Annotated in this window: 53 protein-coding genes and 2 pseudogenes (1 of these 55 running past the window's edge); 28 read left to right on the top strand and 27 right to left on the bottom strand. The window is 73.5% G+C overall.

The genetic code is table 11. The features are described from left to right. Both AB0D94_RS11100 and cutA read right to left on the bottom strand, forming a co-directional pair. On the bottom strand, positions 1-619 hold the 5' portion of the coding sequence (locus AB0D94_RS11100; RefSeq protein ID WP_362049052.1) for an NAD(P)/FAD-dependent oxidoreductase. 926 nt of this gene lie to the left of the window's left edge; only the first 619 of its 1,545 coding nucleotides appear in the window; its start codon is at positions 617-619; the stop codon falls past the left edge of the window. A 155-nt stretch (positions 620-774) separates the two neighbouring features. Continuing rightward, complete coding sequence (gene cutA / locus AB0D94_RS11095; RefSeq protein ID WP_362049049.1) at positions 775-1,101, bottom strand: divalent-cation tolerance protein CutA; 327 nt, start codon at positions 1,099-1,101, stop codon at positions 775-777. Between the two features lie 52 nt (positions 1,102-1,153). On the opposite strand from cutA, the gene AB0D94_RS11090 reads away from it, so the two are divergent. Further along, positions 1,154-1,741, top strand: coding sequence for a GNAT family N-acetyltransferase (locus AB0D94_RS11090; protein ID WP_362049046.1), 588 nt, complete (start codon positions 1,154-1,156; stop codon positions 1,739-1,741). Positions 1,742-1,839: 98 nt separating this feature from the next. Here AB0D94_RS11090 and AB0D94_RS11085 read toward each other — a convergent pair whose 3' ends face one another. From AB0D94_RS11085 to AB0D94_RS11075, 3 genes are all read right to left on the bottom strand, one after another. Beyond that, the gene (locus tag AB0D94_RS11085) at positions 1,840-2,244 is read right to left on the bottom strand and encodes a hypothetical protein (RefSeq protein ID WP_362049043.1); all 405 of its coding nucleotides are present in this window, start codon (positions 2,242-2,244) and stop codon (positions 1,840-1,842) included. A 256-nt stretch (positions 2,245-2,500) separates the two neighbouring features. Continuing rightward, positions 2,501-2,641, bottom strand: coding sequence for a hypothetical protein (locus tag AB0D94_RS11080; protein WP_362049040.1), 141 nt, complete (start codon positions 2,639-2,641; stop codon positions 2,501-2,503). Positions 2,642-2,905: 264 nt separating this feature from the next. Then, entirely contained in the window at positions 2,906-3,574 is a 669-nt protein-coding gene (locus AB0D94_RS11075) for a hypothetical protein (protein ID WP_362049037.1), read from the bottom strand. 168 nt (positions 3,575-3,742) lie between these two features. Between AB0D94_RS11075 and AB0D94_RS11070 the strand changes: the two genes are divergently transcribed. From AB0D94_RS11070 to AB0D94_RS11060, 3 genes and pseudogenes are all read left to right on the top strand, one after another. Beyond that, on the top strand, positions 3,743-4,213 hold the full coding sequence (locus tag AB0D94_RS11070) for a hypothetical protein (RefSeq protein WP_362049034.1): 471 nt from the start codon (positions 3,743-3,745) through the stop codon (positions 4,211-4,213). A gap of 172 nt (positions 4,214-4,385) precedes the next feature. Next, positions 4,386-4,669, top strand: a pseudogene (locus AB0D94_RS11065) (MFS transporter); the annotation flags it as partial. A 96-nt stretch (positions 4,670-4,765) separates the two neighbouring features. Beyond that, a complete protein-coding gene (locus AB0D94_RS11060; protein WP_362049031.1) occupies positions 4,766-5,509 on the top strand; it encodes an SDR family oxidoreductase in 744 nt (247 codons plus the stop codon). Between the two features lie 47 nt (positions 5,510-5,556). Here AB0D94_RS11060 and AB0D94_RS11055 read toward each other — a convergent pair whose 3' ends face one another. Then, on the bottom strand, positions 5,557-6,246 hold the full coding sequence (locus tag AB0D94_RS11055) for a helix-turn-helix domain-containing protein (RefSeq protein ID WP_362049028.1): 690 nt from the start codon (positions 6,244-6,246) through the stop codon (positions 5,557-5,559). 128 nt (positions 6,247-6,374) lie between these two features. Here AB0D94_RS11055 and AB0D94_RS11050 point away from each other — a divergent pair, with 128 nt between their 5' ends. The 7 genes from AB0D94_RS11050 (at position 6,375) to AB0D94_RS11020 (ending at position 14,270) form a co-directional block, all read left to right on the top strand. Beyond that, positions 6,375-8,177: an amidohydrolase gene (locus AB0D94_RS11050; protein WP_362049025.1), complete on the top strand. Its 1,803-nt coding sequence runs from the start codon at positions 6,375-6,377 to the stop codon at positions 8,175-8,177. Positions 8,178-8,227: 50 nt separating this feature from the next. Continuing rightward, entirely contained in the window at positions 8,228-9,892 is a 1,665-nt protein-coding gene (locus AB0D94_RS11045; RefSeq protein WP_362049022.1) for an ABC transporter substrate-binding protein, read from the top strand. After that, positions 9,889-10,857, top strand: coding sequence for an ABC transporter permease (locus tag AB0D94_RS11040; RefSeq protein WP_362049020.1), 969 nt, complete (start codon positions 9,889-9,891; stop codon positions 10,855-10,857). The genes AB0D94_RS11045 and AB0D94_RS11040 overlap by 4 nt, the downstream gene beginning before the upstream one ends. Next, complete coding sequence (locus AB0D94_RS11035; RefSeq protein ID WP_362049018.1) at positions 10,854-11,771, top strand: ABC transporter permease; 918 nt, start codon at positions 10,854-10,856, stop codon at positions 11,769-11,771. The genes AB0D94_RS11040 and AB0D94_RS11035 overlap by 4 nt, the downstream gene beginning before the upstream one ends. After that, positions 11,768-12,799 (top strand): ABC transporter ATP-binding protein, encoded by a 1,032-nt coding sequence (locus AB0D94_RS11030; RefSeq protein ID WP_362049015.1) that lies wholly within the window; start codon positions 11,768-11,770, stop codon positions 12,797-12,799. The genes AB0D94_RS11035 and AB0D94_RS11030 overlap by 4 nt, the downstream gene beginning before the upstream one ends. Then, the gene (locus AB0D94_RS11025) at positions 12,796-13,674 is read left to right on the top strand and encodes an ATP-binding cassette domain-containing protein (protein WP_362049011.1); all 879 of its coding nucleotides are present in this window, start codon (positions 12,796-12,798) and stop codon (positions 13,672-13,674) included. Before AB0D94_RS11030 ends, AB0D94_RS11025 begins: the two co-directional genes overlap by 4 nt. Positions 13,675-13,865: 191 nt before the next feature. Continuing rightward, positions 13,866-14,270 carry a GNAT family N-acetyltransferase gene (locus tag AB0D94_RS11020; protein WP_362049008.1) on the top strand — a complete coding sequence of 135 codons (405 nt, stop codon included), beginning with the start codon at positions 13,866-13,868 and terminating at the stop codon, positions 14,268-14,270. 25 nt (positions 14,271-14,295) lie between these two features. Here the strand turns inward: AB0D94_RS11020 and AB0D94_RS11015 are convergent, their stop codons facing one another. The 4 genes from AB0D94_RS11015 to AB0D94_RS11000 form a co-directional block, all read right to left on the bottom strand. Beyond that, positions 14,296-14,607, bottom strand: coding sequence for an NIPSNAP family protein (locus tag AB0D94_RS11015; RefSeq protein WP_362049006.1), 312 nt, complete (start codon positions 14,605-14,607; stop codon positions 14,296-14,298). 8 nt (positions 14,608-14,615) lie between these two features. Further along, complete coding sequence (locus tag AB0D94_RS11010) at positions 14,616-15,245, bottom strand: hypothetical protein (protein ID WP_362049003.1); 630 nt, start codon at positions 15,243-15,245, stop codon at positions 14,616-14,618. A 185-nt stretch (positions 15,246-15,430) separates the two neighbouring features. Beyond that, positions 15,431-17,443, bottom strand: coding sequence for an RICIN domain-containing protein (locus tag AB0D94_RS11005; RefSeq protein ID WP_362049000.1), 2,013 nt, complete (start codon positions 17,441-17,443; stop codon positions 15,431-15,433). Between the two features lie 394 nt (positions 17,444-17,837). Beyond that, entirely contained in the window at positions 17,838-18,266 is a 429-nt protein-coding gene (locus tag AB0D94_RS11000) for a nuclear transport factor 2 family protein (RefSeq protein WP_362048997.1), read from the bottom strand. A 312-nt stretch (positions 18,267-18,578) separates the two neighbouring features. Between AB0D94_RS11000 and AB0D94_RS10995 the strand changes: the two genes are divergently transcribed. Further along, positions 18,579-19,460, top strand: coding sequence for a GNAT family N-acetyltransferase (locus AB0D94_RS10995; RefSeq protein WP_362049124.1), 882 nt, complete (start codon positions 18,579-18,581; stop codon positions 19,458-19,460). A gap of 141 nt (positions 19,461-19,601) precedes the next feature. Here AB0D94_RS10995 and AB0D94_RS10990 read toward each other — a convergent pair whose 3' ends face one another. The 3 genes from AB0D94_RS10990 to AB0D94_RS10980 all read right to left on the bottom strand — a co-directional run bounded on the left by AB0D94_RS10990 (position 19,602) and on the right by AB0D94_RS10980 (position 21,849). After that, the gene (locus tag AB0D94_RS10990; RefSeq protein ID WP_362048994.1) at positions 19,602-20,219 is read right to left on the bottom strand and encodes a DUF1707 domain-containing protein; all 618 of its coding nucleotides are present in this window, start codon (positions 20,217-20,219) and stop codon (positions 19,602-19,604) included. Between the two features lie 80 nt (positions 20,220-20,299). Continuing rightward, entirely contained in the window at positions 20,300-20,941 is a 642-nt protein-coding gene (locus AB0D94_RS10985) for a LysE family translocator (protein ID WP_362049121.1), read from the bottom strand. A gap of 68 nt (positions 20,942-21,009) precedes the next feature. Then, positions 21,010-21,849, bottom strand: a complete 840-nt coding sequence (locus tag AB0D94_RS10980; protein WP_362048991.1) for a helix-turn-helix domain-containing protein — start codon at positions 21,847-21,849, stop codon at positions 21,010-21,012. Between the two features lie 343 nt (positions 21,850-22,192). On the opposite strand from AB0D94_RS10980, the gene AB0D94_RS10975 reads away from it, so the two are divergent. From AB0D94_RS10975 to AB0D94_RS10955, 5 genes are all read left to right on the top strand, one after another. Next, a complete protein-coding gene (locus AB0D94_RS10975; RefSeq protein WP_362048988.1) occupies positions 22,193-22,489 on the top strand; it encodes a hypothetical protein in 297 nt (98 codons plus the stop codon). A gap of 210 nt (positions 22,490-22,699) precedes the next feature. Next, positions 22,700-24,175 (top strand): MFS transporter, encoded by a 1,476-nt coding sequence (locus AB0D94_RS10970; RefSeq protein ID WP_362048985.1) that lies wholly within the window; start codon positions 22,700-22,702, stop codon positions 24,173-24,175. Then, a complete protein-coding gene (locus tag AB0D94_RS10965) occupies positions 24,172-25,353 on the top strand; it encodes an anhydro-N-acetylmuramic acid kinase (protein WP_362048982.1) in 1,182 nt (393 codons plus the stop codon). Before AB0D94_RS10970 ends, AB0D94_RS10965 begins: the two co-directional genes overlap by 4 nt. Positions 25,354-25,500: 147 nt before the next feature. After that, positions 25,501-26,985 (top strand): Ig-like domain-containing protein, encoded by a 1,485-nt coding sequence (locus AB0D94_RS10960; protein WP_362049118.1) that lies wholly within the window; start codon positions 25,501-25,503, stop codon positions 26,983-26,985. A gap of 175 nt (positions 26,986-27,160) precedes the next feature. Continuing rightward, a complete protein-coding gene (locus AB0D94_RS10955; RefSeq protein WP_362048979.1) occupies positions 27,161-27,424 on the top strand; it encodes a hypothetical protein in 264 nt (87 codons plus the stop codon). Between the two features lie 34 nt (positions 27,425-27,458). On the opposite strand, the gene AB0D94_RS10950 is transcribed toward AB0D94_RS10955, so the two are convergent. Further along, positions 27,459-27,953 carry a GNAT family N-acetyltransferase gene (locus AB0D94_RS10950; RefSeq protein ID WP_362048976.1) on the bottom strand — a complete coding sequence of 165 codons (495 nt, stop codon included), beginning with the start codon at positions 27,951-27,953 and terminating at the stop codon, positions 27,459-27,461. A gap of 76 nt (positions 27,954-28,029) precedes the next feature. Beyond that, a complete protein-coding gene (locus AB0D94_RS10945; protein WP_362048973.1) occupies positions 28,030-29,442 on the bottom strand; it encodes an MFS transporter in 1,413 nt (470 codons plus the stop codon). A gap of 141 nt (positions 29,443-29,583) precedes the next feature. Here AB0D94_RS10945 and AB0D94_RS10940 point away from each other — a divergent pair, with 141 nt between their 5' ends. From AB0D94_RS10940 to AB0D94_RS10930, 3 genes are all read left to right on the top strand, one after another. Beyond that, entirely contained in the window at positions 29,584-30,405 is an 822-nt protein-coding gene (locus AB0D94_RS10940) for a helix-turn-helix transcriptional regulator (protein ID WP_362049115.1), read from the top strand. Between the two features lie 239 nt (positions 30,406-30,644). Next, a complete protein-coding gene (locus tag AB0D94_RS10935) occupies positions 30,645-31,832 on the top strand; it encodes a serine hydrolase domain-containing protein (protein WP_362048970.1) in 1,188 nt (395 codons plus the stop codon). A gap of 147 nt (positions 31,833-31,979) precedes the next feature. Continuing rightward, positions 31,980-35,168: an amidohydrolase family protein gene (locus AB0D94_RS10930; RefSeq protein ID WP_362048967.1), complete on the top strand. Its 3,189-nt coding sequence runs from the start codon at positions 31,980-31,982 to the stop codon at positions 35,166-35,168. 71 nt (positions 35,169-35,239) lie between these two features. On the opposite strand, the gene AB0D94_RS10925 is transcribed toward AB0D94_RS10930, so the two are convergent. Next, positions 35,240-35,482, bottom strand: coding sequence for a DUF6296 family protein (locus AB0D94_RS10925; RefSeq protein ID WP_362049112.1), 243 nt, complete (start codon positions 35,480-35,482; stop codon positions 35,240-35,242). Between the two features lie 175 nt (positions 35,483-35,657). Between AB0D94_RS10925 and AB0D94_RS10920 the strand changes: the two genes are divergently transcribed. Beyond that, positions 35,658-36,038 carry a DUF4180 domain-containing protein gene (locus AB0D94_RS10920; protein WP_362048964.1) on the top strand — a complete coding sequence of 127 codons (381 nt, stop codon included), beginning with the start codon at positions 35,658-35,660 and terminating at the stop codon, positions 36,036-36,038. Here AB0D94_RS10920 and AB0D94_RS10915 read toward each other — a convergent pair. The 4 genes from AB0D94_RS10915 to AB0D94_RS10900 form a co-directional block, all read right to left on the bottom strand. Beyond that, positions 36,027-36,731, bottom strand: coding sequence for a class I SAM-dependent methyltransferase (locus tag AB0D94_RS10915; RefSeq protein WP_362048961.1), 705 nt, complete (start codon positions 36,729-36,731; stop codon positions 36,027-36,029). The two genes, AB0D94_RS10920 and AB0D94_RS10915, sit on opposite strands and share 12 nt — an antisense overlap. A gap of 211 nt (positions 36,732-36,942) precedes the next feature. After that, complete coding sequence (gene fusA, locus AB0D94_RS10910; protein WP_362048958.1) at positions 36,943-39,027, bottom strand: elongation factor G; 2,085 nt, start codon at positions 39,025-39,027, stop codon at positions 36,943-36,945. 389 nt (positions 39,028-39,416) lie between these two features. Next, positions 39,417-41,018, bottom strand: a complete 1,602-nt coding sequence (locus AB0D94_RS10905; protein ID WP_362048955.1) for an ATP-binding protein — start codon at positions 41,016-41,018, stop codon at positions 39,417-39,419. Then, on the bottom strand, positions 41,011-41,688 hold the full coding sequence (locus AB0D94_RS10900) for a response regulator transcription factor (RefSeq protein WP_362048952.1): 678 nt from the start codon (positions 41,686-41,688) through the stop codon (positions 41,011-41,013). The genes AB0D94_RS10905 and AB0D94_RS10900 overlap by 8 nt, the downstream gene beginning before the upstream one ends. Before the next feature lie 136 nt (positions 41,689-41,824). On the opposite strand from AB0D94_RS10900, the gene AB0D94_RS10895 reads away from it, so the two are divergent. Together AB0D94_RS10895 and AB0D94_RS10890 are read left to right on the top strand one after the other, a co-directional pair. Then, complete coding sequence (locus tag AB0D94_RS10895; protein WP_362048949.1) at positions 41,825-42,457, top strand: hypothetical protein; 633 nt, start codon at positions 41,825-41,827, stop codon at positions 42,455-42,457. Between the two features lie 139 nt (positions 42,458-42,596). Then, positions 42,597-43,181: a hypothetical protein gene (locus AB0D94_RS10890; RefSeq protein WP_362048946.1), complete on the top strand. Its 585-nt coding sequence runs from the start codon at positions 42,597-42,599 to the stop codon at positions 43,179-43,181. 76 nt (positions 43,182-43,257) lie between these two features. Here AB0D94_RS10890 and AB0D94_RS10885 read toward each other — a convergent pair whose 3' ends face one another. Next, positions 43,258-43,872: a dihydrofolate reductase family protein gene (locus AB0D94_RS10885; protein ID WP_362048943.1), complete on the bottom strand. Its 615-nt coding sequence runs from the start codon at positions 43,870-43,872 to the stop codon at positions 43,258-43,260. A 223-nt stretch (positions 43,873-44,095) separates the two neighbouring features. Between AB0D94_RS10885 and AB0D94_RS10880 the strand changes: the two genes are divergently transcribed. From AB0D94_RS10880 to AB0D94_RS10870, 3 genes are all read left to right on the top strand, one after another. Beyond that, entirely contained in the window at positions 44,096-44,470 is a 375-nt protein-coding gene (locus AB0D94_RS10880; protein WP_362048940.1) for a hypothetical protein, read from the top strand. Between the two features lie 7 nt (positions 44,471-44,477). Further along, positions 44,478-45,425, top strand: coding sequence for a hypothetical protein (locus tag AB0D94_RS10875; RefSeq protein WP_362048937.1), 948 nt, complete (start codon positions 44,478-44,480; stop codon positions 45,423-45,425). A gap of 64 nt (positions 45,426-45,489) precedes the next feature. Next, positions 45,490-49,116 (top strand): CHAT domain-containing protein, encoded by a 3,627-nt coding sequence (locus tag AB0D94_RS10870; RefSeq protein ID WP_362048934.1) that lies wholly within the window; start codon positions 45,490-45,492, stop codon positions 49,114-49,116. 60 nt (positions 49,117-49,176) lie between these two features. Here AB0D94_RS10870 and AB0D94_RS10865 read toward each other — a convergent pair whose 3' ends face one another. Beyond that, complete coding sequence (locus AB0D94_RS10865) at positions 49,177-50,358, bottom strand: tetratricopeptide repeat protein (RefSeq protein WP_362048931.1); 1,182 nt, start codon at positions 50,356-50,358, stop codon at positions 49,177-49,179. 226 nt (positions 50,359-50,584) lie between these two features. Between AB0D94_RS10865 and AB0D94_RS10860 the strand changes: the two genes are divergently transcribed. Further along, entirely contained in the window at positions 50,585-51,793 is a 1,209-nt protein-coding gene (locus AB0D94_RS10860; protein WP_362048928.1) for a cytochrome P450, read from the top strand. A 42-nt stretch (positions 51,794-51,835) separates the two neighbouring features. On the opposite strand, the gene AB0D94_RS10855 is transcribed toward AB0D94_RS10860, so the two are convergent. The 4 genes and pseudogenes from AB0D94_RS10855 to AB0D94_RS10840 form a co-directional block, all read right to left on the bottom strand. Next, the gene (locus tag AB0D94_RS10855) at positions 51,836-53,083 is read right to left on the bottom strand and encodes a HAMP domain-containing sensor histidine kinase (protein WP_362048925.1); all 1,248 of its coding nucleotides are present in this window, start codon (positions 53,081-53,083) and stop codon (positions 51,836-51,838) included. 154 nt (positions 53,084-53,237) lie between these two features. Continuing rightward, positions 53,238-54,428: an MFS transporter gene (locus AB0D94_RS10850; RefSeq protein WP_362048922.1), complete on the bottom strand. Its 1,191-nt coding sequence runs from the start codon at positions 54,426-54,428 to the stop codon at positions 53,238-53,240. Positions 54,429-54,458: 30 nt separating this feature from the next. Next, positions 54,459-54,716 carry a hypothetical protein gene (locus AB0D94_RS10845; RefSeq protein WP_362048919.1) on the bottom strand — a complete coding sequence of 86 codons (258 nt, stop codon included), beginning with the start codon at positions 54,714-54,716 and terminating at the stop codon, positions 54,459-54,461. After that, positions 54,703-54,867: pseudogene (locus AB0D94_RS10840) on the bottom strand (DUF6400 family protein); the annotation flags it as partial. The pseudogene AB0D94_RS10840 and the gene AB0D94_RS10845, both read right to left, overlap by 14 nt. Before the next feature lie 226 nt (positions 54,868-55,093). On the opposite strand from AB0D94_RS10840, the gene AB0D94_RS10835 reads away from it, so the two are divergent. After that, complete coding sequence (locus AB0D94_RS10835) at positions 55,094-55,255, top strand: Imm7 family immunity protein (RefSeq protein ID WP_362048916.1); 162 nt, start codon at positions 55,094-55,096, stop codon at positions 55,253-55,255. Here the strand turns inward: AB0D94_RS10835 and AB0D94_RS10830 are convergent. Next, entirely contained in the window at positions 55,233-55,718 is a 486-nt protein-coding gene (locus AB0D94_RS10830; protein ID WP_362048913.1) for a hypothetical protein, read from the bottom strand. The genes AB0D94_RS10835 and AB0D94_RS10830 overlap by 23 nt on opposite strands. Between the last annotated feature and the right edge of the window lie 197 nt (positions 55,719-55,915).

The following is a 55,915-nucleotide window of genomic DNA, read 5'->3' as shown; positions in this document are numbered from 1 at the left end:
TGCTCTGGAAGACGTCGATGTGGGCCGCCACCGGCTGGATCTCGGGCAGGAACTGGACGGTGGACGCCCCGGTGCCCACCACCGCGACGCGGCGTCCGGTGAGGTCGGCGTCGTGGTTCCAGCGGGCGGAGTGAAAGGAGATGCCGGGAAAGGTGTCGAGCCCCGGGATGTCGGGAGTGCGGGGCCGGTGCCAGGGGCCGGTGGCGACGATCACGGCCCGGGCGGTGTACGTACCCGTCGTGGTCTCCAGGTTCCAGCGGTGGGTGTCCGGCACCCAACGGGCGCTCAGCACCTCGGTGTTGTAGCGGATCGCCTCGTCCGCGCGGTGCTGGGCCGCCGTGGCCTCCAGATAGCCGAGGATCTCGGACCGGTCGGCGAAGCACCGGCTCCAGGGGTGGGGGGCGAAGGAGTACTCGTACAGCATCGACGGCACGTCGCATCCGCACCCGGGGTAGGTGCTGTCGCGCCATGTACCGCCGAGGCGGCCGGACTTCTCCAGCACCACGATGCTCTCGATGCCGGACCGGCGCAGTGCGATCACGGCGGCCAGCCCGGAGAGGCCGGCTCCGATGACGACGACCTCCACCCCCTGGTGACTGTCGGTGCTTCCGCGGACCACGGGCGCTCCCCACCTGCCTCGCGAGCACCCCGGCGCTCCGCCGGGACCGCCCGTCCTGGGTAACTCAGAGCAACGGATCGTAGCGTCGCGGTAGTTGGGCGGAGCGGGCGTGGCCAGGCAAACACCTCATACGGGTGATCGCGCTGGATGAGCGGTCAGTCCTGGGCGGTCTCCGACCTCACCCAGTCCAGGTACGCCGTACTCCCCGTCACCACCGGTACGCCGACGACCTCGGGGGTCTCGTACTCGTGGTGGTCGGCGATGAACTCCCCGAGCCGCTCGGAGAGTTCGGCCCGCATCTTGAAGTCGATGCGCCACTCGTCCCCACTGCGTACCTCCCCCTCCCACCAGTACACGGAGCTGACCGCGTACACCTGCGCACAGGCTGCCAGCCGCTCCCGCACCACGGCAGCAGCCAGGTTCCGAGCCTTGTCCTCGGCGTCGTGCGTCGTGGTCACCACGACGCAGTCATGGTTCGTCATAACCGAAAGACTAGGTCGTTTCCGCCGCTGAAGGCTGTGGCAAGATGCCGCGATGATCTCCAACTCAGGCATACCAGCAGTCGTTCCCGCAGGCCGGATGGCCACCATGGAGCAGCCGGTGCTCCGTCTCCCCAGCGGCCTGGAACTGCGTCCCTGGCGTCCCTCCGACGCCGACGTCCTGGTGGCAGCCGGCCAGGATCCCGGCATCCGCCAGTGGAACCGGCTGCTGCTGGAGACACCCGAAGACGCGCGCCGGAGGATAGAACGCATGCACGAGCGCTGGCGGGCCGAGATGAGCGCGATGTGGGCCATCGCCCGACCGGGTGGCGAGGCGGTGGGACTGATCGGTTGGGGCGACATCGACCTCACCGGTGGCAGCGCCGAAATCGTCTACTGGATCCTACCCGGGGCGCGCGGTGGTGGGGTGGTGGTGGAGGCCACGCAACGCGTCAGCGAGTGGGCCCTCAACGACCTCGGCCTGCACCGTCTGCGCCTGTGCCACTCGGTGGCCAACCCGGCATCCTGCCGTGTGGCCGACAAGGCCGGATACTCCCTCGAAGGCACCATGCGCAGCGCACTGCTGCACGCGGACGGATGGCACGACGAGCACCTGCACGCTCTCGTCCAGGGAGACATCTGATCCTGCGGCGGAGGACCAACCTCTGGGTTCTCGGCGGTCACCGGCGGCAACGGCAGCACGCGGTGGGCCGGTCCGGGCGTGCTCGGAAGGCGTCGGTGTCAGGCTGCGGTCGGGCCCGGCCCGTTGCGTCGTCCCGCCCGTGTCAGGGAGGCGATCAGGGCGGACAGGGCGAAGGTCGCCGCGAGGCTTGCCATCATGACCATGCCCACGCCGATCACGAAGAGGCCGCTGGCGTCGTCCGACCAGTCGTAGAAGGCGGCGGCGGTCAGACCGGCCGATATGCCGAGCGAGGCGACCACGACGTGGCCCCGGGACGCGGCCCAGTACAGCGGTGCCAGCAGGGTCAGCACCAACCCGATCACCTGCCAGGCCTCGTAGGGGCCGGTCACCGAGCCGTCGGGGTGGACGTCGCGGTGCTGGTCCCAGCCCAGCCAGGCGGCCCATGCCGCGGCGGCTATGAGAACCAGCAGGTAGGGAGCGAGTTTCAGTGATCTCTGGCGCATGCCACAAGTATCCCGGACCGCCCCGGGCCGGCGGCAGAGCGCACGTACTCACCTCCCTTTGAGTACCCCGGCCGCGATGCGCCGGCGAGGCGTTCCTCAGCGGGGAGACGAGCGACGAGGAGCTGATAGCGGCCTGCACCGCGACCCAGCTACTGCCAACCGCGACCCCGAGCCCTTCCCTGTGCCCTGGTGCGGCGGTCGTCCTGTCCGCCGACCGCCGACCCCAGGGCGGGGTCAGTACGGGGGACAACACGGATCAGGACGGCAGGGTCTCGCCGTCGACCTCGCGCCAGAAGGCGTCGACCCGTGCGTTGAACAGGTCCGGGGACTCCTGGAACGGCTGGTGGGCCTCCTCCGGCATGACCTCGAAGCGGGCGCCCGGGATGGCGTCGGCCACGCCCCCCCCGGTTGTCGAAGGCGATGACCCGGTACCGGTCCGACAACCCGTCGAGCTGCGCCTGCCACGCCTCGGCGGGGTCGCTCAGCCCGGCGATCAGCAGGACGTCGGGGCCTTGGCCGCGGGTCTCGGTCCAGATCGTGGTTCCGTTGGCTTCGACGTACTCACCCATGGAATGCACCTCCGGCCCCATCGTCCCCTCTGCCGGTCGTTGATCGAATACCGCCGCGCCGCGCGGGCTCCCGAACACCCGCCGCCCGCCGCCTACGGAGTCTCGGCCACGAACTCCGCGTCGCCGTACCGGACCTCGGCCGTCTTCCAGTCGACGCCGAGGCCGGCCGTGAACTTCTGCGCGAGCGCCAGGTCGGCGAGCGGGGCCACCAGGATGAGCTTTCCGCCGAGCGTGACCGAGCCGCCGCCGAGGCGCTCGCGGGCCTCGGGGTCCGCGAGCAGTGCGTCGTGCAGGGCGGTCCGGCTGACACCGGGGGCCTGGATCTCCACCGAGTCCGTGTCCGGCGAGGTGCGCGCCAGGCAGCGGAACGTCAGCACCGACTCCTGCTGGTAGTCCTTGCGGATGACGTCGGCGATGTGGCGCAGCCCGGCGGGGCCGACCCTGTTGACGTCGAACTCGCGCGAGCGCTCGTACGTGGCCTTGTTGAGGTCGCCGGACCAGAAGACGCCGTCGAGCAGGGTCGAGGCGCCGGGCTGCGCGCCGTGGGTGCGGATGATGCCGCGCACCTCCCGTTCGAATCGCGTCAGGCGGGTCTTCAGCCGCGCGTCGTCCGGGTCCGTGATGACCGCGGTGTTGTCCGTGGCGAAGATCTCCGCCGTCGCCGCGCAGCCACGGGCCGCGGGCCTCGCCTCCGCCGTCCCCGCGCCCGCAACCACCACGACCATGGCTCCCGCCGCGGCCAGGATGCGCAACTGCCTCATGTCCCAACTCCCTTTCCGTAGGCGGCACCAGCCTAGGGGGTGCCTCGCCGATCACGCCGGAGGCGGCGGGTCTTGGCCGATGAGGCGCCGTTGACCCTGGTGCGACAGCGGTGCGAGCGTCAACGCGCAGTTGTGCCAAGGGACGTCAGCAGTGTGGGAGGGGTAGTCATGACAGTGCGTTCACTCAGGCTCTCGGCGGTGGCGCTGGTCGCCGCAGGGGCGATCGTGGCCGTCGGCGCGGTGGGTCCGGTGCAGGCGGCCGAGGCTCCCGGCGGACGCCCCGCGGCGGTCTCCGCCGAGGCGCTGCCGGCCGATCCGACCCCGGAGGAGCAGGAACGGCTGCGCGAGATCGCGGCGTCCATCTGGACTCCGCAACTGGCGGCGGGCTGGAACATGAACGCCGAGGTCGCGGACGTCCTGTCGGAGGTGACCGGCGGCATCCTCAAGTGCTCCGAGGCCTTCGCCCTCGTGCCGAGGCCCCCGGGCTTCGTGCCCGGGCTGAGCTACCTGCGTCAGTACTGGAAGCAGATCAGGGACTACTTCTTGGTCGTCAAGGAGAACCGCACCTACCGCGCCTGCGTGGTCTCCGCGGCCGCGCACTACCGCTCGATCATCGAAATGGCCTCGGCCGGGATCTAGTAACCGCCGACCCGCGGACCCACTGGTCGAAGCACCGGCTGCGGGGCTCGAACGAGCTCCGCAGCCGGGTGTCACTTCGCTGACCGACACCTACAACGAGCGGCGCTGACACCGGTCACGGGTCGTCGGCGGAAAGGTCCGGCCCTTTCTGGAACGGCCGGCTCTACCTCAAGGCGTGGTCGGCGTCACGATGAACCCTGCGTGATCACCCGGGTCCAGCGCACCGCGAACGCCCGGCCGCTGGTCAATACCGTGCACTCCTCCTTCATCACTCTCGGCATCGTCATCGGCTCCTGGCCGGGCGGTGTCGGCATCAACGCCTACGGGCTCCGCGCGCCGCTCGTACTCGGCGTGATCATGGCCTTCCTCGGCCCCTTCACCCTGCTGCCGGACCTGCGGGCCACGAAGGACACCGCTGCCGCCGCCGCACCCGAGCGGCAGCCCGTCGCAGCCTGAGCCCGGCCCTCCTCCGAACCGGAGTCGGAACCGGAACCGGACCGAAGCCGGGCCCGGAACACTCGGCACCCCTTGAACAGAAAAGGAATCACTGTGATGACCACTCTCCACGGCGTGGCCCTGGTGACCGGCGGGTCCCGCGGCATCGGCGCCGAGATCGCCCGCACCCTCGCCGCCCACGGCGCCGACGTCGCGATCACCTACCGGTCGAACAAGGACCAGGCCGAAGAGGTCGCCGGGCAGGTACGGGACCTCGGACGCCGGGCCGTGGCCGTCGAGGCCGACGCCGCCGACGCGGAGGCCGTCACCGCCGCCGTGCAGCGGGTCGTCCGCGAACTGGGCCCCGTACGGATCCTCGTCAACAACGCCGGATACGCGGACATGACCTGCCCGCCGCTCGCGGAGGTGCCGCTCGCCACCCTCGACCGGACCCTGGACATCAACGCCCGCGGCGCCTTCCTCACCGCGCAGGCCGTCTCCTTGGCCATGCCCGACGGCGGACGCATCGTCAACGTCGGCTCCGGCCTGGCCACGCGGGTTCCCGCCGCGGGCTTCACCCCGTACGCCATGTCGAAGGCCGCCCTCCACGGCCTGACCCTGGGCCTCGCCCGCGATCTCGGGAGCCGTGCCATCACCGTCAACCTGGTGGCGCCCGGCTCGGTCGACACCGATATGAACCCGGCCGACGGTCCCTCCGCCGACTTCCAGCGGGCGCTGAACATCTCCGGGCGCTACGGCCGGGCGGCGGAGGTCGCGAGCGCGGTCCTCTACCTGGCCGGCGACGAGGCCTCCTTCATCACGGGCACCACCCTGACCGTGGACGGCGGAGCCAACGTGTGAGCCGCCGGCCGCCGTTCGGGAAGCCCTGACACGGGCGCCGGCTCACCTCAGCCGAGTTCCTGGGCCCGGCGTTCGATCGCGGTGATCAGTGCCTCGACCCGGGCCAGGAAGATCTGCTCGTCCGTCACCTCGGCCAGCTCGGTGCTCAGCCGGGTGATGTTCGGGAACCCCTGGGCGTCGACCAGGCGGTACTCGCGGCTCCAGGAGGACTCGTCGGCCGCCCTGATGTCCGGGTCGAACAGCAGGTACGCCGCGCGCTGGCCGACGAAGGCCAGGAGGGAGTCCCCGACCATCCGGTAGTGGACGGCCGCCTCCGCCCCGTCCAGCCCGGCCTCCATGACGGCTCCCAGGATGAGCTCGACGACCCGGAACTCGTTGGGCCTCCTGGTCGTCCGGCTGGCCATGGTCGATCCGACCACCGGGTATTTGAGCGCGACCTCCAGGGATCCGGCGGCGAGCGCCCGCAGCCGGTCCTTCCAGTCCAGGCCCTCGGGAATGCTGTCGAGCACTTCGCCGAGGGTGCGGTCCGCGACGGACAGCAGCAGCTCGTCCTTGTCGCGGAAGTGCCGGTAGATCGCGGTGGGGTCGGCACCCAGCTCCTCGCCGAGCCGCCGGACGGTGAAGGCGTCCTCGCTGCCGCGGGCCGCGATGCGCAGGCTCGCCTCGATGATCGCATCGGGCGTGAGCTGGCTGCCCGAGCGCTTGGACCGGGCGGGTGTGTCGGATGACTTCGGCATGGTGCGGCCAGTGTATCGATTTGGAAGGGAGCTGGCGCAACACCGTTGACAACAATGTTGCGCTCCCGTTCACTCCTCCTCAACAACACGCCGTGCGGGTCTGCCCCGCCGAGCCGGAGGATGCGTCGATGGCCAACAACAGTCAGCGGACCGGGCAGCGGGCCGACACCGTCTTCGTCGGAGGAAAGGTCTTCACCGGCACCGCGGACGCCCCCGTCGACGCCGCCGTCGCCATCGGGGGAGGCCGGATCATCGCCGTCGGCGAGGAGAGCGCGGTCCGCTCGCTCGCGGACGGCGGCACCGAGGTCGTGGACCTGGCGGGCGGCCTGCTCCTCCCCGGCTTCCAGGACGCGCACGTCCACCCCGTGGTGGCCGGCGTCCAGATGCTCAGCTGCGACCTGTCCGAGCAGCACACCATCGAGGGCTACCTGGCCGTGGTGGCCCGGTACGCCAAGGACCACCCCGAGGCCGCCTGGATCCGCGGCGGAGGCTGGTCGATGGACGTCTTCCCCGGCGGTACGCCCACCCGCGCCGTACTCGACGAGGTCGTACCCGACAGGCCCGTCATGCTCACCAACCGCGACGGCCACGGCGCCTGGGTCAACACCCGTGCCTTCGAACTCGCGGGCCTCGACCGCACCACCCCGGACCCGGTGGACGGCCGGATCGAGCGGGAGCCGGACGGCACCCCGGCCGGCACCCTCCAGGAGGGCGCCATGGACCTGGTGGCCCGCCACGTCCCCCTCCCCACCGCGGACGAGGCCTACGCCGGCCTGCTCGCCGCGCAGGAGCACCTGCTCTCCCTCGGCGTGACCAGCTGGCAGGACGCCATGGTCGGCGCCTTCCCCGGCCACCCCGACAACTTCGGCGTCTACCTGCGCGCCGCCCGCGAGGACTCCTTGCGCGTACGCGTCGTCGGCGCCCTGTGGTGGGACCGGGAACGCGGCCTGGAGCAGATCCCCGAACTGGAGGAACGCCGCCGTACCGGCCGGGTGGGCCGCTTCCGCGCCACCAGCGTGAAGATCATGCAGGACGGCATCGCCGAGAACTTCACCGCCGGAATGCTGGAGCCCTACCTCGACGGCTGCGGCTGCGCCACGCGGAACTCCGGCCTCAGCTTCATCGAACCGGAACTGCTCGCCCAGGCGGTGCGCCTCCTGGACCGTGCGGGGTTCCAGGTCCACTTCCACGCCCTGGGCGACCGTGCCGTCCGCGAGGTGCTGGACGCCCTCGCCGCGGCCCGTGAGGCCAACGGGGCCAACGACAACCGCCACCACCTCGCCCACCTCCAGGTAGTCCACCCCGACGACATCGCGCGCTTCGCCCAGCTGGGGGCGGCCGCGAACATCCAAGCGCTGTGGGCCGCGCACGAACCGCAGATGGACGAGCTGACCATCCCCTTCCTCGGACCCGAACGCGCCGCCCTCCAGTACCCGTTCGGCGACCTGCGCCGTGCCGGGGCCCGGCTCGTCGCCGGCAGCGACTGGTCGGTGAGCAGCCCCAACCCGCTCTGGGGCATCCACGTGGCCGTCAACCGGGTCGTACCCGAAGAGACGGCTACGGAGACGGATGCCGGGAGGGCCACGGAGACGGATACCGGGAGGGCCACGGAGACGGATACCGGGACGGCTGCCGAGTCGGTTGCCGGGACCCCCGCGAGGCCCCTCGCCGAGCCGGCCCCGACCGCACCCGTCGCAGCGTTCTTCCCCGAGCAGGCCTTGACCCTCGCCGAGGCGCTGACCGCCTACACCGCCGGAAGCGCCTGGGCGAACCACCTCGACGAGGTCACCGGCACCGTCGAGGTGGGCAAGTACGCGGACCTCGTCGTCCTGGACCGGGATCCCTTCGCCCACCCCAGCGAGGAGATCGCCCGGACCCGGGTGAGCCGGACCTACGTCGACGGCGAACTCGTCTTCGCCGCGAGGCACTGAACGACCCCCTCCCCGCACCCCGCCCAGCTCACCCCTCACGGAGGCAGACGATGCCCTCAGCCCGATCGAGCGCGCCCCGCCCCGCACGGCTCCGCCACGCCGTAGCGGCCGCCCTCGCCGCGGCCACGGTGCTCATCACGAGCGCGTGCAGCGGCACCACCCGCCAGGCGGACGAAGCCGCCACCGCCTACCAGCTCACCGACCGGACCCCGGCGGCCGCCGGAGACCTGGATTCCTTCACCTGGTCGATCTTCGCGGAGCCGACCACCATCGACTACGCCCACGCCTTCGACTACCCGCCCAACCAGATCCTCGCCAACGTCTGCGAGAGCCTGCTGCGCTGGAACCCCGACCTCACGACCTCCCCGAACCTCGCGGCCTCGTACGCCAATCCCACCCCCACCACCTGGGTCTACCAGATCCGTCCCGGCGTGCGCTTCCACGACGGGACGGCGCTCACCGCCGACGACGTCGTCGCCTCCCTGCGCCGCAACCTCGACCCGGAGACGGCCAGCGTCTGGGCCTACCCCTTCCGGAACGTGACCTCGGTCGACCGGACCGGCCCGATGGAGGTCACCGTCACCCTGGCCAAGCCCGACTCCCTGTTCAACCAGTACCTGGCCGCCAGCCCCGGCACCGTGGAGTCCGCCGCCACCCTCGCCGCGTCGGGCAAGGACTACGGCAACCCGCAGACCGGCGTGAACTGCACCGGCCCGTTCTCCTTCGCCTCCTGGACCTCCGGCCAGTCCCTCACCCTCAAGCGGTTCGACGACTACTGGAACCCCGAACTCAAGGCGAAGGCCGGACAGGCCAAGTTCGTCTTCCTCGCCGACCCGACGACCCGGGTCAACGCCTTCCAGAGCGGGGAGGTCGACGGCGGCTGGATGGTCCCGCCCAGCGCCTACGGCCAACTGCGCTCGAGCCAGGCCGGAACGCTCTACTTCGGCCGGAACACCACCGTCGCCGACGAGGTGGTCAGCAACCTGAAGGGCCCGCTGGGGGACGTCCGGGTGCGCCGTGCCCTGCTCATGGCCATTGACCGCGAGGGCATCGTCAAGGCCGGCGCCGGCGGGGTCGGGGACGTCGCCGGATCGCTGGTCACCGACAACCTGTGGAGCTCGGCGCCCGCCGCGGCCCGCGAGGGCATCCTCAAGGAGCTGCCGGACTACCCGTACGACCCGGCGAAGGCCAAGGCGCTGGCAGCCGAGGCCGGTGTCTCCGGCCAGAAGATCGTCATCGCGACCAGTCCGCTGGACTCCCAGACGACCATCATCACCCAGGCCGTCGCCCAGGCGGCCACGGCCATCGGGCTCAAGCCGCAGATCGACAGCATCTCCGCCGAGAAGTACACGGCCCTGTTCACCGACCCGGCCGCGCGCGAGGGCGTCGACCTCTTCCTCACCTTCTGGTACACCTCCGTCACCGACCCGCTGGACATGTACGGCTCGCTCCAGACCGGCTCGTTCAGCAACTACGGCGGCTGGTCCGACCCCGCCTTCGACGCCGCGGTCGACCGCGCCGTCGCCGCCCAGGAACCGGGCGAGCACGCGGCCGCCAACGCCGAGGCCCAGCGGATCGCCATGCGGGAACTGCCCTGGCTGCCCCTGTACACGCAGCCCGTGAGCGTCTTCCTGGGCAAGCGGATCACCGGAGTCCAGCCCTCCATCGCCTACCTGTACTACCCCTGGGCCGCCGAGATCGGAGCCAAGGGATGACCGTCGCAGCGGTCCGGGCCGGGCGCGTGCTGCGCCGGCTGGCCGGGATGGCGGCGACCCTGCTGGTCACCTCGTTCCTGGTGTTCTCCTCGCTGTACCTCGCGCCGGGCGACCCGGCCGCCTACCTCGTCCGGGGACGCAGCCCGAGCGCGGAGCAACTCGCCGAGATCCGACGGCAGTACGGCTTCGACGAACCGTTCCTGCTCCGGTACTGGAACTGGCTCGAAGGCGTCCTGCACGGCGACTTCGGCCGCTCCTACCTCTTCCACCAGGACGTCTCCGCCGTCATCTGGTCCCGCCTGCCCACCTCCCTGCTGCTGGTCGGGGTGTCCGCCCTGATGATCGCGGTGGTCGGCATCGGGGCCGGCGCGGTCGGAGCGCTGCGCAGGGGGACCCGTACCGACCGCACCCTGATGCTCCTGGTGACCGTAGGCGCCGCCGCACCCGCCTTCGCCGTCGCCCTCCTGCTCAGGTCGGTCCTGGGCGTCCAGCTCGGCTGGTTCCCCACCATCGGCAACGGCAGCGGCGTGCTCGACAGCCTGCACCACATCGTCCTGCCCGCCGTGGCGCTGTCCGTGACCTTCACGGCCCTGGTGACCCGGGTGACCCGCTCGGCCATGCTCGACGAACTGCGCCGCGAACACGTCGAAGTCGCCCTGAGCCGGGGGACACCCCGGCGGACCGTCATCCGGCGGCACGTGCTGCGCAACGCGCTGGGACCGATCGTGACGGTCTCCGCGCTGCTCGTCTCCGGAATGCTGGTCAGCACCGCGATCGTGGAGACCGCCTTCGGGATGTCGGGAGTCGGGTCCCTGCTCGTCCAGTCGGTGGACCAGCTGGACTTCCAGGTCGTACAGGCCATCGTGCTGCTCGTCGTGGCCGCGTTCGTCGTGGTCAACGCCCTCGTCGACCTCGTACACCCACTGATCGACCCGCGCGTGGCAGCAGGAGGGAGCGCCCGATGAGCCCGCAGGACACCCTCCCTTCCCCTTCCACCTCCCCGGCCACGGCGCCGCCCAAGGGCTCCGGGCGCACCCGGCCCACTCGGCTCGGGCGGCTCCGGGCCCTGGGCGGCAGCCCGCTCCAGCGGATCTGCCTGCTCCTGCTCGTCACCTTCCTGCTGGTCGCGCTGCTGGCACCCTGGCTCGCACCGCAGGACCCGACCTTCGGCCACCTCGGCGACAGCCTCCTGGGGCCGGGCGCCGGGCACTGGCTCGGGACCGACCAGGGCGGCCACGACACCCTCTCGGCGCTGATCGTCGGGACCCGGACCAGCCTCGCGGGACCGCTCGCGGTGGTGCTGTCCTCCACCGTCCTGGGCATCGCCGTGGGGCTGTTCGCCGCCTGGCGGGGCGGCTGGGTCGACACCGCCGTCGGCCGGGTGCTCGACGTCCTGTTCGCCTTTCCCGCCCTGCTCCTCGCCATCCTCGCCGTGGCCCTCTTCGGCAAGGGCATGACGGCCCCGGTGCTCGCCATGGCGCTCGCCTACATGCCGTACACCGCACGGCTCGTCCGGGGCCTCGCCGTGCGCGAGAAGGCCCGGCCCTACGTCGCCGCCTACCAGGTGCAGGGGCACTCCGCGCTGTTCGTCACCGTCCGCAGGATGCTGCCCAACATCGCGCCCACCCTGCTCGCGCAGTCGACCGTCAACTTCGGGTACGCGCTGCTCGACCTCGCCGCCCTGTCGTTCCTGGGGCTGGGCGTCCAGCCGCCGACCCCCGACTGGGGCGCCATGATCAACCAGGGGCAGGCGGCCGTACTCCAGGGGCAGCCGTTGTCCGCGGTGGTACCGGCCGTCGCGGTGGTCCTGGTGGTCGTCGCCTTCAACGTCGTCGGGGAGAACCTCGGCGACCGGCTCGCGGGAAGGGACGCCCGATGACACTGCTCGAGTACGAGGCCCTCAGCGTCACGCTGCCCGCGACGGCCCGGCCCGTCCTGGACGGGGTCAGCCTGACCGTCGCGGAAGGGGAGATCGTCGCCCTGGTCGGCGAGTCCGGCTCCGGCAAGTCGGTCACCGCCCGCGCCGCCCTCGGCCTGTTCCCCTCCGGAGCCGAGACCCGCGGCCGGGTCCGCGTCGACGGGACCGACCTCGTCGGCGCCGATGCCACGAGCCTGCGTGCGGTGCGTACCGCCAAGGCGTCGATGATCTACCAGGACCCCCGGGCCGCCATCAACCCGGTGCGCCGGGTCGGGGACTTCCTCACCGAGTCCCTGCGCCTGGTGCACGGCTGGCCCAAGGACCGGGCGAGGACCCGGGCGGCCGAACTCCTCGCCGCGGTCGGCCTGCCGGACCCCGTCCGGCACCTGGACCAGTACCCGCACGAACTGTCCGGCGGGATGCTCCAGCGCGTCGTGATCGCCGCCGCCCTCACCGCCGAACCCCGGCTGCTGCTGTGCGACGAACCGACCACCGCGCTCGACGTCAGCACCCAGGCCGAGATCCTCGCCGTCCTGGGAGGGCTGCGCCGCGAACGCGGCCTGGGCATGCTCCTCATCACCCACGACATCGAGCTCGCCGCCGCCGTCGGTGACCGGATCTACGTGATGTACGCGGGCCGCATCGTGGAGACGGCGCCCGTGGCGGAACTCTTCGCCTCGCCCCGGCACCCCTACACCGCCGGACTGCTCGGCTCCTCCCCGCCGCTGACGGGTCCGCCCGGCCCGCCGGCCCGGCTCATCCCCGTCCCGGGCTCTCCGATGGGCCTGCTGGAGTCCGTACCCGGCTGCGCGTTCGCACCGCGCTGCCGCTTCGCGCAGCCCGGCCGCTGCGACCAGTCCCCGCCGCCGCTCCAGCGGCAGGGCCCGGCCCTGGTCGCCTGCCACCGCGCCGAGGAACTCGCAGGCACCACCGCCTGGCCGGCCCTGGCGCACACCTCTTCCGTCCCGCCGTACAAGGAGGACAGTTGACCGCCGACCCGACCCCCGCGCCGCTGCTCGAGGTGAGCGGCCTGCGCAAGACCTACCGGACCGGCGGGACCGAGGTCGTCGCCGTCGACGACCTCTCCTTCGCCCTGCGGGCGGGAGGAGCGCTCGGCATCGTCGGGGAGTCCGGATCGGGGAAGACCACCACGGCCCGGATGCTGATCGGCCTGGAACGGCCGGACGCGGGCCGGATCCTCGTACAGGGCGAGCCGCTGGCCGCCGCGGTGCGCGGCAGGGCGGCCCGGCTGGCCCGGGCCAAGGCGGTCCAGATCGTGTTCCAGGACCCCTATCTCTCCCTGGACGCCCGGATCCCCGTAGGGGCGACCGTCGACGGCGTGCTGCGGCTGCACGGTGCCCACGACCGCGCGGCCCGCGCCGGACGGGTCACGGAGCTGCTGGACCAGGTCGGCCTCGGCGCCCGCGAGGCGGCGGCCCTGCCCCGCGGGCTCTCCGGCGGGCAGCGCCAACGCGCCGCGATCGCCCGGGCGCTGGCGGTGGAACCCGCCGTCCTGGTGCTCGACGAGGCGGTGTCCGCCCTGGACGTGTCGGTCCAGGCCCAGGTGCTCAACCTGCTGGCGGACATCCGGCGCGACACGGGCATCGGGCTGGTCTTCGTCAGCCACGACCTCGCGGTCATCCGGTACGTCTGCGACGAGGCGCTGGTCATGTACCGGGGCCGGACGATGGAGCACCGCCCCGTCGGCGAGCTCCTCACCTCCCCGGACCACCCCTACACCCGGCTGCTGCTGGCCTCCGTCCCCCGACCCGGCTGGGACCCCGACTCGATCAGCCGGCAACGCCGGGCCCTGGACCCGGCCGGCGCCGGAACCGCGAAGGGAGGCGGCACGTCCGGGACATGACGGGACGGCGCCCCACATACCGTGCGTGGCCGTTTCGTGCCCGGCAACGGTCTTGCCCGGCAACGGCCTTGCCCGGCAACGGCCTTGCCCGGCAACGGCCTTGCCCGGTACCCGGCCGTGGTCGCGATACTGATCATGCCGGCCTGGGCGGCCGCCGCACCGACACGACCGACGGGGAAGAGGAAGAGAACATGTCCTACGAGATCAGGCCCGGCCTGCCGGACATCGAGACGTACCGCCGGCTGCGGGGCGACACCGGGCTCGGCGCGAAGACCGTGGAGGGAGCGGCGATCGGGCTGCCGAACTCCTGGTACTGCGTGACGGTCGAACACGCCGGGCAGACGGTCGGCATGGGACGGATCATCGGCGACGGCGGATGCTTCCTGCAGATCGTCGACATCTGCGTCCTCCCGGACCACCAGGGCCGCGGCCTGGGCAAGCAGATCATGGCCGAGCTCTCCGCGGAGCTCGGGCGCCGGGCGCCGCAGGGTACGTACGTCTCCCTGATCGCCGACGGCGACGCCCGCCACCTCTACGCGAAGTACGGCTTCGCGGAGACCGCGCCCGCTTCCGTGGGCATGGCCCGCCTGCTGTGAGGCCGCCGCGCCACCGCCTCCGGCCTCAGGGAGTGTCCTCCAGGGGCCGGAGGAAGCGGCGCTCGTAGCGCTTGATGCAGCGGGTCCTGCGCGCCAGTTCGAAGGCCTCCTGGCATTCAGGGTCGGACATGCTGTCCGTGCGGTACTGCTCGTAGGCGGCGAGACCGGGGAAGGAGAAGAGGGCGTAGGCGATGTCGCTGTCGCCCTCACTGGGCAGGAAGTAGCCGTGGTGGGTCCCGCCGAAACGGTTCACCAGCCGGACCCAGCGCCGCCCGTACTCCTCGAAGTCCGCGAGCTTGTCGGCGTCGATCTCGTACTTCAGATGAATGGTGATCATGTCCCCCATCATGACGCGCCCCGCGCCCGGCGTGCCCGCCGCCGACGGAGCAGGAGGCCTACGGCCGCGCCCGCCAGGGCCGTCGCCGCCACGCCTGCGGTCGTCCACCAGACGGAATGGCCCGGGGCGGCGGACTCGGCTTGCGCGTCCGTCTGAGCAGTGGATGCGGACGCGGACGCGGAGGCGGACGAGGGCGTGGGCGCCGACGCGGACGGTGTGACGGGAGCCGGCACCGTCGTGGGGGCCGCGGTCGGCGCCGGGTCCACCACCGGTACACCGACTTCGAGCTCGCCGTGCCCGAGGGCCGGGAACCCGACGTCGACCGAGACCTTCCACGAACCGGGCGGCAGCACCTCGGCCGTGGTCCAGCCGGCGGGCGGGGCGGCGGGATCGCGGACCAGCCGCCAGGGGCCCAAGGAGCGGGTGCCGTCGCCGCTGACGGCGTTCACGGTGGCGGCGACTGCCTCGTCGACGGGGTCCCCGTCGTTCTCCCAGGTGATCTCGGCGGTGACATGGCCCTCCCGCTGCCCGGTCACCACCACCTTCACGGTGTCGCCGTGGGCGTGGGCGGTGGTGGGGATCAGGAGCATCAGGCCGAGGGCGGTCAGGACGGCAGGGAAAGCGAGTCTTGTGCGCATCGTCGCGGTCCTCCGGGGGGGTGAGGGGTGGGAGGCGGACGGCCGCACGGGGCGGCCGTCCGCCGGAGTGGATCACGGCGTCAGGACGACGGGTTCAGCCGGTTGCCCGGTTGCCCGGTTGCCCGGTCGGTCGGTCGGCCGATCGGCCGGTCGTCCGTGTCGCCCGGTCGTCCAGGCCGGACGGGTCAGCCGGCCTTCTGGAGGGTCCAGGCCTGCGCCGGACGCCCGTCCGCGCGCTGGAGGTCGAGCAGCCAGGTCCCGTAGTAGGGGCGGCTGCTCACCGTGAGGGCGAAGCCGCCGCTCGGGTCCGTGACGGTCACCGCGCCGCCGCGGGACGACAGCCGCCAGGCCTGCGCCCCGTCCGAGCCGCACGGCTGCTGGGCCACCCACATGCCCGCGGCGGGGGTACCGCCCGGCTGGAGGCACTTGCCGGAGACCGCGGACCGGATGCGGACCTGCCCGCCGCCCGCGTCGTCGAACGACCACTGCTGCTGCGCGTAGCCGTTGGCACGGGACCCGACGAGCACCGTGCCGTCGGCGGTGCGGCCGCCCCACAGTTCGGCGGCCATGCCGGTGCTGCCGTTGCCGAGCACGTAGCGGGCGCCGGGAGTGGTGGCGCCGCCGCCCGTGCGCGCCGTACGGAAGGACGCGGCCTTGCCGGGGCCGCTGTCCCGGCCGGAGCCGTCACGGACGGAGACGGCGACCGTGTACTCGGTGTCGGGCTGGAGGTTGTAGATCCGCAGCACCTGCGACTGGACCCAGGTCAGGTGCTTTCCGTTCAGCATGACCTGGTACCAGGCGGCGCCCTCGACCTTGGGCCAGCTCACCACGGCGGAGTCCGGCTGGATCTGACCGGTGGTCACGGCCGGTCCGCCGCCGGGCTTCTTGGTCGGCGTGGGGGTGGGCTTCTTCGTCGGGGTCGGCGTCGGGTTCGGACCGGGGTCGGTGCCGCCACCGCCCTTGCTCCGCATCAGGAACTGGTTGTCGGCGATGTTCCAGTGCGTGGCCAGGTAGCTTCCGGCCTTGGGACTGGTGTGGAAGTAGTCGTCGTGGTTGCAGTCCAGGATGTTCTCGGCCGCCTGGTTGGTGCAGACGTTGCGCATCTTGGGGTAGTGCGGGCTGTCGGAGTAGCACATGACGTCGAACTCGTCGGTGCAGTGGGCGCCCAGGCTGGTGTTCGGGGCACTGTTGTTGACCGCGCCGAGGTTGTGCCCGAGCTCGTGGGCGGCGGTGTGGCCGCCCCAGCAGCCGGAGTCCGTACGGCCGTATGACGGGCCGAAGTTGCTCTGGTTCGCCTGCCCGGGCCGCTCGTCACCGGCGAAGGTGCCGATGCCGCAGTACACCTGCGAGTCGGCGAAGATCATGTACTTGCGGTCCCGGCGGTCGAGGCCCTTCGCGGCGAGCGCCCTGTTGGTCGCGCTGAACTCGGCCAGTGCGGAGTCCGGGAGTTCGATGTTGAGCACCGTCGGGGTGCAGTCGGCGGCCGTCACGTAGCGGATGTGGCGTACTCCGCCGGTCTCCTGGGCGCTCGCCGAGTAGATGAGGTCGGCGTCGGCCGCCCACTTGCGGAACGAGGCGACGTACTCGGAATAGCGGTCGCGTCCGGGACCGTGGATGTACACGACCTGGACGCGGTTGCCGGTGCTGCCGTCGCCCTCGCACTGGACGGTCTGCCCGGCGGGGCCGGCCGCGACGGCCTGGCTGCCCCCCGAGGCCTCCGGTGCCGGGGCGGCAGCGGCGGTCTTGGCGGCACTCGCGTCGGCGGCGGGCGCGTCCTGAGGACGCCCGCCCTCCTGCGAGGCGGCCGGGTCCTCGGTCGCGGGGCGGGCCGGATCGGCCGCCGGGGCCGACGCCTTGACGGCCGGCGGGATGTCCTTCTTGATGTCGACGCCCTTGGACGGGGCGTCGGGGCCGTGGGTACAGTGACCGGCTTCGGTGCGGTAGACGCCGGTACAGGGGTCGCCCTTCGGCGCCGCCTTGAGGCCGTCGTAGATCATGCCGCGCGCGTCCTCGTTCGCGGGCGCGTCCGCGATGGGTTCGGGCTCCTGGTCCCGGGCCGGGGCGGCGGCCGGTGCGGAGGCCTCCGCTGCCGCGGCCTGTGCGGGGGTCCCCGCCTGGGCGTCGTCGCCGAGTCCGGAGTAGGCGATGCCCGCGGCCATCACCGCCGCCGTGGCCATGGCGGCGGTGAGGAGTATCAACCGCCGGGGTTTGCGCCGGTGTTCGGGCCGTCTGCGTCGTCCTGTCATGGGCACCTCAAATCGAGATCGGAAGACTGGGTGCGCGGAAGCCTGCCAGACGAATGCGCCGAAGAATTCGGACAAAGTGGAGCGCGCTTCGAGAAATCGTTCCGTTACCTGTGGGTCAGATTTGACGAACCGTCAATCATCAATAAAACAAAGGGAGTTACGCGCGTAGGGTGGCAATGGTCCAGGCCTTTTAAGGACAGTCGTTATCAAATCGAGATAAGGGATGTATGCTTATTGACGGGAATTCAGTCAGGGATTCACCTAATTACTACCTGTCGAATTCCCTCGGTCACGACCCGTGAGGCCCGAGCGCCCCGGCAGGGACCGCGGCACCTCGATCGCCTCGTCAGACCGCCGGATCTCCGGTTCCGCCGGGAGGAACGCCCGGGGCCGTGCGGGGCGGGAGACCGAGCGCCCGCCGTTGCCGCGGAGTGTCCGCGTACACCCGCCACTCGGTGACGGTCGGGCCCGTCACGCGGGCCGTCCACAGCGCCGGGCCCGCCAGCTCCGGCCGGGAGCACACCGAGTACCCGCACACCGCGACGACACCCTCCCGCGCGGCCGACCCGGTGAAGACGTTGCGGTAGTCGGGGAAGGCCGCGAAGAAACCGCGCCACGCCTCGATGCACGCCGGCCGCCCGCGGACCGTGCCGCCCTCGGAGTCGACGAAGGTGTGGTCCTCGGACATCAGCGCCGCCAGGCCGACGAGATCCCGGCTGTTGATCGCGGCGTTGAAGCGGCTGACGACAGCCACCGCATCCCCGTCCACGTCCACGCGCCTCCTCGCTCCTCCTCCTCCTTTGTAGCGCTCCGTCGCCCGCGGCGCGTGCACCGGACGGCGGGCAGGCGGGCGATGGCGTCCACGCCTCGACCGGGGATGGCCCGTGATCGAGGTCTGCGCATGGATTTCATGTTGATCACCGGACGTCGCTGGTGGAAGGTAGGACGGTGCGAAAGAGTGACGTCAGGCGCTGTGACCTGGCTGTTGACCGGCGGGCGGCACACGCCCGGGCTGTCGCGGAGGTCCAGTGACGGCTCACTGGACCCCACCCGCCCGGCACTGCCCGCCACCCCGTACGGAGACGACTTGTCCGTCCACATCACCGCCCTGACCGATCCTCAGGAGACGCCCGTCGGCCGCCGCCTGGTCTGGCTGGCCTCCGACCCTGACGGCCACCCCGTCGGGTCCGCCTTCCTGCGCCTGTTCACCAGGGACGGCCAGCGCCACCTCGCCGAGCTGGACGTCCAGGTCCACCCGGCCGAACGGCGCCGACAGGTGGGTACGCGCCTGGTCGGCGCGGCCGTCCAGGCCGCGCGCCAGGAGGGCCGACGGTCCGTCATGTCCCAGGCGGAGTCAGGTTCCGCCGGCGCCGGCTTGCTCGTCGCCAACGGCTTCCGCGCGGTGCTGACCCTGACCTACGCCCGGCTGCCGCTGGCCGACGCGGACCTCCCCGCCCTCGCTGCCCTCGCGGAGAAGCCGCACGACCGCTACCAGTTGTCGTCTTGGGAGGGAGTGGTGCCCGACGAACTCGCCGACACCTTCGTGGCGTCGCGCCGCGCCATGGACGACATGCCGATGGGCGCCGTCGACTACGGCACGGTTGTCTGGGACCTCGACCGGGTACGGGCGGCCGCCTCGGCCGTCGCCGCGCGCGGGGACATCCTGCACACCGTAGCGGCCGTCGACCGCGAGGACGGCACCATCGCCGGGTTCTCCGAACTCGTCATCCCCGGCAGTGGCACGGGCGACGCCCAGCACTACGGCACGGCGGTCCTGCCCGAGCACCGCGGCCACGGCCTCGCCCGCAGCATGAAGGCCGCCTCGATCCTCCAGGCCCGCGAGCGGCACCCCCACCTCGGCGGCCTGCTGACCGACACCGCCGACAACAACCCGCACATGCGCCACGTCAACGACGACCTCGGCTATCTCCCGACACACACGTCCCACGAGTACCAACTCGCCCTGTAGGCCCACCCTCCGGACGTGCAAAGGCCCGGACCGCGTGATGCGATCCGGGCCTCGACGTGCAGCTCTGGGCCGAGTGACGTCGATCCGCCGGCGGCGGAAGAGCGTGTATGCGGTCTCCTCGGCACGCGCCCTAACGCTGCGTCAACCCTGCGTCGGGTTGCCGTGCAGCTTGCGCCGTTCCCGGCGGTTGGGGTGGCGGATGACCACTCCTCCCGAGCCGCCGGACCCGGTGAGCCGGATCAGCGGAGTTCCCGGGAGCCGGTCGGAGGTGGTCTCGTCCTTCAGGCCGCCGACGCCGGGATCCATGCCGCTGGTGTCGGCGGCCCAGGCGTCGGGGATGACGATCGTGACACCAGATGTCTCCCCGTACGCCTCCACTGCGACCTCCGTGAGGCGGCACTCAACCCGGGTGAAGTCAACCTTCACACCCCCCACGCCGCCGTGCGCGATCACGTGCCCGGGAACCTCCCAGCGCCCGGGGCCCTGAGTCGCGCCGTACATGCCGCCCTTGAGCACCAGCGGCGGCCGGCTCTCAGGGGAGTTCAGCCTCGGCAAGTCGGCGGTCAGGACGGCCAACTCGGCGTGAGTCTTGGACTTCAGCGCCTGCTCCAGGCGTGAATCCAGCTCATCGAGATCGATTCGCCCCTCGGCTGCCGCATCGCGCAGCTGCTCCACCACTGCTTCCCGGTCATCGTGAGAGGCGCGGAGCTCTCCTGAGGGAGCAGGGCGCGGAGAGGGCTCCGGAGGCTGGACAGTCATGGCCACAAGGATAAGCAGCCGGCAGACCGGGCGAACTGGGCACTGCACATCTCGAACACTGCCCAGTCCTTCGAGTCCTTCTAGTCCTTGCGGCCCGTCGCGGCGATGGTCACGCCGAGGCCGATCAGGGTGAGGCCGCCCGCACCGCCGATCACGGAGAGCCGTCGGGGCGAGCGGGCGAACCAGGTTCGGGTGGTGGCCGCGACCAGGCCCCACACGCTGTCCGAAGCCAGGGCGATGGCATTGAAGACCAGGCCGAGCAGCAGCATCTGCAGCGTGACGTGTCCCTGGCCCCGGTCGACGAACTGAGGGAGTACGGCGGCGAAGAACACCATGGTCTTGGGGTTGGCCACGCCCACCGCGAACCCCTCCCACAGCGTACGAAGGCTGCCGTGCCCGGGCCCGGCACCGCCGACCGCTGCGGCGTGCAGCGCCCCGCGCTGCCGCACCGCCTTGATCCCCAGGTACACCAGGTACGCGGCGCCCGCCAGCTTGAGCACCGTGAAGACGAGGACCGAGCGCTCCACTACCGCACCGACGCCGAGGGCCACGGCCACGACGAGCACATACGCGCCGAGGGTGTTCCCCACGACGGTGGTCAGCGCGGCCCGGCGCCCGTGCGCCAGCGCCCGCCCGATCACGAACAGCACGCTGGGGCCCGGAACAATGATCAGCAGGAACGACATGGCCGCGAAGGCCAGAAGCCGGTCGGTGGACACCATGGAACCCATGTAACACGGGCGTCTCCCCGGCCCGCACTCCCTTTTTCTCCGTCCGGCCCGCCCGGCGGTCAGTGCGCGAAGAGGCCGGTGAGGCGGCCGTCGACGACCGTCGCGCGGGTGGCCGCGGCATCGTCGGCGAGATCGCACAGCCGGGTCGGCGTGAGTCCGGCCAGGGCCCGGAAGTCACGGCTGAGGTGGGCCTGGTCGTAGTAGCCGGACTCGGCGGCGAGCGCGGCCAGTGACCGGGCCGGGGCCGGGCTGCCGGGGCCGGGGCCGCCCGGCTCCCCGTACGAGCGGCCGGCCGCCAGGGTCAGCGCGCGCTGGAAGCGCAGCACCCGGCCCACGGTCTGCGGCGGCAGGCCGATCTGCTCGCGGAACAGCGCCTGGAGCCGGCGGCCGCCGCGGCCGGTCTGCTGCGCGAGCTGGCGCAGCGTCAGTCCGCCGTGCCGGGCGAGCAGCCTGTCCCACGCCTCGGTCACCACGGGGGACGGCGTCGGCCCCTCCGCCATCCGCCGGCCCAGCTCCGCGTCGAGCAGCGCCCAGCGGCCGTCCCAGTCCGGCGCCTCGGCCAGCCGCTCGGTGAGCCGCCGCGTCCAGTCGTCGCCGAGCACGTCCTCGGCGTGGACCCGTACGCCCGCCAGTTCGGCCAGCGGGATCCCCAGGCAGGTGTACGCCCCGAGCGGCGTGAGGTCCACCTCGATCGCCTGCCCGGAGCCCCGGTAGCCGCCCAGCACGGGCGAGGTGTGCAGGCCCGCGACCACGGAGCGCGAGGTCCGCAGCGGAGGACCACCCCGCGTCGCGAACGTGCACAAGGGCTCGCCCCAGCCCAGGACCAGGGTGACCGTGGCGGCGGGCAGCGTCAGCCTGGGCGGGTTTCCCGGCGGCGTCCGGTATCCGCAGTACTTCACCACCCGGCCCCGTAACCAGTCCGGTGCGGCACGCTCGGCCCTGTCCGGTGTCACTCGGTCCCCCCCACCCTCTGCCGGCCGTCGGCCCGTCGAACGCGGTGCGCGTTCGTACAAGACGGGTGTCCGGCCCGCCCGGCAGTCTGGTGGCGAAGCGCGCGGCCGGTGAAGGCGAGGACCGGACAGAACGGGGCGGAGCGGGGACCGCGGCTGGTTTCCGGCCGTCCCGCGGGCCCCGCACAGGCCACGCCGCACGCCGCACGCCGCACCTGGTACGCCGTGCACCTCGAAGCCGTACGTGTACCTCGACCTGTACCTCGTACTCCGATCCGACAGGAGACCAGTCATGACGTCCAAGGCCTTACGCCGGGCGGCCGCAGCTGCCGCCGGAACCCTGATGCTGTCCGGACTCGCGGCCGCTCCGGCGGTCGCGGCCCCGGCCGCCCCGCTGGCGTGCGCCCAGCTCACGGGGCAGAGCTATGGCACGGCCTACATCAAGAACACCTGTAGCTACGCCATCAGTGCCTCCGTGCAGATCGACTGGACGGGAGACCCCGGCTGCATCTGGATCAACCCGGGCCGGACCGGCACGATCCACTGGGACGGCGCGGACGGCCGCGCCAACTACGCTTACCAGTGCTGACGGGGGACCGGTGAGCGACGGGTGTACGGCGGGGCCCGCCGGCCCGCCCGTACACCCGGCTCCACCGGCACCACCCCGCGCGCCGGGCGGCCCCGCCCACCCGCACAGGACTCGGCGCAGGGCACGGCACGGCACTGCGGGGTCGGCCCGATCTGCTGAACACGGGCCCCGCGAGGCATCCCGTACCCGCGGACCGGGCACCCAGCACGCGTGACCCCTCTCGCCCTGCGCGCCGATCCGCCCGCCGCCGCCCCCACCCGCCCGCGCCGCGCGCTGCTCGCGGGCTCGGTCGGCAACCTCGTCGAGTGGTACGAGTTCGGCGTCTACGGCTGCTTCGCCACGGTCATCGCCGCCCACTTCTTCACCCCGGGCACGGGAGCCGGGGGCGGCGCCGGGCCGCTGGTCGCCACGTACGCCTCCTTCGCCCTGGCGTTCTTCTTCCGCCCCGTCGGAGCCGTACTCTTCGGCCGCCTCGGCGACCGCGTCGGCCGCCGCCCCACCCTCATCGCGGTGGTCGGCCTGATGACGCTGGCCACCACCCTGATCGGCCTGCTCCCCACCCAGGCCCAGCTGGGTCCGGCCGCCCCGTGGCTGCTCACCCTGCTGCGCGCCCTGCAAGGCCTCTCCGCCGGAGGGGAGTTCGGCGGCGCCGTGGCTCTGATGACCGAGTACGCGCCACCCGGCCGCCGGGGCCGCTACGGGGCCTGGCAGTCCTTCACCCTCGCCCTCGGCCTGCTCTGCGGCGCGGGCACCGCCACCCTGGTGGCCACCGTGCTCTCCCCGCAGGCCCTGCACGACTGGGGGTGGCGGATCCCGTTCCTGCTGGCCCTGCCGCTCGGACTGGCCGCCCTGTGGCTTCGCACCGGCCTGACGGAACCGCCCGGATCCCGGGCGGGCCGCGCCGCCGCCGCACCGTGGGAAGCGGCCGACCGGCCGGGCCCGGACACGCCCGTCACCGCCGAGCCGGCCCGCACGGTCGAGACGGTCCGCGTGGCCGATACGGCTCACCCGCCCGTCACCGCCGAGACGGTCCGCCCGGCCGAGACGGCCCGCACGGTCGACACGGCTCACCCGCCCGAGCCGGCTCCCACCGCCGGCACCGCCCGCGCCGTCGTCCTCGGCATCGGGCGGATCATGGGCTGGTCGGCGGCCGGGTACACCTTCCTCGTCGTCCTGCCCTCCTACCTCCAGTCCACGCTCGGCGCGTCCTTCCGGGAGGCCATGATCGCCACCGCCCTCGCCAACCTCGGCTTCGCCGCCTCGATCCTGCCCGCCGGAATACTCAGTGACCGCGTCGGCCGACGCCCCGTCATGCTCTGCGGGGCCCTCGCCGTGACCCTGCTCGCGCTCCCGCTCCTCGACCTGCTCCAGGACCCCGCCGCCCCACCATCCGCCAAGGCGGCCGCCGTCCTCGCCGCGGGCGCCACGGTCGGCCTGCTCGCCGGCCCGGGGCCCGCCATGCTCGCGGAGATGTTCCCGGCGCGCGTGCGCTGCACCGGTCTCGGAGTGGCGTACGCCCTCGCCAACGCGGTGTTCTCCGGCTGCGCGGGCCTGGTCATCACCGCCCTGGTCGCCGGCACCGGCGACCGGGACATCCCCGCCTACTACGCGGCCGCCGCCTGCGCGCTCAGCGCGCTCGCCCTCGCGGGCCTGCGCGGCGACGACCACCGCAGGCCGCTGCGATGAGGGTCATCGGGCTCATGTCCGGCACCTCGTACGACGCCGTCGACGCCGCGGCCGCGGAGCTGACCTTCGAGGACGACGGCGACGTCCTGCGCCTGGTTCCGCTCGGCATGGTCAGCGCGCCGTACGAGGCGCCGCTGCGCAGCGCGCTGGCCGCGGCCCTGCCGCCTGCGCCCACGACCCTGGCCGACGTGTGCCGGCTCGACACCGGCATCGGACAGGCCTTCGCGGCGCTCGCCGTCCGCGCCGACCGCGAACTGTGCGAGGGCCGGGCCGAGTTGATCGCCTCCCACGGGCAGACGGTCTTCCACTGGGCGGCCGACGGCCAGGTGTACGGGACCCTCCAGCTTGGCCGGCCCGCCTGGATCGCCGAGGCCGCCGGCTGCCCGGTGGTCTCCGACTTCCGCCCGCGCGACGTCGCGGCCGGCGGCCAGGGCGCCCCGCTGGTGAGCCTGGTCGACCTGATGCTGCTGCGCGGCCGTCCCGGAGTACCGGCCGCCCTGAACATCGGCGGCATCGCCAATCTCACCGCCCTGCCCGCCTCGGGCGGCCCGGTGGCCTTCGACACCGGCCCGGGCAACGCGCTGCTCGACGCGGCGGTGCACGAACTGACCTCGGGGCGGCTCGGCTACGACGAGGACGGAGCCCTCGCCGCCGCCGGCCGGGTCCACGAACCCCTGCTCCACCGCCTGCTGGCCGAGCCGTACTACCGGCTGCCCGCCCCCAAGACCACCGGGAAGGAACTCTTCCACCACGGCTATCTGCGAGCGGCCTTGCAGGGTTTCGCGGCCCCCGACCCGCAGGACCTCATCGCCACCCTCACCCGGCTCACCGCCCGGACCGTGGCCGACGCCCTGCGCCCGCTCGGCACCACCGAGGTCATCGCCTCCGGCGGCGGCACCCGCAACCGGGTGCTGATGGCGATGCTCCGCGAGGAACTCGCCGCCGGCCCCCGACTGCTGACCTCCGACGCGCTCGGCCTGCCCGCCGCCGCCAAGGAGGCGTACGCCTTCGCCGTCCTCGGCTTCCTCACGTTGCACGGGCTCCCCGGGAACGTTCCCGACTGCACGGGGGCCCGCGGGCCGCGCGTCCTCGGCTCCCTCACCCCCGGCCGCCGCCCGCTCCGGCTGCCACCCGGCCCGGCCCGGCCGCCGCGCTCCCTGCTCATCGGCCGGGAGTGAGCCCGGAGCGGGCCCGGGATGTGCTCCGTCCGAGTTCTCTTGGTGCGCCCGTTCGGCCGCAGAACCGAGTTCATGATCATCATTTCGGCTCCAGATCGTTTTACTGCTGCCATCCGGCCGTGTGAGATCTGGGAGGGCTGCGTGGCTATGTCACGGACTCGATGGACACAACCGACCAAGAAAAAGAAGTGGCGCGCCCTGGCCGCCGTCACCGGGGCGATGCTCGTCGTCGCGGCGGCGCCGGGCAGCGCGCCCGAGGCCGACCCCGCACAGGGGACGCTCGCCGGCCCCGCGCAGGAGGCCGCGCTCGCGCTGCTGGTCGGCAGAGCCGTGGAGGAGAGCCGTGCGTCACCCATCGGCCAGTGCGGCGCCCCGGGCACCTTCGGGCAGGTGCTGTGCGGCGGCTGGCGGGAACAGCGGGTCCTGGCCACCGCCCGGGGAGTGGGAGCCCTGCTGGGCGAGCCGGCCTCCGGCGGCTCCGCGCGCGCCGTCCGTGCCGACGCCCTTCCCACGGACTCCGGCGGGCCGCTGGAGATCAGCCTCGCCGAACCGGGCCACCTCACCGACGTGACCGTGCGCGACGGGCGCGGACGTCACCTGGCCGGCGAACTGGGCGGGGACGGCGAGCACTGGCTGAACACCGAGCCGCTGCGGGCGGGGGAGACGTACACCGTGCAGGTCGGCGCCCAGGACCCGGCCGGCCGGCCGGTCGGCGTCACCATGGCCTTCACGACCGCGCCACCCGCCGCCGGGAGCAGGCTGACGGCCGAATTCGGGCCGCGCCCGGGGACGTACGGCGCCGGGGAGATCGTCACGGCCGCCCTCAGCCGCCCGGTGCCCGCCGACGACCCCGAGGCCCGCGCCCGCCTGGAACAGGCGCTGGAGGTGACCTCGGAACCCCCTGTCGAAGGTGCCTGGCACTGGGTCGACGCATCGACGCTGCACTTCCGGCCGCGCGCGTACTGGCCCGCGCACACCGTGGTCCGAGTCCGCAGCGGTCTCGACGGGGTGGAACTCGGCGACCAGGGCTACGGCGGCCCCTCCGACTCCCTGGAGTTCACCGTCGGGGACCGGATCGAGGCCGTCACCGACTCCGCGGCCCACGAGATGACCGTACGCCGCAACGGACGGGTCATCAGGACGATCCCGGTCACCACCGGCAAGGCGGGCTTCCGGACCCGCAGCGGCATCAAGGTCGTCCTGGGCAAGGAGCGCAAGGTCCGGATGCGCGGGGACTCCGTCGGGATCCAGCGCGGCACGAAGGAGTTCTACGACCTGCCCGTGCGCTACGCGACGCGCGTGACCTGGAGCGGCGAGTACATCCACGCCGCGCCCTGGTCGGTCGAGGCGCAGGGCGAGGAGAACGTCAGCCACGGCTGCACGGGCATGAGCACCGAGGACGCCGCCTGGTTCTTCGAGACGGTCCGCGAAGGGGACATCGTCGAGGTGATCAACAGCGGCGGCGAGAAGATGGCCCCCTTCGACAACGGCTTCGGCGACTGGAACGTGGACTGGCGGACCTGGCTGGCGGGCAGCGCCCTCGGCGGCGCCGACGCGGACCCGCAGGGCGCGCCGTCCTCCCCGTCCCGGCCGCATCCGTCCTCCCCGTCCCGGCTGCACCCGACCACCTGAACCGGTGGGGGAGGGACGGGAGTCCGGGCGACCCCGCTGACGGCTGGGCGGGAGTCTGCGCGACCCCCGCTGACGGCCATTCGGCGGCCCCGGCGGTACCCGGCGGGCCCCGGCCTCCGGGGCCGGGCGCGCCGGAAGGGGGACCGGGCCCGCCGGTGCGGGGATGATGGGACGTATGAGCGAGCAGCAGCCCTTCCGCCACAACCTCCGCTTCGAGAACCACGGCACCGCCCCCGTTCCGCAGCACGACCCCGCCCCGTCGCGTCCCGGGCGGGGCACCGCCGGCGTGACCACGGTGACCTGCACCTGCGGGCTCGACACGGGCGTCCTGCCCAGTGACGACGCCCGGCTGGTGTACGAGGTGCACCGCAACGAGATCCGGGACGAGGTCCGCGGCGAGACGCGGAACGCCACGGCGGCGGAGACCAGGCGGAACTGACGCCACCGCAGCCTGACGGCGGCGCGCGCCGCCGTCAGGCTGCGGTGCGCGCCAGATCCCGTACGAAGCGAAGGCCCGGGCGGCCGTCCAGCACGATCTCCTCGGTGGGCGCGAATCCCGTGCGGGCCAGTACGGCGCGGGAGCCGGCGTTGTCGAGGGTGGTCTCGGCCCGCAGGGCGGTCAGGCCGTACGCGGTGGCGGCCAGGGCGCAGGCCTGGCGGACGGCGGCCGTGGCCAGGCCCCGCCCTGCGGCCTCCTCGGCGATCCGGTATCCGAGTTCGGCCGAACCATCGGCCACGTCCACCAGATTGACCCGCCCGAGGACCTCGCCGGCGCCGCCCACCAGCAGGTGGAAGAAGCACCCGCCCGCAGCCTGTTCTGCCAGCAGGGCGTGGTGCCGTTCGTCGAAGTGGGCGAAGTAGTGGTCGCCGCGGTCGGGAACCGAGGCGGCGAAGTAGGCCCGGTTCTTCCGCTCGAACTCGAGGAGTGCCGGGGCGTGGTCGAGGCGGAGCTGTTCGAGTCGCGGCATGGCGCGATCCTATGCGGCCGTCCGCCGGAGCGGGCCGCTGCGGGGCCCGTCCCGGCGGACGTCGGAGGGCATCGCGTCAGGCCTTCTCGCGGCCGAGGCCGACGGCCACCAGGACCCCCGCGGCGAGCACGATCGCCGCGTCGACCGCCAGGACCGTCCGGACGCCGTCGAAGAGCGAGGCCTGGGTGGTGGCCAGGACACCGAGCAGGGGGATGCCGATGGTGAGGCCCACCTGCTGGGTGGTGGTGACCAGGCCGGTCGCCAGGCCCTGTTCCCCGTCGGGCACGCCGCTCGTCACGGTCAGTCCGTACGAGATGATCGCGCCGAGGTGGCACATGCTGGCCACCGAGACGGCGACGGTCGCCAGCAGGGCACCCGACCCGGACCCGATGCCGAGCAGGGCGATGCCGAACAGGCCCTGGCCGAACAGCGAGCCGATCAGGGTCCGGCGGGCGCCGAAGCGGCCGATGACCTTCGGGGCGTAGGAGCCGGCGAGGACGGAGGCGATGCCCTGGACGCCGAAGACCAGCCCGGTCCGGAAGGAGGACAGGCCCAACGTCTCCTGGAGGTAGAGGGTCAGGACGAACACGACCGTCGACATCATCGAGAAGGTCACCAGACCGGCGAGGTTGCCCCAGGCGACGGTGCGCCGCCTCAGCATCGGCAGCGAGACCAGCGGGGCCGGGGACTTCGACTCCACCGCCACGAACGCGCCCAGCAGGGCGAGTCCGGCAACCAGCGTGCCCCAGACGTCCACGCCGCCGAAGCCGCGCTGGGCCGCCGTCGACAGGGCGTAGATCAGCGCGAGCAGACCGCCGGTGACGGTGACGGCGCCGGGCACGTCCAGGCGCGGCCGCTCGGGGGTCCGCGACTCGGGCAGCAGCCCCGGGGCCAGGACCAGCACGATCACCGCGGCGGCGGCGAGCAGGCCCATCGTGGAGCGCCAGCCCAGGGTGTCGGTCATGACACCGCCGAGCAGCATGCCGACGGTGAAGCCCAGGGAGAGCAGGGTGCCGGAGATGCCGAGCGCCTTGTCGCGCAGCGGCCCCTCCGGGAAGGTCGTGGTCAGCAGGGACATGCCGGTCGGCACGATGACCGCCGCGCCGAGGCCCTGGAGGGCGCGCCCGGCCAGGAAGGACGCCGGGTCCCAGGCGAGCGTGGCGAGCAGGGAGGCCGCGCCGAAGACCGCGAGGCCCGTCAGGAACAGCTTCTTGCGTCCGTACAGGTCCGCGATCCGGCCGAAGAGGAGCAGGAAGCCGCCGGAGGGCAGTGCGAACGCGGTGACCGCCCACTGGAGGGCGGACTGGCTCAGGCCCAGGTCCCTGCCGAGCACGGGCAGGGCCACGTTCAGTACGGAGAAGTCGAGCGCCACCATGAACTGGGCGGCGCAGAGCACGAAAAGGACCAGCTTGGCCCGGCCGGAGAGCCGGTCGTCCGCGGGGGCCGCCGGGTGCGGCCGGGGGGTTGTCGTCTGTGTGTCGATCGCCATGGCCACTACCCTCGCGGCCCGGGAATGCCCGTGGAGAGTGGGAACTTATCCTGTTGGTGGCACCACCAGGGTGCCTACGGGGGGAAATTCGTGGCCACACCGTTCGACGAGCACCGCCGGAGCGAACTGCGCGAGTTCCTGATGAGCAGGCGGGCCAGGATCAGCCCCACGGAAGCCGGCCTGCCGGACGGCGGGGCCCGGCGCCGCACCCCCGGCCTTCGCCGCGAGGAGGTCGCGGTACTCGCCGGAGTCGGGGTCTCCTGGTACCAGTGGCTGGAACAGGGCCGCGACATCACGGTGTCCTCGCAGGTCCTGGACTCGGTCGGCCGGGTGCTCAAACTGACCAGCGCCGAGCGCAGGCACCTGTACGTGCTCGCCGGGCTCAATCCGCCCGCCCTCGAAGTCGCCCCGGGCGACCGGGACATGTGCCACGGCCTGAAGCGGCTGATCGAAGCCTGGATGCCGTTCCCCGCACACATCATGGACCGGTACTGGAACATGGTGATGTACAACGACGCGGCCGCGCTGGTCTTCGGGATGCGCCCCGAGATCGTCCAGAACTGCCTGGTCTCCTTCTTCACCGACCCCCTCTACCGGGCCCGTTCCCCGCACTGGGAGGAGGTCGCCGGCCAGGTCGTCGCCCAGTTCCGGGCGGCCTGTTCGGAACACCCCGACGACGAGGGCTTCCGGGCCGTGGTCGCGCAGGCACGGGAGCTCAGCCCGGAGTTCACCGAACTGTGGGAGCGGCGGGACGTCCAGCCCGGCGGCCTGCTGCAGAAGCGGATGGACCACCCCGTCGTCGGCGCGCTGCACTTCGAGTCGACCCAGCTGCGGGTCCCGGCCCGCCCCGACCTGGCGATCGTGCTCCACACCCCGCTGCCGGTGGCCGACACGGCCGGGAAGCTGGAGTGGCTGACCTCGGCGGAGGGCCGGCGGGGATCGATGTACCCGCTCGCGGGCTGAGCCTCTGCGTACGTCACCCCGCAGGAGGAGGCCGACCGGGCCGTGGGTCCCGGTCGCTGGTGTGCGGGCGGGACCCGAGCCCTCGTGCCCGTGACCGATGTGGCGGGAGGGGGCCGGTTCCTAGGGTCGGGGTGAGGGTTTCGCAGGGCGCCGGCACCGTCCGGCGCACGCTGCGGACCCGCAGACCACACCGTCCGCCGCACCGACGCACCCGGCAGGGTGCGCAAGGAGGCTCACCCATGACCGACCGTACTGACCGGCCCCGCGTCCGCGTCCCCTCGTCCCGGCTGCGGAGGGCGGCCGCGACGGCCGTGGTGGCGGCCGCCGCCCTGGCCGTGGGCGTGGCGCTGCCCGCGTCGGCGGCCCAGCCGCACGGCCCGGGTGACGCCGTACGGCAGGGAGTGCAGCGCTTGGTGGGCGAAGACCGCAGCCCCGCCGCCCTGGCCGCAGTCACCGGCCGGGACGGGCGCACCCGCAACTACACCGCCGGTGTCGCGGACGTGCGGACCGGGGCGAAGGTGCCGGTCGACGGGCAGGTCCGGGCGGGCAGCAACACCAAGGCGTTCACCGCCACCGTCGTCCTGCAACTGGTCGGCGAGGGAAAGGTCGAACTCGACGCCCCCATCGAGCGGTACCTGCCGAACCTGGTGCGCGGCGAGGGCATCGACGGCCGCGAGATCACGGTCCGCCAGCTGCTCCAGCACACCAGCGGACTCCCCAACTACACCGAGTACATTCCCCACGACATAACCGGAGAGAACCGCCACACCTACTACCAGCCCCGCACCCTGCTCGACGTGGCACTGGCCCGGAAGGCGCAGTTCGCCCCCGGCACCAACTGGGCGTACAGCAACACCAATTACGTCCTGGCCGGCCTGCTCATCGAGAAGGTGACCGGCCGCCCCGTCGCCGAGCAGATCACCCACCGGGTCATCGACCGCATCGGACTGCGCCACACCTACTGGCCCGGCGTGGGCGACGAGCGCATCCGCGAAGCCCACCCCGAGGGTTACCAGGTCTCCGAGCCCGGCGGACCACTGGAGAACATCACCGAGATAGACATGTCCTGGGGATGGGCGGCCGGGCAACTGATCTCCACCCCGGGCGATCTGAACCGCTTCTTCTCCGCGCTGATCGGCGGCAAGCTCCTGGGGAAGGCCGAGCTCGCCGAGATGCGCACCACCGTCGCCCTCCCCGCCGGCGCCGGCATGCCGACCGGCATCCGGTTCGGGCTGGGTCTCACCAGCACCGAGCTCAGCTGCGGTGGCCTGGCCTGGGGTCACGGTGGCACAACCCCCGGCTTCCACACCCGGACCGGCGCCACCGACGACGGCCGCGCCGCCGCGGTGGCCGTCACCGCCAACAGGGGACTCGCACCGGAGTCCGACGCCCCGCAGGACCTCGTCGACACCGCCCTGTGCAAGTGACGCCGCGCGTGGCGGCCTGACGGCCGTCGCGGCCCCCCCGGGGCGGCGGCCGTGGCCGTAGGCCGTTGCCCCCGCCGGGGGCTGATCGTTTGGGTGGCTGACGGGTCGGTACGGGCGGTCATCGATACGCGAAGGCGAGTGGTCGGGGTGCGGGTTGCGCGCAGGACGGTTCTGCAGGCGGGCGGGGCCGGCGCCCTCGCGGCGCTGCTCGGCCACCCCCCGGCCCGGGCCGCGGCCGCGGCCGGTTCCCCGGATCCGGCGGCCGGGGAACCGCTCCGGCTGCGCTTCACCCGCGCGACCAACGGGGCCGCGACCGCTACCGCCACCGGGGACCGCGTCGTCGCCGAGGTGCAGAACGTCCTCTGGTCGCTGCCCCCGGACGGCTCGCCCGCCACGCAGCTCACCCCGCCCGATCTGGAGCCCGGCCGCCCGGTGTTCTCCCCGGACGGCCGCCACGTGGCGATGAGCGCCTACCGCGGCGGCGCCTTCCACATCTGGGTGATGGGCGCGGACGGATCGGGTCTGCGCAGGCTCACCGACGGCCCCTACGACCACCGTGCCCCCGCCTGGTCGCCCGACGGCCGCAGCCTCGCCTTCTGCTCCGAACGGGGCGGCGACCCGGTGGCGGGCAGCCCGTACCGGATCTGGGCGGTCGCCCTCACCGGCGGCAGCCCCCGCCGGCTGACGGGACTGCCCGGGCAGTCCGGGCCCGGCCAGGAAGGCGACTGGGAGGACTTCGACCCGGTCTGGTCGCCGGACGGATCCCGCGTGCTGTTCGTCCGCGGCACCGCCACGGGGGAGACCCTGACGGCTCGGACCCTGGCATCGGTCGCCGTCGCGGCGGCCGACGCCGGAGGACCCGTACGGATCGAACACACCGTCACCGACGGCAGGCTGCTGGCCCCGGCGCTCTCCCCGGCCGGGCGCACCGCCTGGCTGTCCGCCGCTCCAGGCCCGCGCAAGGCCGAGGTCCTGAGCCTCTACGCTGACGGGCGCGAGGTCGCCCTCGACGGGGACCTCGCGCCCGCGCCCCCGCGCTGGATCGGCGACGACCGCCTGCTGATCACGCTCGACGGCCGGTTCGAGGTGATCCGCCCCCACACCGACACCACCCGCCACGAGGTCCCCCTCGACGCCACCCTCGAAGTGACCCGCCCCCGCTACCGGGTCAAGGAGTACGTCCTGGAGGCCGAACGGAGCCGTCCGGTCCGCGGCATCCACCTGCCCGCCCTCTCGCCCGACGGCCGCAGCGTGGCCTTCGCCGCGCTCAACGCCCTGTGGACCGTACCCGTCACCGGCGGAGCACCGCGCAAGGTCGTCCAGGCCCCCGCCACCGCCTACGTCCAGGGACCGGTCTGGACCCCGGACGGCCGGGCCCTGGTGTACACCGACGACCGCGACGGGCTGAACACCGTACGCCGCCGGGAGCTCACCGGCGGGGAGAGCGTCCTCGCCGCGGGCGGCCGCGTCTACGGAGTGCTCTCGCCCGACGGCGGACGGCTCGCCGCCCTCGACCTCGCCGGGCGGCTCCTCGTACGCGACCTCGCGACCGGCACGGAGACCGCCCTGGTCGCCGCCCTCGGCGGCGGGGGCCTGCCCGGCCCGCCCAGCTGGTCCCCCGACGGCCGGTACCTCGCCCTGTGCGACCGCAACCGCCTCAGCCGGCGCTTCCGCGAGGGCTACAACCTCATCCGGATCGTCGACACCCGCACCGGCTCCGCCCGCCTGTACGCGCTCGCCCCGCACGCCTCCCTCGCCGACCGCTACGCCTCCGGCCCCGTCTGGTCGCCCGACGGCCGGTTCCTGGCCTGCGTCAGCGAGTCCGCCCTGTGGCTGCTCCCCGTCACCCCCGACGGCGCCCCCGCCGGCCCGGCCCGCCGAGTGACCGGCGACGACGAGCCCGCCGACCACCCCACCTGGTCCGGGGACTCCCGCACCCTGCTCTACCAGTCCGGCGCCCGGCTGCGCCTGCTCGCCCTCGACGCCGCGGGCGTACCGGCCGCCGCCCCCAGGACCGTTCCGGTCGCCCTGAGCTACCGCCGCCCCACCCCCGTCGACACCGTCGTGCACGCCGGACTGCTGTGGGACGCCACCGGGTCCCCGTCCCGCGCCGACGTCGACATCCTCATCAGCGACGGCCGGATCACCGCCGTCGAACCCCACCTGCCCGGCCGCCGAGCCGCCCGCACTGTGGACGCCTCCGACGGCACGGTCCTGCCGGGCCTGTGGGACTCCCACGTCCACCCGTACCCCTACACCTACGGGGCCCGCCAGGGTCTCCTGCACCTGGCCTACGGAGTCACCACCGCGGTCTCCCTCGGCGGCTCCGCCTACGAACAGGCCCGGCTGCGCGAGGACATCAGGGCCGGCCTGCTGGCATCGCCCCGGCTGCTGGCCGGCGGCGAGCTCCTCGACGGCTCCCGTGTCGCCTACAGCATGGGGCGCGCCCACCGCACCCCGGCCGGCTTCGCCCGCTCACTGGCCAGGGCGGAGGCGCTGGACTGGGACTTCGTCAAGACCTATGTCCGGGCCCCCTACGCGCAGATGGCCGAGGCCACCCGCTTCGCGCACGAGCGGATCGGGGCCCTGGTGGGCTCCCACCTGTGCGCCACCGGCATCCAGGCCGGCCAGGACCTGACCACGCACCTGGTGGCGACCGAGCGCGCCGAGGCCGGGCACGGCGCGACCCCGCAGGGCCACACCTACCAGGACACGCTGGAGGTGTACGCACGAGGCGGACTCGACCTGATCGCCACGCCCTTCACGGCCCTGCCGCTGATCGGCGCCGATCCGGCGCTCGCCGACGACCCCCGGGTCACGGCCCTGATGCCGCCCTGGGACGTGGCGGCCGTCCGCACCGCGGCCGCGACCGCGCCGAGCGCCGAGCAGAACGCCGTACTGGAACGCGAGGTCGCCGCCTACCGGGGCGTCCTCGCGGGCGGCGGACGCCTGGTCCTGGGCACCGACGCACCCCTCACCCCGGTCGGCCTCCACCTGCACCTGGCCCTGCGCGCCCTGCACCGGTACGGACTGACCGCGGCGGAGGCACTCACCACCGTCACCCGTACCCCGGCCCGGGTCTTCGGCGTCGCGGACCGCCTCGGCACGGTCGAACCGGGCCGGATCGCCGACCTCACCCTCGTCGACGGCGACCCCTTCACCGACTTCGCCGACCTGATCCGCGTACGGGGGACCGTACGCGGCGGGACCCTGTGGGAACGGGCCGTCCTGGAAACCGCGTTCACCCGGACCGCGGCCCCCGCCGCGCCCGCCGACGACTGGCGCGGCGTCCTCCACCAGATGTTGCGCGACGGCTGCTGCACCGCCGGTTCCTAGACGCGAGGGGAGCCGGTCTGCTCAGGAGGCGCCCGGGCCGGACGGGGCATGTCGCGGGAGCCGTGGCCCCGTCAGGAGGCGGGCCGCCGGGCCTGGGCGGGATGGCTCAGGGCCTGCTGGCCGCCCGAGGCCAGCATCCGGACCTCACCCTGGTCACTGATCTCGGCGCGGATGATCCCGGTGTCGTCGGCGTAGACGGGATGGCCGCCCGGACCCGTCTGCGCGGTGCGCGTGACGACCACGGTGTCCGCGGCCTCCGCGGAACCGTCGCCCTCGAACACCAACTCGTAGCGATCCTCACGGTCCTCGCCCACCACGTACCTCCAGATCCCCGCCGTCGCGCGGACCGCGCCGAAGGGCCGCGTACCAACGTGCCCCATGCACCCCGGCGACCGCACGCGCCACGCGGCACCGGGACCCGACCGGGGGACACGCCCCGGCACAGGAATCCTGTCGACGGCATCCGTCCCCCCGGCTAGCCTCGGCGCCATGAGCACCCTGCAGACGATCCACGACGTACCCGTCCTGATATGCGACTCCGAGGGCGACAGGATCAGCGGTGAAGCCGACGTCCTGGACCTCATCGGCAACGGCATGTACCAAGGGGCCCAGTGGATCGCCATCCCCGTCGAGCGCTTCGACGAGTCCTTCTTCCGGCTGCGCACCCGGGTCGCCGGTGACGTCGTCCAGAAGTTCGTGACCTACCGCGTGGGGCTCGCCGTCCTCGGCGACATCTCCCGCCACACGAAGGACAGTCCGGCACTGCGCGACTTCGTCCGCGAGTGCAACCGCGGCCGCCAGACCTGGTTCCTCGCCGACGCCGCGGAACTGCACGACCGCCTCGGGCCCCCGGCCGCGTCAGGCTCCTGACGCGCGCCGGACCTGGAGCACGTCAGGCGTCAGGTCGTCCTCCAGGGCGAGGCCGGCCGCCGTGAGTTCCCCGGCGAGGGCCCGCCGGGTCAGCGGCCACAGGAGGAAGGACTCCCGGGCATGGCGCAGGATCCGGCCCTGACGGCACACCAGGTAGGAGTAGTCGTAGCGGATCCGGCCGTCCTCGGCGCGCTGGGTGAGCTGCCCGCGGTAGGTGTCGATGCCCAGGCGGACCTCGCCCAGCCCGCGCCGGACCGGTTGCGCGGGGAGGCCGGCCGGCGGACGGTCCAGGAAGAGCAGACCGCCCGGCACCAGCAGATCGGCCAGCACCCGCCACAGCGCGCGCCGCTCGGCGGGCGGCAGGCAGGGCACCATCCGCAGGCACACGGCGAGGTCGGCCTGGCCGCCCAGGGACAGGTCCAGGGCGGAGCAGGCGTGCACCGTCACCCGGTCCCCGGCGGAGCCGCCCGCCGGCGGGTGCAGCCGGGAGAGCAGGACGGCCCGCATGGCGGCCGCCGGCTCGACGGCATGCAGCGGGACGGTCGACGCGCCGATCAGCACCTCGGTGACCAGGCCGGTACCCGCGCCGACCTCGACGATCCCGACCCGGGCGGCAGCCGCCGGAGCCGCCAGGGCGAGCGCGTGCCGGTGATAGGCCCGGGCGTGCAACAGGTCGTAGAACTCGGCCGACACGGCGTACGCCTCACCGGGACGCCCGCCGTGGGCACAGCGCTCCGGCCGCGGCGCGTGCCCGCCCGGCCGTAAGTCCCCCCGTATGTCCATCCGGCCATCATGGCCGCACGGGCCCCGGCCCACGAGCACGCGATCCGGCCAGGGGGCCGGCCGCACTGCCCGCCACCCGCCCCGCCCGGGCAGGCCGGGCGAGGCGGGTGGCGGGTTTCGGCTAGCGGCTCAGCACCACCGCGGCGACCGAGGCCGGGACCGGCGCGAGGGCCGCGGGCCGGGCCGTGAAGGTGCCCCGGCCCTGGGTCCGGCCGCGCAGCCGGGACGCGTAGCCGAAGAGCTCGGCCAGCGGCACGGCCGCGGTGACCACCGCGGTGCCGGACCCGGACGTGGAGCCCGAGACCCGGCCGCGGCGCGCCGCGAGGTCACCCAGTACCGCCCCCACGCCGTCATCGGGGACGGTCACCGTGACCTCCACGACCGGCTCCAGGAGCTCCACCGTGCTCGCGCGCAGCGCCTCGCGCAGCGCGAAGCGGCCTGCCGCCCGGAACGCCAGCTCCGAGGAGTCCTTGGAGTGGGTGGCCCCGTCGGTGAGCGTGACCCGCAGCCCCGTCACCGGATACCCGCCGAGCGGTCCCTCGGCGAGCGCGTCCCGGCAGCCGGCCTCCACGGCGCGCGCGAACTCCTGCGGCACGCGCCCGCCGACGACCGACGACCGGAACTCGAAGCCCGCCGCCCCCGCTGCCTCCTCCAGCGGTTCGACATCGATGACGACGTGCGCGAACTGGCCCGCGCCACCGTCCTGTTTGACGTGCCGGTAGACGAGGCCGGTGACCCCGCGTACGACGGTCTCCCGGTAGGAGACCTGCGGGCGCCCGACCACGACCTCCACCCCCTGGCCGCGGCGGATCTTCTCCACCGCGACCTCCAGATGGAGTTCGCCCATCCCCGACAGCACGGTCTGGCCGGTTTCCCCGTCGGACCGCACCACCAGCGAGGGGTCCTCCTCGACGAGGCGCGCCAGGGCCGACGCGAGCCGGCCGGTGTCGCTGCTGCGGCGTGCCTCGACCGCCACCGACACCACCGGTTCGGCCACCGACGGCGGTTCGAGGACGAGCGGAGCCCCGGGGGCGCACAGGGTCGTGCCCGCCCGGGCGGCCTTCAGACCGATCACGGCGACGATGTCACCCGCGACCGCCTCCTCCCGTTCCTCGTGCCGGTCGGCCTGCACCCGCAGGATCCGGCCGACCCGCTCCGTACGGCCCGTCGCGGCGTCCAGTACGGACTCGCCCTTGCGGAGCGTGCCCGCGTAGACCCGTACGTACGTGAGCCGTCCGGTCGGTGTCGCCGTCACCTTGAACGCGAGGGCGGCGAACGGCGCCGCCGGGTCGGGGGCCCGCTCCTGCTCCGCGCCGCCGGACTCGCCCCGTACCGGTGGCATGTCGGCGGGCGACGGCAGGTACGCGAGGACCGCGTCCAGCAACGGCTCGATCCCGCGGTTGCGGTACGCCGAGCCGCACAGCACCACCACACCGTCCCCGCGCAGCGTCAGCTCCCGCAGGGCGCGGGCCAGCGTCGGCCCGGTCAGCGCGGACGCCGCGCAGAACTCCTCCAGCGCGTCCGCGTGCAGTTCGGCCACCGTCTCCTCCAGGAGCCGGCGCCGCCGCTGCGCCTCCTCCCGCAGCTCCTCGGGCACCGGGCCCGTCTCGTACGTCTCGCCGCCCGCCCGCCAGAGCAGCGCGCGCATCTCCAGCAGGTCGACGACTCCGGTGAAACCGTCCTCCCGGCCGACGGGCAGCTGGACCACCAGCGGGACGACGCCCAGCCGCTCGCGGATCGAGGCGACGGCCGTGTCGAGGTCGGCGCCCGCCCGGTCGAGCTTGTTGACGAAGGCGATCCGCGGAACCCCGTGCCGGTCGGCCTGCCGCCACACCGACTCGCTCTGCGGCTCGACCCCGGCGACGGCGTCGAACACCGCGACCGCCCCGTCCAGGACGCGCAGGGACCGCTCGACCTCGTCCGAGAAGTCGACGTGGCCCGGGGTGTCGATCAGGTTGACGCGGTGCTCGGACCAGGCGCAGCTCACGGCCGCGGCGAAGATGGTGATGCCGCGGTCGCGCTCCTGGGCGTCGAAGTCGGTGACGGTCGTTCCGTCGTGGACCTCGCCCCGCTTGTGGATGGCGCCGGTCGCGAACAGGATGCGTTCGGTGATCGTGGTCTTGCCCGCGTCGACGTGGGCGAGGATGCCCAGATTGCGGACGGCGGTGAGGGACGTGCCGGAGAGCGGTCGTCGGATGGTGCGCATGGCCCGAGGCCTTTCGAACGATGAGGAAGCAGGCAGCGCGATTCCCGGGACGGCACACGGGTCGGCCCCGGCCCTCCCGCACGGACCGGCCGCGGCTGCCGGGGCGCAGGGCCGGGGCAGGGGGCACGGGGGCAGCGGGAGGGAGGGGAACCGAAGGAGCGTCACGGGCATGCGGTGACGGCCGCGCAGCCGGCACCGGGCCTAGCGAGACACCGGGATCACGTCGTACCGGGACGGGGGAACGAAGGCGGCGGTGTGGCGCATGCACATGGCCCGTTCCCCTTCTCTTCACTCGGCATCAGGCGCGCGGTGCCCTGTCGGCAGCGCGTGCGGCGAGTCTAGGGAAGAGGACCGGGCGGGGCACGGCATTTATCTCCGGCCGCGCGGCCTCACACCGGCCGGGGCGCCGCCGGGAGGCGGAGCACCAGCCGGGCGCCGTGCGCGTGGTCCTCGGCCGTCAGCGTTCCGCCGTGATGGTCCGTCAGGTCCCGTGCGATGGCGAGGCCCAGGCCCGCCCCGCCGTGATCCCGGCTGCGGGAGTCGTCGAGGCGGGTGAAGCGCTCGAAGACCCGCTCCCGGTCGGCCGCGGGGATACCGGGGCCGTCGTCGGTGACCTCCAGTACGGCGGTACGCGGCCCCCGTCCGCGCCCCGGGCCGTCCGTGGTGCGCAGGGTGACCTCCACGCGCCGGTCGGCGTAACGCTGCGCGTTGTCGAGGAGGTTGGTGACGACACGGCTGAGCCACAGGGCGCTGCCGGTGATCCCGACCCCCGCTTCGAGGTCCAGGCGTACGGGGACCCGGTCGCCGAGCCGGGTGTCCACGGCCTCGCCCACCAGGGCGGTCAGGTCCAGTTCCACCGCGGCCACGGGCTGGGCCGCGTCGATACGGGCGAGCAGCAGCAGATCGGCCGCGAGGTGCTGGAGGCGTTCGATGTCCTGGAGGGCCCCGCCGATCAGCTCGGGCCACAGCTCCGGGTCCTGGACGGCGAGGGCCACTTCCAGCTGCGTGCGCAGGACGGTGATGGGGCTGCGCAGTTCGTGCGAGGCGTCGGCGATGAACTGCCGCTGGCGGACCCCGGAGGCCTCCAGCCGGTCCAGGGTGGCGTTCATGGTCTGAGCCAGGCGGGCGACCTCGTCGTGGGTGGCCGGCACCGGTACCCGCCGATGCAGGTCGCGGTCGGAGATCTCGGCGACCTCGGCCCGGATCGCCTCCACCGGCCTCAGCGCCCGGCCGGTGACCCGCCAGGTCACGAGGGCGACGGTGGCCAGGAGCAGGGGCAGGCCGATGACGAGGGCGGCGGTGGTGGTGTCGTCGGCGGCGTCCGCGTCGCGCAGCGAGGCACCCGCGTAGACGATGGCCGGGCCGTTCGGGGTGTTGGTGATCACCTGGACGACCCGCTGGCGGTGGTCGCCGCCCAGGGGGCGGACCTTCCAGGTGTGGAAGCGGGTCCCGGGCACGCCGGGGCCCGCGGGCGGGAACGCGGGTACGCCGATGAGGTTGGGGCTGGCCAGCAGGACGCGGCCGTCGGCGCCCACCACCTGGACGAACTCGACACCGCGGGCGACGAGCCGCGCGCGGTCCAGCCGCCCGGCCGCGGCGAGCTGGGCCACGGTGTCGGCCTGCCGCCGCGCGTCCTCCTCGGCGTTGCGCAGCAGATTGGCTTCGAGCAGCCCCAGCAGGGCGAACGAGGCGAGCGACAGGGCCGCGGCCACCACGACGCTCGCGCCCACGGTGGCCCGGGCGCGGACGGTGGTGGGCCACAGCCGCCGCAGCAGGGGCCACCGCTCCAGCGCGGCGCCCGCGGCCGCGCGCAGGGCGGCGGCGGGGCGGCCGTGCAGGAGGCGGCCGTGCAGGAGGCGGGCGGGGGCGAGGAGGTCGTGCGGTGTGCGATCGTGCGGAGGGCGGTCGTGCGGGGTCCGCTCCGGGAGGGGGCGGTCGCGGAAGAGGCGATCCCGGAACAGGCGGTCGCAGCCGCGGGGACGCTCAGCCACCGTCGGCCGCCAGCCGGTATCCGGCCCCGCGTACGGTCTCCAGCGCGGCGCGGCCGAAAGGGGCGTCGATCTTGCGGCGTACGGCGCTGACGTGGACCTCGACGACATTGGGATCGCCGTCGAAGGCGCTGTCCCACACCTGTTCCAGGATGTCCCGTTTGGGAACCACCTCGCCGGAGCGCCGGGCCAGGCACTCCAGGACCGCGAATTCCCGCGCGGTCAGCCGTATCTCCGTACCGCCGCGGGAACACGACCGCCGGGCGGGATCGACCACCAGATCACCGCACCGCATCACCTGCGGACGCCTGCCGCCCGTGCGCCGCCCGAGGGCACGGAGCCGGGCGACCAGGACCAGGTACGAGAACGGCTTGGACAGGAAGTCGTCGGCGCCGGTGTCCAGGGCCTCCGCCTCGTCGTACTCGCCGTCCTTCGCCGTGAGCATCAAGATCCCCGACTCGTTGCCGGCCGCGCGCAGTTTCGCGCAGACCCGGTAGCCGTTCAGGCCGGGCAGCATGATGTCGAGCACGATCAGGTCGTAGTCGTGCTCGCCGGCCATCCACAGGCCTTGGAGCCCGTCGTGGGCCACGTCCACGGAGAAGCCCTCCGACTGAAGTCCCCGTTGCAGGGCCACGGCCAGCCGCCGTTCGTCCTCCACCACCAGTACGCGCATGCGCAACAGGGTCTCAGGCCCGGGCCGCGGCAGGCTGAAGAGGTCTTCAGGTGGCTTCAGCTGGGCTTCAGCATCCGCTCAGCATGCTCGGGCAGCGAGCCGGGCGCTGTGCCCGGTTGTCCTGAGGAGTACCGGTATGTCTGAGTCGAACCCGCCGTCCGCACAGCCCGAGCCGTCCGAGCACCAGCAGTCCGCGAGCGGCGCCCCGGCCGCCGGAGCCCGGGGGCGTGCGGCCCTGGGCCGCCTGGTGCCCCGGAGCAAGGGCGCCCGGTGGGCCGCCCTGGGCACGGCCGTGGTGGTCGTCGGCGGTGGAGTGACGGCCGTGGCCGTGGCCGGGCACCACCACGAGCACGGGGACCGGGGCCCGCGCATCGCCGTGGCCGTGCCGGGCCACGAGGGCCTGCTCAAGCGCCGTCTGGAGGGCATGGGTCCGGGCCAGGACCGTGAGGAAGGCGCCCCCGGCCGGAAGAAGGCGGGCCCCGAGGAGCACAAGGTGTTCGGAGACCGCGAGGCCCCGGGCGGGTGGGGCGGCTTCTCCAAGGCGGCCCCGGCGCCCGCGCCCCTGCCTTCGCTGGCCATCGGCGAGGCGGCCGAGAAGGCCGCCGGGGCGGTGACCGGCGGCAAGGTGGAGAGCCTGCGCGTGGTCGCGCAGGAAGGCGGCGGGAGTGCCTGGCTGGCCGTGGTCCTCGGACCGGACGGGGTGCGGCACGCGGTCACGGTGTCCGGTACGGACGGAACCGTCTCCAGCAACACCACGCTCGGCCGCTAGGGCGTCTCTCGGGTCGGAGCCGGAGTCGGACGGGAGCCGCGGCCGCCGGCCCGGCTCCGCCCGACGCCGCGGCTCCGGTCCGGCCGCGAGGAAACCGGGGGAGGGGCGCCTGGCGTCCATCCTGCCGGGGGTGGTGTTCATGCCAGAGACGGAATCGACGGTCCGGTGGGTCGGCGCGGTCCTGCCCGCCGTCGCCGCGGTGGCGGTGTCCGCGTGGGCCGGCTGGTGCTTCGCGGGTTCCGCTCCGCCCACGACCCCGGTCGCGGTGGCGGGCGGAGCGGCCCTGCTGGGCGGTGCCTGTGTGGCGTACTGGGTACTCGTGCGCGGCAGCGGGGGCTTCTTCGGGGCGCTGCTCCTGGGGATGGGGCTGCTGCTGGCCGTGGCGGCGGCCGAGCAGGCGACCGCCCGCGCCGAGGTCGCCACCTGTGTCGTGGAGGGGGTCCGCACCACGGTTCAGGAGTCCTTCGGCGAGGGAGCCCCGCCCGGGAAGACCGTCTACCGGCTCGCACTGCGCTGTCCCGGCGGCTACCCAGCCGAACTGAAGGACGACCGGCCCGTGGCCGCCGAGGGCGAGGAGATACGGGTCGCCTACGACCCCCACCGCCGGGTGTCCCCGGCGCCGGAGGGCGCGACCTCGCCCTGGAAGGCCGCAGTGTGCGCCGTACTCCTCCTCGTCCTCAGCACGGTGATCGCCCGGGCCTCGTCGAAGCCACCCGCAGCCTGAGCCCGCGCAGCCTGAGCCCGCGCCGCCTCAGCCCGCGCCGCCGGGTCCCGGCGGTTGCGGTGGGCCCGGACAGGTCCTAATCCGGCCGGTGCAGGTGGGTCTTGGCCTCGTCGTAACCCGCCGGGGCGGCCGGTGCGGCGGGGGCGTAACGGAGATTGAGCACACCGGTCCGGAAGGTCTCCCCGGAGAGCAGCTCCAGCGGGACCGCGGAGTCGCCCTCGTCGAACAGCCGCATCCCCTTGCGGACGGCGATCGGGTGCACCAGCAGGTGCAGCTCGTCCACCAGCCCCGCGGCCAGCAGCTGACGCACCACGGAGACCGAGCCGCTCATCCCGATGACACCGGTGCCCGGCTCGTTCTTCAGTGCGGTGACCGCCCCGACCAGCTCGCCCCTGAGCTGCTCGGAGTTCCTCCAGGTGAATTCCAGCGGCTGGTTCGACACGACGATCTTCCGGGCATCGCCGAGAGCCTTGGCGAAGGGCGCGTCCTCCCCGCCCTCCGCCTCCCGGTCGGGCCACGCCCCCGCGAAGCTGTCGTAGGTCTTGCGGCCGAACAGCATGGTGTGGGCCGCGCTGAAGGTGGCGTCGACGGCCGCCCCCATCTCGTCGTTGAAGTAGGGGAAGTGCCACTGGTCGGGTGCCTCGACGACGCCGTCGAGCGCCATGAACAGCCCTGCGATGATCTTCTTCACGCCGGTCCTCCGCACAAGTCGTCCTCGGCCGCCGCTCCGCCGCAGCGGGCGCCCGTGCCCGAACCAACACTTACACCTGCCCCGGCGCCCGCACCGTGACCAACACACGCGGAGACGGCGGGTTCCCGGCCCCCCGGGATGCGCGGGCCGGGCGGTACAGTCTGTGGATCTGCGGACGGACGACGGAACCGGCGGAGGGTGACAACAGCACATGATCTACGGCATGTTGGTGGATCCGAGGGCCGAGAGCGAAGGAGCCCCGCGGCTGGAGCTGCCCGCCGGGACCTCCCTGGACGACGCGGCCGCGGCCCTGGGACGCGTACTGGCCGTCCACGAGCAGCTGGACCGCGTCCTCCTGGTCGTCGGCGACGAAGAGGCGGGCGCCACCTCGCGTTCCTACGCGCGCATCGTCCTCGGGATCACGCCCCGCGGCCCCGGCGACGAGGCACGAGCCGCGGTGCCGGGCGAATCCACCCGGTTCAGCGTGATCGCCTTCCGCTGCGCCGTGTGCGGGAGCCGCGCCTACACCGCCTTCTACGACGACCGGTACCGACCGGTGTGCCGGGCCGGCGACCACGGACCGATGGAACTGGGGTGAGCCAGGCGTGAGCGTCGCCCCGGCGGTCCCCAAACCCCTCGACGGCTCCGTCCGGTTCTTCTCGGTGGCCTACCTGCCGACGTACGCGGGAGCGCTGTTCGTCCTCCTGCTGCTCTGGGCGGGCGCCCCCGGAGCCGACTTCGCCCCACGGCGCGCCTGGCGCACCGCCACCGGCGTCAGCGCCGGGCAGGCGGTGTGGATAGCCCTGGGCGCCACCCTGGTCGCCCTCGTCTTCCAGCCCTTCCAACTCGCCGTGATGCGGCTCCTGGAGGGAGGCTGGCCCGACGCGCTCGGCGCCGGGCTCTGCCGGAGGCTGCAACGCCGGAGGAAGGCGCGGCTCGCGGCGCGCGCCGAACAGGCCGGCCTGCCGCGCGACCCGTCACCCGAACTGGTGCAGCGGGCGGGCGCCGCGGCGGCCCGGCTGCGCAGCCGCTACCCGCTCCCCGACCACCTCCTGCGGCCCACGGCCCTCGGCAACGTCCTGGCGGCGCTGCGGGACACCGCCGGCCGGGACCACGGCTGGGACGCAGCCGTCGCCTGGCCGCGGCTGTACCCGGTCCTCGGGGACCGCTCGCGCGCGGTCGTCGACGACTGCCGGGACTCCCTGGACGGCGCCGCCCGGCTCTGCGTCACCGGCGCGGTGACCGCCCTGGTCAGCGCCGGGCTGCTGCTGAGCTCCGGCTGGTGGCTGCTGCTCGCGCTGGTCCCCGCCGCGGTGGCCGTACTCGCCTACCACGGGGCGGTGCAGGCCGCCCTCGGCTACGGCGACGCGGTCCGCGCCGCGATCGACCTCCACCGCTTCGACCTGCTGGAGGCCCTCCACCTGCCGCTGCCCGACAGCCTGGAGGAGGAACGCACCCTCGCGCAGCAGTTGTGCCGGCACTGGCGCCAGGGCGTACCACCGCCCTCCCGCTACGAGCATCCCCCCGACCCGCCGCCCGATCCCCGGAGTTGAGCGCGCGGGCGTGCTGTCCCGCCGCCCCGTACCGGCCGCCGCCGGGTGGCCGTACCGTGGCGGTATGGGTGACGATGCGAACCGCTCGAAGGGACCGGCTCCGGAATCTGTCGACGCGCTCCACCGCCGCGGACTGCGGGAGATGGAGGTCTACCTCCGCACCGGGGACGTGGCCGCACTGCGGCGGTCCCGCGACCTCAACCGGCAGGCCGTGGAGGCCGCCTCCGAGGGGAGCCCCGGATGGGACGTCCACCTGAGGAACCTCGCCAACGCGGAGGCCCGGCTCTACGAGCACACCCGCGACCTGCCCGCACTGGTGCGGGCCATCGCCCTCTACCGGCGCGCCCTCGACGCCGCCCCCGCCCGGCAGCCCTACCGGGAGAGCTACCTGTACGGCCTGGGCCGTGCCCTACGGCTGCTGCACCGGCACACCGGCGAGCCCGGCCCGCTGGCGGAGGCCGCCGACCTGCTGCGCCGCTCCGCGCAGCTGCCTCCGGCGTGGCCCGCCGAGCGGGCGACCCAACTCGGCGGTTTCGCCGAGACCCTGACCGACCTGTACGGGCTCACCGGCGACCCCGAAAACCTGCGCGAGGCCATCGCCGTGCAGCGGCTCGCCCTGGCCCAGACCGCCTCCGGCAGCCCGGACGAGCCGACACGGCGCGTCAACCTGGCCGCGTACCTGGAGCAGTGGTACCGCCTCACACAGGACCGGACGGACCTGGAGGAAGCGGTGGACCTGCTGCGCCAGGTCCGCGGGGACACCCTCCGCGACGGCGGAACCCCGCCCTGGGCGCAGACGTTGAACCTGGCGGCCTGGCTCGAGGAGCTCTTCCGGCTCGACGGCCGCCTCGGCGAACTGGACGAGGCCATCGCACTGCTGCGACAGCTGCGGGAAGCGGACGACGTACAGGAGTCGTTGGACGACGTCTACCGTCTGCTGGTGACGGTACGGGTCTCGGACCTCGCGTTGCAGCGCGCCGAGCAATCCGGCCAGGTCCGGTGGGCGGACTGGGCCGTGCAGACGCTGACGGCGACCGTGGCCACCGTCCCCTCCGACGACATCAACCACGGAGTGGTCCTGTTCGAACTGGGAAAGGCGCACGCGGGGCGCTACGAGCTCACGGACGACCCCGCCGACCTCGCCCAGGCCATCGTCCGCCAGCGCGCCGCCCTCGCCGTGCTCGGCGCGGACGAGCACTCCGAGAGCAACGCCAGGGCCGCCGCCTCCGAACTCGCCTCCCAACTGCTCCACCGCCACGGGCGCACCGGTTCCGCGGCCGACCTCGACGAGGCCATCGCGCTCCGTCGGGACGCCGTACGGGACGCCCCGCCGGACGACCCCAACTACGCGGCCCTGTACACGGCCCTCGGCCAGACCTTGCTGGAACGCTTCAAGGCGGAGAACGACCTCACCGACCTCGACGAGGGCACCGACCACCTCCGGCACGCCCTGGCGGCCCTGCCGCCCGGCGTACCGGAGCGCGCCCCCGTACTGGCCACCCTCAGCAGCGCACAACTGGCCCGCTACCAGCACATCGGCCACCGTCCGCACCTCGACGAGGCGGTCGCGACACAGCGCGAGGCCCTCGGAACCACCCGGGCCGGCGAGGGCAACCGGCCCGGCCTGCTGACCAACCTCGCCCTCCTGCTCCGGCTGCGCCACGACGCCGACACCAAGGCCGGCGGGGTCGGTCTCGCCGACGCCGACGAGGCCGTGGGGCTGCTGCGCCAGGTCCTCGCGCTGCGGCCGAACCGCTCGGAGCACCGCCGCATCACCGTCCAGCAACTGGCGGAAGCCCTGCGCTCGCGCTCCGAGGTCCTGGGGGACCTCGACGACCTGCACGAGAGCGTCGAGCTGCTGCGCACGCAGGTCGACAACTTCCCGCCGGGCCACCCCGGACAGATCGCCGCGCGCAGCGCACTCGCCGAGGCGCTGCACAAGCTGTCCCTCGCGACGGAGGACGGCCGGCTGCTCGAGGAGGCCCACGCGGTGGCCCGCGGAGCCGTCGAGCTGGACGCCGTGCCCGTCCACGCCCGGTTGCGTGCCCGGGCCACGCTCGGGCAGGTCTGCGGGACGCGGCACGACTGGGAGGGGGCCCGGCACTGGCTGACCGAGGCGGTGAGGCTGCTGCCCCGGCTGGCCTCCCGCGACCTGACCCGCACGGACCAGCAGTACGTCCTGGCCCGCGAGCACGGCCTGGCGGCCGAAGCCGCCGCCTATGCGCTCCAGGCCGGCCGGCCCGAACAGGCCCTGGAAGTCCTCGAACACGGGCGCGGCGTCCTGCTGGGCCGTCTCCTGCGGTCCCGCGAGACCGATGTGGCGCGGCTGCGCGAACGCGCTCCGGAGCTGGCCGACCGCTTCGTACGGCTGCGAGACGCCCAGGACCCGGATCCGCTCGAAGCCGCCGCCTACCCCGCCGAGCGGGCGCGGGAGGCCGCGGACCGGCTGCGGAGCCGCGAGGCCGAATGGGAGCCGCTCCTGGCACGGATCCGGGCCGTGCCCGGCATGGCCGGCTTCCTGCGTCCGCCGGAGGCCGCGGAGATCCTCCGGGGGGCCGGGGACGGCCCGGTCGTAGTGATCAACATCAGCCTCCGCTGCGACGCGCTGATCGTGGCCGACGGCGCCGTCGACGTCGTCCCCCTGAACACCACCGCCGAGGAAGTCCACCGCCGCGTAGCCCTGTTCCTCGCCGCGGTCAACGACCCCGCCGCCGGTTCGGGTGGCCTCGCCGCACGGCTGGCGCGCCAGGAGAGCGTGGCGGAGCTGCTGGAATGGCTGTGGGACACGGTCACCGGACCCGTGCTCGAACGCCTCGCCCGTAGCGCGCCCGCCGGCTCCGCGCCCGCGGGTTCCCGCGCCGCTCCCGGGCGCGTGTGGTGGTGTCCCCAGGGCCCGTTGGCCTTCCTGCCCCTGCACGCCGCCGGGTACCACGGCCCGCGCGCCGCCCCCGGCCACCCGCGCTGCGCCCTGGACCGGGCCGTGTCCTCGTACACCCCGACCGTCACCGCGCTGCACCACGCGCGGGCGCGGCGGATGCCGGCCGCCGGGGCCGGATCGAGGCCGCTGATCGTCACCATGTCCCGTACGCCGGGGGAGGGGGCGCTGCCGAACGCGCACGCCGAGGCCCGCACCGTAGGAAGCCACCTGGCGGGCCCGGGCGAGCCCCTCGCCCTCGCCGACGAGGCGGTGACCCGGGACAGCGTGCTGGAGGCCCTGCGGCACGCCCGGTCAGCCCACTTCGCCTGCCATGCCGTGGCCGACCCGCAGGACCCCTCGGCGTGCCGGATCCTGACGTACGACCATGCGACGCGCCCGCTGACCGTCACCGACGTGGCCGGGCTCCGGCTCGACGGAGCGCACCTGGCGTTCCTGTCGGCCTGCGCGACCTCCTCCACCCGGCAGGACATGGTGGACGAGGCGATCCACATCACCGGCGCCTTCCAACTGGCCGGATTCCGCCACGTGGTGGGAACTCTGTGGCCCGTCGCCGACGAACTGGCCCCGGAAATGGCCGAGTCCTTCTACACGGCCCTCGCGCGGGGGCCGCAGCCGCCGTTCCCCGCCGGACCGGAGCCCGCGGGCAGCGGCGACCACGTGGCCCACGCCCTGCACGCGGCCGTGGCCGAACTCCACGGCCGGTACGCCTGGTTCCCGTCCCTGTGGGCCTCACACGTGCACGTGGGCGTATGACGGGGCCTCTGCCGCGACGACGAGCCGAGGTGCCGCGCCGCCGGCGGGCCTTCGGCCCGGTCAGCCGCCGGACCCCCGCACCAGCCGCAGGTTCTCCCGGGCCTCGGCGGTGCGCGGGTCCCCGGGACCGTACCGGCGCTCACAGGCGGCGACGACCTCGCGGCACAGGACCTCCGCCTCCGCGTGGCGGCCCTGGTTGTGCAGGATCGCGGCGAGGCTGCTGAGGCTGTCGAGGGTCTGCGGGTGGTCGGCGCCGTAGAGGTCCGATCGGGCCTCCGCCACGGTGCGCATCAGCTTTTCCGCCTCGGCCACCTTGCCCACGCCGTGCAGGATCGACGCGAAGTTGTTCTGCGCCGACAAGGTGTCCGCGTGCCCCGGCTGGTTGCGCACCCGCCGGCGTACGACGGACCGGTAGACCCGCTCCGCCTCCTTGAACCGGCCCTGGTGGGCGAGGACCGCGGCCTGGTTGGCGTGCGCGTCCAGGCTCATCGGGTCGTCCCGGCCGAAGAGCCGGTCGGCGGCCCGTGCCACCTGCCCGTACGCATGCTCGGCCTCCTCCAGCCGGCCCTGCGCGCGCACGGCGCCCGCCAGGTCGTTGCGGCCCGCCAGGGTGTCGCGGTGATCCGGGCCCAGGACCCGTTCGAGGCCGGTCACCGCCAGTCGGGCCAGCCGCTCCGCCTCGGCGGGCCGGCCCAGGCCCAGCGTGACGCGGGCCAGGTGGGTGAGGGCCTTCAAGGTCTGCGGGTCGTCCTCCCCCGCCGTACGGTGATACTCCGTCCACACCTGCCGCAGCAGTTGGTGCGCCTCGGCCGGTTCACCCACCTTCTCCAGCGCGACGCCCAGGAAGGACGTCGCCGTCAGGGTGTCCGGATGGGCGTGCCCGAGCGCGGCCCGGCGGCCCGCCACCACGTACCGCAGCAGTTCCAGGGCCTCGTCCAGCGAGCCCTGGCGCCACAGGACTTCGGCCAGCTCGTACGCCGCGGTGAGGGTCTCGGGACGGCCCTCGCCGTGGGTCTCCCGGACGCCGTCCAGCTTCATCCGCGCCATAGCCTCCGGCGTCATCTGCAGGGTGATGTCGATGACGGGGATCCCGTCCGGCCCGTCGTAGGTGGACGAGCGGTACGACATGCCCTCGCCCAGCTCCCCGGTCTGATGGTTGCGCCGCTCCGGCGCGCCGGCAGCGGCCTCGGACCGCCGCCCCATCCCCAGCCGCCGCCCCAACGCCCGCCATCCGTCCGTCATCGTCCAGCCTCCCCGCAGCGCGATCCGGTCCGCCCGTCCATGGTGGCGCAACGGCCCGCAGGGGGACAGGGTTACTCCGTCTCGCCCGGGGTCTGCGATGTTCTCCGAGGTCAGAGGGGCGGGAGGGGAGGGTCCGATCGTCCGGCCCGGCAACGCCGCGGCTACTGTGGGGAGAACACGCGACCAACGTGTGATCGCACGACGCATTCGATTCAGGGGGAATGGAATGGCACTTCAGCCTGCCATTGTCGATCTGCTGGAGATCAGCCCGGACTTCGTCCGCGACCCGTACCCGGTCTACGCGCGACTCCGGGAACAGGGGCCCGTCCACCACGTCCGCACGCCGGACGGCGAGGAGATGTGGCTGGTCGTCGGGCACGAGGCCTGCCGTACGGCCTTCACCGATCCGCGGCTGAGCCGGGACTGGCGCCGGTCCGGCGACATGAGCCAGATCATCAACGCCGACCAGGACCACCCGGCGCTCGCCCACATGCTGATGTCCGACCCGCCGGACCACACCCGGCTGCGGCGCCTGGTGGCCCGGGAGTTCACCCCGCGCCGCATCGACGCGCTGGCACCGCGCATCCAGCAGGTCACCGACGAACTGCTGGACGCCATGGCGGCGAACGAGGAGCGCCGGGGCGACCTGGTGAACGCCTTCGCGTTCCCGCTGCCGATGACCGTCATCTGCGAACTGCTGGGCGTGCCCGAACTGGACCGCGAGGCCTTCCGCCGCTGGTCCAGCGAGATGGTCGCCCGCACCAGCCCGGAGGCCGAGGCCGCCGCGTACGCCGCGATGCCCCGCTACCTCACCGAGCTCATCGAGGCCAAGCGCGCCAACCCCGGCGACGACCTCCTCAGCGCGATGATCCACGCCGTCGACGAGGGCGGCGACCGGCTCTCGCCGGACGAACTGATCGGCATGAGCGTCCTGTTGCTCATCGCCGGACACGAGACCACGGTCAACATGATCGGCAACGGGATGCGTGCCCTGTTCGCCCACCCCGACCAGCTCGCCGACCTCCGCGCCGACCTCGGCCTGCTGGACGGCGCGATCGAGGAGATGCTGCGCTACGACGGCCCGGTGGAGACCTGCACCGAGCGACTCGCCCTGGAGGACGTGGAGATGGGCGGGGCGGTGATCCCGAAGGGTTCCGCCGTGCTGATCGCCATGGCGGACGCGGACCGGGACCCGGCGCGCTTCGAGGACCCCGACCGCTTCGACATCCGCCGGGACTCCCGCGGCCACATCGCCTTCGGGCACGGCCTGCACCACTGCCTGGGTGCGCCGCTGGCCCGGCTGGAGGGGCGCATCGCCCTGCGCTCGCTGCTGGAGCGCTTCCCGGACATCGCCGGCGAGGCCGACGACGCGAGCCTGTCCTGGGTCCCCGGCATGCTGATCAGGGGTGTACGGGAGCTGCCCGTGCGCTGGTGACCCGAGCGGCCCGTGACCACGGGGCCCCGTACGGCCCCGCGGTCAGGCCTCGGGATCGGACGCCGCACCGTCGGCACCGCCGTCCGGGGGCGGCGGTGTCCCCAGGTCGAGGACGGCCTCCGCGCCCCCGCCCTCCGGGTTCGTGAACCGGAGCCCGGCGCCGAGCAGCCGGGCCTGTCCCGCCGCGATGGTCAGCCCGAGGCCCAGCCCGGTCTGCGCCGAGCCGGTGCGGAAACGCTGGGGTCCACAGGCGAGCAGGTGCGCCGGGAAGCCCGGACCGTGATCGCGTACGCGCACCACCGGTCCCGTCACCTCGATGAGGACGGGCGGGGCTCCGTGGCGCAACGCGTTCGTCACGAGGTTGGTCAGCACCCGCTCCACGCGCCGTGGATCGGTGTGCACCAGGGTGTCCTGGACCGTCTCCACCCGCACCTCGGGCTCCGGTTCGCCGGGAGCGGTGCGGCCCTCCACCGCCGCCCGGGCCGCACGCCGGGCGAGCCTCTCGCTCTCCACCCAGCGGAGTTCGGCCTCCTCGGCGCCGTTGTCCAGCCGGGCGACTTCGAGGACGTCCTCCATCAAGTCCCGGAGCCGGCCCACCCGTTCCCTGACCATGTTCTCGGCCTTGCCGTCGGGCAGCAGCCCCGCGGCCGCCACCAGTCCCGCGACCGGAGTGCGCAGTTCGTGGGCGATGTTCGCGGTCACCTCGCGTTCGGCCCGCAGGCGGCTGCCGAGGGCTTCGGCCATGGCGTTCACGGCGCGGGTGAGGACGGTGATCTCGTCGCGTCCGCCCTCCGGCAGGCGGGCCGTCAGCTCGCCGCCGGTGATCCGCTCGGCGGTCCGCGCGGACATCCGGAGCCTGCGGCCGAAACGGGCCGCCACCGCGACCCCGATCAGGCCGGCGACGCCGACACCCACGGTCCCGGCCTTCCACATCACCTCTTCCAGCTCGCCGATGATGGGCTGGACCCTGGTGCACATGACCAGGTAGCGGCCGTCCACGGTCGAGCCGGCCCAGATCCACCGGCCCTCCGGGCCGTCCTCCACATGGGTGGCCCGGCGCCCCTCGGCGAGCGCTTCGAGCAGGGGCGCCGGTATGCCGGGGGGATCGAACTCCGCTCCGAAGGAGGTCTTCCCGGACTCTTTGTAGTACCGCTCCACGAACCGCAGCCGTTCGTCGGCGGTGTTCCGCTCCCGGTCGTTGAGCAGGAGGGGTACCTGCACCGCGGTGATGAACACCGCGGTGGCGGCGGTCGCCGCGATCGTCGCCCCGATCTTGATGCGCAGACCCACCCGATGCCCCCGAACTGTCCTCGCCCCGTGTTCCCGCCCCTCGTGCCGCAGGTCCGCGGAGGTCCCGCCCGGGAACCGGCCCGGTGATCATACCGGGAGGGATCGTGGCAGATCCGGCCCCCCGGTGCGCCCCGGGAGCCCGGGGCGCACCGGGTCAGTTCCCCGCCGGGACCGGCCGCCGGAGCAGGTAGACGCCCGCGGTCGAGACCAGGACGGCCATGCACGCGATGAACACCAGACCCGCACCCTCCAGGCCCATCGGGCCCGCCAGCACCCCCACACCGATCACCGGCACCGAGATGCCCGCGTACGCCACGACGAACAGCGTGGAGATCACCGCCGCGCGCCGGTCGGCGGGGGAGGCTCCGGCCACCGCCGACAGCGCCCCGCGGAAGGCGAGGCCCTGACCGACCCCGCCGACGACCGCGCTCAGCACCACCAGCGCGAGCAGGTCCCACCGCAGCGCGCCCGCGAGCAGCGCCAGACCGGCCAGGAGCCCGGCGCAGCCCAGCGGCAGCGACCGCCCGACCCCGACCCGGCCGACCGCCAGCTGCCCGGCCGTCGAGGCGAAGAAGGCCAGCGCGACCACCAGCCCGCTCACCGCCCGGTCGTGCACGCCCAGCGATTGCGCGAGGAAGGCCGGGCTGACCGAGGTGAACACCCCGAACAGCGCGAAGCCCACGAACGAGGCGATCGCCGCGGGCCCGAACACCGTCCTGACCTGCGCGGGCAGGCCGGGCCGCTGGGGCCGTACGGTGCTCAGCGGCCGCAGCTCCCGTACGGTCTCCGGAAGCCGCGACAGCACCACTGCCGAGGCTGCCACCAGGACGAGGTGCACGAGGAACGGCAGGTACAGCGGCCAGGCGGCGTACTGCGCGAGGATCCCGGCGAGCAGCGGACCGCAGCCCAGCCCGCCCATGTTGGCGGCCGTCGCCACGAAGGTGGCCCGGGAGGTGCCGCCGGGCGGGGCCAGCTCCATCACGTAGGCCGTGGCCGCGCCGGTGAACAGGCCGGCGGACAGCCCCGACAGCAGCCGCCCCGCGTAGAGCCAGCCGAGCCCGGTGGCGCACAGGAAGCAGACGGCGCTCACGGCGGCGAAGCCCAGGCCCGCGAGGAGCACCGGCCGCCGGCCCACGGCGTCCGAGGCGTTGCCCGCCAGCAGCAGCACGCCGATGACCCCGAAGGCGTACACGGCGTACACGACGGTCACCATCAGCTCGGAGAACCCGAACTTCTCCTGGTAGAGGCCGTAGAGAGGGGTCGGCAGCGTGGTGCCGGCCATGCACACGGCGAAGACCGCCCCGCTGAGCAGACACAGCAGCCACCCTCGGCGATCACCGTCCATGTCGCCGACGGTAACCCGGGCCGGGACGGCTCAGAGGCGCGGCAGGCCGGTGGTGATGCGGTTCCACAGGGAGCGGGTGGCGCCGAAGCCGGTCTCGTGCGCCCAGATGTGGGTGCAGCCGGGGCACTGCAGGTGGAGCAGGCTGCCGTGGTTGGAGAGCATGTACCGCCAGTGCCGGGAGCAGGTCCGGCCGTCCCCGCACGGCGTGCACTCGCGGGTGTCGTCGCAGTTCGGGCAGGGCACCCAGGCGCGGCGCCCGGGATCCGCCTGCGGGTCAAGCGGCAGCATGGCCGCCACCGCGCCCGGGGAGCACACCGGCGGCGACCAGGTCCTCGTAGACGCGCTGCTGCTCCTCGTCGAGACCGGAGTACAGCAGCTCGTACGCCGTCTCCTCGCCGCGCAGCACCTCGACCGGGTCCCAGTCGGGGCCGAGGCGTGCGAGGTGAGGTCGACGGCGAACTCCACCAGGTCGGGACCGGCCGCGTCGTCCGGGCCGGTGGGGGGTGTGAGGTGGTGCGGGCTCATGACAGCGAACTTAGGTAAGCCTTCCTTCCCGGTCAAGGGAGGGTGTGCGGAGTCACAGCGACCGGGTGCGGCCAGGGGTGCCCTGCCGATCAGGCCCGGTCCGGGCGTGATCGAGCAGGACACCCCTGGACCCCCGCCATGTGCGAGTACTACGGCTGGATCCCGGCCCCTACGGGCTCCTCCACCTCCGCGACGACGAGGACCGCGCTCACGGCAACGAGGTCCGGGTGCTCAGGCCGGTCCGCGGGGTTCGTGACCGAGTACGCCGAACCGTTGCTGTCACCGTGCATCCCGGTCCTTGAGTATCTGTTCGAGGACTGACCGCCCGAGTTCACCGGGGGGCAGGACGGCCGCGGCGCGCGGCTCGAACCGCTCCCGCGCCGGCGCGCCGGCCTGCAGCGCGGCGATCTCCTCGTCCGCGGCGGCGAGTTCGTCGCGCCGGCCCATGAGGTCCAGCTGCTCCCGGTAGCGGAACAGCACCGCGCGCAGCAGCTGCGTCCGCCCGGACTCCATCGCGTGCATGCGGCGTGCGGCGGCGACGGACTCGGCCCGCAGGGCCAGGGTCGTCTCGGGGCGGTGGGCGAACTCCCCGTTGCTGTATTCGTACAGCGCGACCGCCAGCAGGGGCAGGTACGCCAACGGGCTCACCTGGACGAGGACGCGGTAGGCGGCGACCTGGTCCCGGACCGGCAGTGCCTCTGATCCGAGGAGGGCCACCCGGGCTCGCAGGACCGCGTGGTGGTTGATGTTCGTCGTGTGAGTCATGACGGTGATTCTGAAAGCCGCACAGGGGTCCAAACAAGGTCATTCGGCTGTGCTGTCCGTCCTACAAAAACGCCGTCTGACCTGTCATGATGGGAACGTCTTCACCCCTGTGACGGTTTACGGACGGCCCGTCAGCCGCCGTCCCGGGCCCCGGCCGTCCGGCGCCGTTGACAGCCGACCCGCCACGTGCGAAAAAG

This window comes from Streptomyces sp. NPDC048255, assembly GCF_040652415.1.
In the GTDB taxonomy this organism is placed as follows: Bacteria; Actinomycetota; Actinomycetes; order Streptomycetales; family Streptomycetaceae; genus Streptomyces.
The sequence above is the reverse complement of the archived record's forward strand: the minus strand, read 5'-3'. Positions and strand labels throughout refer to the sequence as shown.

What these genes read in the sequence shown, in the direction of transcription:
- AB0D94_RS11030 (WP_362049015.1), top strand. Translation starts at nt 11,768, where the DNA reads ATGACACTGCTCGAGTACGAGGCCCTCAGCGTCACGCTGCCCGCGACG.
- cutA (WP_362049049.1), bottom strand. Translation starts at nt 1,101, where the DNA reads ATGACGAACCATGACTGCGTCGTGGTGACCACGACGCACGACGCCGAG.
- AB0D94_RS11090 (WP_362049046.1), top strand. Translation starts at nt 1,154, where the DNA reads ATGATCTCCAACTCAGGCATACCAGCAGTCGTTCCCGCAGGCCGGATG.
- AB0D94_RS10880 (WP_362048940.1), top strand. Translation starts at nt 44,096, where the DNA reads ATGTTGGTGGATCCGAGGGCCGAGAGCGAAGGAGCCCCGCGGCTGGAG.
- AB0D94_RS10890 (WP_362048946.1), top strand. Translation starts at nt 42,597, where the DNA reads ATGCCAGAGACGGAATCGACGGTCCGGTGGGTCGGCGCGGTCCTGCCC.
- AB0D94_RS10990 (WP_362048994.1), bottom strand. Translation starts at nt 20,219, where the DNA reads ATGACTGTCCAGCCTCCGGAGCCCTCTCCGCGCCCTGCTCCCTCAGGA.
- AB0D94_RS10965 (WP_362048982.1), top strand. Translation starts at nt 24,172, where the DNA reads ATGAGGGTCATCGGGCTCATGTCCGGCACCTCGTACGACGCCGTCGAC.
- AB0D94_RS11020 (WP_362049008.1), top strand. Translation starts at nt 13,866, where the DNA reads ATGTCCTACGAGATCAGGCCCGGCCTGCCGGACATCGAGACGTACCGC.
- AB0D94_RS11075 (WP_362049037.1), bottom strand. Translation starts at nt 3,574, where the DNA reads ATGAGGCAGTTGCGCATCCTGGCCGCGGCGGGAGCCATGGTCGTGGTG.
- AB0D94_RS10950 (WP_362048976.1), bottom strand. Translation starts at nt 27,953, where the DNA reads ATGCCGCGACTCGAACAGCTCCGCCTCGACCACGCCCCGGCACTCCTC.
- AB0D94_RS11035 (WP_362049018.1), top strand. Translation starts at nt 10,854, where the DNA reads ATGAGCCCGCAGGACACCCTCCCTTCCCCTTCCACCTCCCCGGCCACG.
- AB0D94_RS10935 (WP_362048970.1), top strand. Translation starts at nt 30,645, where the DNA reads ATGACCGACCGTACTGACCGGCCCCGCGTCCGCGTCCCCTCGTCCCGG.
- AB0D94_RS10830 (WP_362048913.1), bottom strand. Translation starts at nt 55,718, where the DNA reads ATGACTCACACGACGAACATCAACCACCACGCGGTCCTGCGAGCCCGG.
- AB0D94_RS10960 (WP_362049118.1), top strand. Translation starts at nt 25,501, where the DNA reads ATGTCACGGACTCGATGGACACAACCGACCAAGAAAAAGAAGTGGCGC.
- AB0D94_RS10845 (WP_362048919.1), bottom strand. Translation starts at nt 54,716, where the DNA reads ATGCTGCCGCTTGACCCGCAGGCGGATCCCGGGCGCCGCGCCTGGGTG.
- AB0D94_RS11055 (WP_362049028.1), bottom strand. Translation starts at nt 6,246, where the DNA reads ATGCCGAAGTCATCCGACACACCCGCCCGGTCCAAGCGCTCGGGCAGC.
- AB0D94_RS10860 (WP_362048928.1), top strand. Translation starts at nt 50,585, where the DNA reads ATGGCACTTCAGCCTGCCATTGTCGATCTGCTGGAGATCAGCCCGGAC.
- AB0D94_RS10985 (WP_362049121.1), bottom strand. Translation starts at nt 20,941, where the DNA reads ATGGTGTCCACCGACCGGCTTCTGGCCTTCGCGGCCATGTCGTTCCTG.
- AB0D94_RS11085 (WP_362049043.1), bottom strand. Translation starts at nt 2,244, where the DNA reads ATGCGCCAGAGATCACTGAAACTCGCTCCCTACCTGCTGGTTCTCATA.
- AB0D94_RS11070 (WP_362049034.1), top strand. Translation starts at nt 3,743, where the DNA reads ATGACAGTGCGTTCACTCAGGCTCTCGGCGGTGGCGCTGGTCGCCGCA.
- AB0D94_RS10865 (WP_362048931.1), bottom strand. Translation starts at nt 50,358, where the DNA reads ATGACGGACGGATGGCGGGCGTTGGGGCGGCGGCTGGGGATGGGGCGG.
- AB0D94_RS10895 (WP_362048949.1), top strand. Translation starts at nt 41,825, where the DNA reads ATGTCTGAGTCGAACCCGCCGTCCGCACAGCCCGAGCCGTCCGAGCAC.
- AB0D94_RS10850 (WP_362048922.1), bottom strand. Translation starts at nt 54,428, where the DNA reads ATGGACGGTGATCGCCGAGGGTGGCTGCTGTGTCTGCTCAGCGGGGCG.
- AB0D94_RS10975 (WP_362048988.1), top strand. Translation starts at nt 22,193, where the DNA reads ATGACGTCCAAGGCCTTACGCCGGGCGGCCGCAGCTGCCGCCGGAACC.
- AB0D94_RS10955 (WP_362048979.1), top strand. Translation starts at nt 27,161, where the DNA reads ATGAGCGAGCAGCAGCCCTTCCGCCACAACCTCCGCTTCGAGAACCAC.
- AB0D94_RS11060 (WP_362049031.1), top strand. Translation starts at nt 4,766, where the DNA reads ATGACCACTCTCCACGGCGTGGCCCTGGTGACCGGCGGGTCCCGCGGC.
- AB0D94_RS11050 (WP_362049025.1), top strand. Translation starts at nt 6,375, where the DNA reads ATGGCCAACAACAGTCAGCGGACCGGGCAGCGGGCCGACACCGTCTTC.
- AB0D94_RS10900 (WP_362048952.1), bottom strand. Translation starts at nt 41,688, where the DNA reads ATGCGCGTACTGGTGGTGGAGGACGAACGGCGGCTGGCCGTGGCCCTG.
- AB0D94_RS11045 (WP_362049022.1), top strand. Translation starts at nt 8,228, where the DNA reads ATGCCCTCAGCCCGATCGAGCGCGCCCCGCCCCGCACGGCTCCGCCAC.
- fusA (WP_362048958.1), bottom strand. Translation starts at nt 39,027, where the DNA reads ATGCGCACCATCCGACGACCGCTCTCCGGCACGTCCCTCACCGCCGTC.
- AB0D94_RS10920 (WP_362048964.1), top strand. Translation starts at nt 35,658, where the DNA reads ATGAGCACCCTGCAGACGATCCACGACGTACCCGTCCTGATATGCGAC.
- AB0D94_RS10940 (WP_362049115.1), top strand. Translation starts at nt 29,584, where the DNA reads ATGAGCAGGCGGGCCAGGATCAGCCCCACGGAAGCCGGCCTGCCGGAC.
- AB0D94_RS11040 (WP_362049020.1), top strand. Translation starts at nt 9,889, where the DNA reads ATGACCGTCGCAGCGGTCCGGGCCGGGCGCGTGCTGCGCCGGCTGGCC.
- AB0D94_RS11015 (WP_362049006.1), bottom strand. Translation starts at nt 14,607, where the DNA reads ATGATCACCATTCATCTGAAGTACGAGATCGACGCCGACAAGCTCGCG.
- AB0D94_RS10870 (WP_362048934.1), top strand. Translation starts at nt 45,490, where the DNA reads ATGGGTGACGATGCGAACCGCTCGAAGGGACCGGCTCCGGAATCTGTC.
- AB0D94_RS11010 (WP_362049003.1), bottom strand. Translation starts at nt 15,245, where the DNA reads ATGCGCACAAGACTCGCTTTCCCTGCCGTCCTGACCGCCCTCGGCCTG.
- AB0D94_RS10945 (WP_362048973.1), bottom strand. Translation starts at nt 29,442, where the DNA reads ATGGCGATCGACACACAGACGACAACCCCCCGGCCGCACCCGGCGGCC.